The organism is Actinomycetota bacterium (genome assembly GCA_019347675.1).
Classification (GTDB): domain Bacteria; phylum Actinomycetota; class Nitriliruptoria; order Nitriliruptorales; family JAHWKO01; genus JAHWKW01.
Map to the genome: position 1 here is coordinate 1 of JAHWKW010000007.1, position 57671 is coordinate 57671.

The window sequence follows — 57671 nt, forward strand, 5'->3', positions numbered from 1 at the left end:
CTCATCTACCGACCGGCGGACCCTGCCCGTGCAACGACGAACGGGGCAACCCGAAGGCCGCCCCGCCAATCTCACCGACCCTGTCGCTCTATCCGCCCCGCAGCCTCAACCTGAATGTCGTTTCACATGCGGGTCGACCTCGCTACTGATGCTGTTGCGTCCACATTTAGCAGCAGCGGCGGCCGTGGTGCCCGTCCCTACAAACGGGTCGAACACGGTGTCGCCAACGAATGAGAACATGCGAATGAGTCGCTCAGCCAGCGAGAGAGGGAACGGGGCCGGATGGTTCGCTGTGGAGGCCCCTCCCAGGGTCCACACCTGCTGGAACCATTCCGCGTGATCAGACGCTGGAATGACCGACAAGAGTCTGGTTGCTGGGTGCGGCTTGCGGTAGCCGCCCGGCTTGCGCTGGAAGAGTATGTACTCCACGTCGTTCTTGATCACGCCGTTCGGTTCAAACGGCTTGCCGAAGAAGCCGCCAGGCCCCATCTCGTACTGAGCGTTGGCGATCTTGTACCAGATGATCGGCGCAAGGTTGTCGAAGCCGATGTGCCGACACCGCTCCTGGATACTCGCATGGAGTGGGAAGACCAGGTGTCGTCCGAACGCTCGCCGCGAGACGTTCACGTCACCAACCACGACAACGAGTCGACCACCCGGAACCAGTGCCTGACACGCCCGGCGCCAGACCTCATCGAGCTCGTCCAGGAATTCCTCGTAGTCGGCGACGGCGCCGAGTTGACCGCCGTGGTCGTTGTACTTCTTCAGAGTCCAATACGGCGGCGAGGTCACGACGAGGTCGACGGTCTCGTCATCGAGTTGCAAGTCCCGACTGTCGATGTTGTGAAGGACATGCCCTGTAGAGAGACGGCTCACGACCACCTCTAACTCGGCGCACGCTTCGGGATCTTTCGCGATCGCCGGGAAGGCTTTCTGGGGCTCCTCCGTCGCCAACTCCATGAGCGAGGGCGGGGCTAGGGATCGATGGTCGTCCCTGTCCACGGATCGACCGAGCACCACGGTCGATCCCAGGTCGGTACGGGCAACGCTGGTTGAGACCGGACTCACAGCATCCCTCTCTACGAACGTGCGTTCGGTCCGGCATCATAGGACAGCAGATGTTGCGAACCACAGACGCTCCCTGATCTCTCTCTGTGGAGAAGGTAGTGGGGAAGGGCTGTCAGGCCGGGGAGGCTGGACAGCCTCTACCGGCAGCGCAGAACGACTCCCCTTCTCGCTGGTGAGGACCCCAGCCGCCACGCGTCGCGTCATTGGCGGCGCGCTCGATGGCTTCGATGATGTTGAAGCAGATCTCGCCGCCACGTTGGCAACGGACGTCACGCGGACTCGCTCCTGCGAACCCTCCGCCACCCCGCACCGGACGGGGTTGGAACGTTGCGATGGATCCGGACGCGCCACGACAACGTTTCGCCGCAACGACAGATGACGCGGACACTAACCCTGTTGGCTGGCGCCATGAGGCTCTTCTCCTCTACGGGTCGGCGCGACGGTAGGGAGGCTGTGTGACACTGATGTCGTCGGGAAGGGCCGTGCCGACTGCGGTGCGACCCACCGATGCCGCCCCCGTTCGGCGTCAGCCGGTCGGGCAGTTCCGTCGTTTGGCGCCCCGCCCGGCTCTTTCACATCTAGGTCTGCCTGCCTGGTACGCCGTGTCCGACCAGGCTGACCGGGAGACGGCTCCGGTTCCTTCGAGGAGAGCACTGATGGGGACCGTGGGCGTAGCCTCTCAACTTCAGAGGCCAAGACCGCGCTGGTAGTGATTCGCTGGAGGAAGTCTCGCATCGTGTAGGTCGACGTCTGGGGTGACGGGCACGGCAGCAAGGTGAGTGACGACGACATCGTCAGTGCGCTCGCGAGGCCGACGCGGTCGCGATCGATGTGCCGTTCGGCTACCCCGCCTATTGGCGTGCGCTCGTCAGGGACCACCGTCCAGGACGCCGATTCGCGGATCCGGACCAGCCGACATCGGAGCTCACTCTGCGCCAAACCGACCGGTGGATCCGCGAGGCATTCGCAGCGAACCCAAGCGCGTTGTAGCGGACAAGCTGGGTGCCACGACCATCCGAGGTGCGCGCCTCGTGCCGAGGATTCGCCTCGAGGCTGGCCTCGCGGTGGACGTAGGCAAGGGGATCAGGAGCCGGACGGTCCTGGAAACGTGTCCATCGCCGGCCGGGAGCTCCTCGACCCGACACTCGTAGACGGGATCGAGGTTGACGGGTTCGACGTCATCGATAGCGGCCCTCCTCACGTCCAGGATGCCTGGGTATGCGCGCTCGTCGCGGCTTCGCTCTTCGCGGGTCGACCGACGACCTCAGCGAGGCGCGCAAGTTGCGGAACGGATCCCGCTCGACGCGGCCACCGTGGCAAAGGAAGGGTGGATCCGCCTGCCGAAGCCGCTCGCAGGCGGCTGACTGAGACCTGCGCGACGAAGAGGGAGGTCGGCCGGGGATCCGGCTGGCCTCTCCACGGGTCGAGTTCATCTCGGACACAAGATGCGATTGCACAGGGAGAGTTCGCCTCTCGGCGTCGACCCAGCCCGACGAAGTCCGCGAGATCCACCCTCTTCCCGAGTTGAGCTCCTCGGCGTTCATGGCGCGGCGAAGGTGCTGTCCAGTGGATTTGGTAGCAGGAGTGCTCCGTGCGGCGAGGCGCCGACGACGCTCAGGAATCGGGATTGATCTCGATGAGCGGGCGCATCATCCGAACAGGGGATCATTCGGGGTGTCTGACGACAAGTCGAGGGCCCGGCTGCCCTCCCCGCGCTTGGCGTGGAGCACGGCGCTGCCAGCCAGGCCGATGACCTCTCCCTCGATGGCGGCCACGCCGAGGTCTGGATGGTCGTCCGGCTGGATGGTAGACAAGCGCGGCAACGTACGATCCAAGAGAGGGACCAGTAGACCTTCGGCCGCGTCGGGTAGGAGGGTCCATCCCCAGTCGTTTGAGGAGGAGACGCTTGCCAGCAGGTCGCGGAGCGACGAGGACGGTCATGTTCTGCGTCAGTTCCTCCCACCTCTCGCGTGTGGCTGGCGCTGTCCGTTCCCGGTGAGCCTGGATCTCGTTGAGGCTGTACCCCTGCTGGGCCGTGATCGAACCCCTTGTGGCGGGTGGTCAACTCTCCGACGTCGCGGAGGACGGCTCGCTCGAGCTCAGCGCGTCGTCGACGGTGGACTTGCCGGCCCTCCTGAGCATGTCTCGGGCGACCTGCTCGAGGGTGGCGGCGGCTCTGGGCAGGGCCCGCTCGGTTTCGGACCACGTTGCATCTGCCGTGCGTCCCGGCGTGGAGTGGTCGTGCGCGCCACGTTCGCGCAAGACGTTCGCGGCGGCAATGGGTACGGGCGCGTCCTGCCCGGGATGGATCCGACGCGGCCGAGCACCTCGCCGACATCGTCCTCGGCAAGGAGGACGGCGGTGAGGTCCGCCGCCAAGTGCGGAACCAGGCTTGCGGCGCGGTCGACCGACGCTGGGCGGGGCGAGCGGCGCACACCGCTTGATCCGATCGCGAGCCGTCGTCCCGGTGTGGTGCCAGCACAGCGGTGTAGACCCACCCGTCTACGGCAAGGTCGACTTATGGCGTGAGCGATGCGACCACGATCCGCGTCGACCGAGCAACCCGCGACGAGCTCAAGCGTCTTGCGCAGCGACGAGACGGCCGTTGCGCTGGACCTCGGCGTCCCGCGGGGCTCCGAGGCGGGACTTGAACGGCCTGCGATCGTCGTAACGGCGGACCCCGTCCTGCGGGCAGGCCCGAGTGTCGTCCAGGTCGTTCCAGTCACCACGACGTTGCGGGGCGACGGGTCCGAGGTCACCGTAGAGCCCGACGACGTCAACGGGCTGAACGACACGCCAGCCGCACAGTGCCAGCACATCCGGGCAGTCGCGACCTCTCGCCTCGGAGCGACCTCGGCAACGTTGGTTCCGTCGTTCTCGCGCAGGTGCGCGGCAGCCTCGCTGTTCTGCGCGACCTGTCACGCTCTGGAGTCGAGCCGACCACACCCGGCGAAGACCGGCGGATCCGCTCTGGTTCCCGTGACACGAGCGTCCGGTCCTCGGCGTGCAAGACGACGGACGTCGTCGTGACAGACCAGATGGCTGCAAAGCCGAGCGGATCGCCGATCCATCGCGGGGCGCCTCGCCGTGACAGCCATCCGGTACGCCGGTCGGCGTGATCCCATCGCCGTAGGCCGCCGGTTGTTCAAGCGCACACGCTGGTGTTGGCCGACCGGGTCGTCATGCGTCACGTTCGCGAGGTGGCCGGCGATCCCCGGCGTCAGTCCTGCTTCTGCGCGATCCGCTGGGCGAGCTCCTGCTTGTTCATGTTCGAGCGACCATGGATGTCGAGTTCCTGCGCTCGCTCGTACAGCTCTTCTTTGCTGTGGCCCTTGACGTCGACGCCGCCGGCGGTCTCGCCACCCGGCTCGTCGGCGCCCCGCGCGGCCCGCTCGTCGGACGGGCCCTTGCCGTCCTTGGGCTCCCAGTGGTCACCGACCTTCTCGAACTCGTGCTTGAGCGACGAGTAGGCCGTGCGTCGGGCTCTTTCCTCGTCACCGTCGTAGGTGTCCAGAGCACTGTTGTAGGTCTTTATGAACGTCCGCTGCGCCTTGTCCGGCGAGCGTTGGATCGTGCCGGGCAGGTCGCTCTTGTCGTCGATCGGCATGGTTGGCCCTCGTCGTCGCGGTCTTCGTTTCCAGAGTGGACACGTCGCGTGGATCGCGCCAGGGCATGACCACCGACGATCATGCACCGTGCTTTGCCGGGCGCGACTGACGGCCGAGGGAACCCGGGGCGGGTCGAGCGCCACCAGAGGCGGTGCGGGTCAGGGGTGGAGGGGGCGCGGCGAGGTCGGTTCGGCCGTCGACGCCGCACCGCGTTCACCGACCAGCGAGTTCGGCCAAGCGCTGGCTGACCGACCGCAGACCCTGGTAGTCAGCTCCCGTCACCGCCTCGTACCGCGCCTGGTAGGCGTCGACCTGGTCGCGGTCGGGGGCGATCTCATCGAGCTCCACGTCGAGGCTGTCGGCTGCGGTCGCAGCGTCGGGGAACAGGCCGGCGCCGACCGCGCCCAACAGAGCGGCGCCCCGCCCCGTCGCCTCCTCGATCCTGGGGCGCCACACCGGGCGCCCCAGGACGGTGGCCTTGATCCGGAGCAGCAGGTCGTTGCGGGCGCCACCGCCGACGGCCCTGACCTCCGGGTGGCCGTCGTGAGCGGCGTGCTCGACCACGGTCTCGAGCGCGTTGCGGAACGCGAACGCCAGGCCCTCCAGGACGCCCCGGACAAGGGTCGGAGCGCCGACCTCCGGTCGGAGCCCGGTCAACGCGCCATGCGCCACACCGCTGCCGTCCCCGCCGCGAAGGTCGGGCAGGAAGCCCACCCCGAGCGCCCCGGGCGCCACGTCGGCGGCCTCCGCGAGCAGTCGGCCACGTTCCTCGCCGCCACCGAGCAGGTCGAGGACCCAGTCCACGCTCGCTCCGGCGGCGTGCACCCCACCGGAGAGGTAGAAGCGGTCGGCCACGACGTGCGCCCCGCCGCTGTAGCGGTGGCGGAGCGGGTCGCCACCGGTCGGGGCACGCGCGGTGGGCACGAGGATGGACTCTGCGGTCCCCATGGAATCCAACGCCCGCCCCGCGTCGATCACCGCCGCACCGAGCGCCCCGCAGACGTGGTCGTGGCCGCCCGCTGCCACCGCCGCGTCGGCGGGGAGGCCGGTCGCCGCCGCGGCGTCGTCGGTCACCGGCCCCAGACGAGTCCCACCCCACACCAGCGACGCCAAGACAGAGGCCGGCACCTCTGCGGCCGCCAACAGCTCCTCGGACCAGGTCAGGCGGTTCAGGTCCAGGGCGGCGGTCCGCGACGCCAACGAGTAGTCGGTGGCCTGCTCCCCCGACAGCCTGTAGGCGATGAAGTCGGCCACGTGCAACCAGCTACGGGTGCGGGCGAAGGCGTCGGGTTCGTTCTCGACGAGCCAGCGCAGCTTGCACACGCTGTAGATCGGCTGAGGGCGTAGCCCGGTGAGGGCAGCCAGCCGCTCGGCACCGACCGCGTCGGCCAAGCGGCGTCCCTGCTCGGCGGTGCGCGGATCGAACCAGGCGATCACGTCGTACGTCGGCCGTCCGCGGTCGTCCAGCGGCACGCCAGCCTCGGCCATGCTGGCCACCGCCACGCCGCGCACGGCGGCGGGGTCTTCGACCTCTGCCAGCGCAGCGCGGAGCGTCGAGACAGCAGCGTCCCAGAGCTGCTCTGGGTCGTGCTGCGCCCACCCTGGCCGGGGACGGTCGGTCGGCGTTGGGACCGCCGCGTGCGCCACCAGGCGACCGCTCAGGTCGAAGACGATCGCCTTGGTGTTGGTCGTGCCGACGTCGACGCCGGCAAACAACGCGTCGCCCATGACCTCGCCTCGTCGTCGCGTCGGCTAGGACCCAGATCCCGTGTCAGCTGCGGCCCAGACACGTGTCACCGGTGAACTGCCCGCTAGGACCTGCCAGAATCAGCTGCGCACCGATGGAGAAACCGGCTCAGCGCGCCCAGACCCCGACGGGTTCGTACTCCAACGGCACGTCGACCAGGATCAGCTCGCTGGTGTCTCCAGCGTTGACGACGAGTTCGTCCTCGTCGATGACGTAGGCCGCGTCGCCGGTGGTGACCTCTTGCCCGTCGAGCGTGGCCTCACCGGAGATCAGGTAGATGTACCCGCCGCGGCCCTCCTCGAACTTGTGGGCCACCTGTCTGCCCGGCGTGAGCCGAGCGACGTACATGGCGGCGTCCTGGTGGACGTTCACGACGTCGCCGCCCTCGGGTCCCACGACCTTGAGCAGCCGATCCGTGCGGTCGTCGCGGGTGTACTGGCGCTGCTCGTTCTCGGGCGGCAACCCTGCTTCGTTGGGGAGGATCCACAGCTGGATGAACCGCATCGGTTCCTCCTCGGAGGCGTTCTGCTCCGAGTGGAACGCGCCCGATCAAAGCGTCATGCGCTGGACCGCGCCGGGCTGGAGCACGCCGTCGTTGCCGAGGCTGTCCTCGTGGCGGAACAGCCCCTCAACGACGTAGGTGATCCCCTCCACGTCCTTGTGCGGATGCAACGGCCACACCGCGCCCGGCTCCAGCTGGTCGTCGTTGAAGACACGCAGCGGTCCGAGCCCGTTGTTCTCCGGGTCGCGGTAGTCGCTGAACGAGAAGTGCCAGCGGGCGTGGAACCACCCGCCGTCCTCGCTGTGGATCTCCTGGTCACGGCGGATGCGGATCACGTCCCACTCCTCGTTCCGTACCGGGTCAGCTCTCGTTCCAGGTCCAGCGGCGCAACCGGCGCCTGGTGCTCGAGTTCCCCCCACTCCTCACGTGGAACCAGCCACATGATCTCGAACTCGTTGCCGTCAGGGTCGCGCCCGTACACCGACTTGGATGCGCCGTGGTCGCTCTGTCCCGCGAGGGCGCCGAGTCGGGCCAGGTCGTCACGGGCGGCGGCGAGGTCCTCGATGTCGGCGACCTCCCACGCCAGGTGGTACAGGCCGACCGACCCGCGCGGTGGGGACGGGGCATCGTCGCCGACCTCGAACAGCCCCAGGTCGTGATGGTTCGCCGTGCCGCGGGCGCGCAGGAACGCCGCGCGTCCCCCCGCCTCGACGGTGATCGTCTCGAAGCCGAACGCCTCCGCGTAGAACGCCGCCGAACGTTCGACGTCGCGGACGTACAGCACCGCGTGGTTGAGGCGCCGGACGGGGATCATGTTGCTCCCATGAGCCGCGTATCCCGACCGTACCGACGACAGCTGCGTCTACCGCGGGCGGTGCCCCGACCGTGGGTCGGGACAACCACCGCGCTGCAGTCCGCGATCAGACGTGCAGGCTGGCCTCGTCAGCCGTCACGGGTGATCGCTACAGCGCCTCGGGTTCCTCCCATAGGGCTTCGTCGAGCTCACGTTCGCGCTTGCGCTTGAGGAAAAAACCCAACGCCCCCAGCCCCGCGAGGAGCAAGGCGAACAGCTTGCCTTTCCCGACACCCGAGGTCTCGCCGTCTTGCACATCGTCGTCTTTCCGACCGAACATCCCCGATCCTCTCCGTTGTTGGCCGCCGCCACGACCGGTGACGGTACCAGCGTGGCCGTCGACCCAGGCAGGTCGACGGCTGTACCAGGCCATCACCGCCGTGGCCGACGAGTCCATCGATATCGCGGAGGCTCTCCACCGGGGACTCAACCACGTGTGTGGAGCCATGGGTGGGCCCGTGGGTCACGCCATGCTGGTTGCGGGGGATCGTCTCACGCCGACCGAGATCTGGTTCCTGGAGGATCCCGGCGGGTCCTCGGTGGTCCACGAGGTGACCGCAACGGTGACCTTCCCGTTCGGCCAGCGGCACGGCCCCTTACGGGCGACCGCAGCTCGCCACGAACCGACCTGCTCGTCGATGTCACGGCCGAGCCCGACTTCGAGCGCGCACGCCTGGCTGACGACCTGGGTGTGCGCGGCGCCCTGATGATCCCGGTGCTCGTGGGAGACGAGCCGTCGCCGTGCTCGAGTTCTACTCACGCGACCCGGTCGAACCCGACCGCGACGTCCTGGAGGTCGTGCGCTACGTCGGAGTCCTACTCGGACGGGTGTTCGAGCGGCAGCGGGTCAAGGATGCTGAAGGGCGCACGCTCGACGCCGAACGGCGCTTCCTACGCATCGCCGCCCACGAGATGACCGCCCGTCGATCTGTGCCGTGTGCCCAGGTGGGCGAGTCCTACAAGTCGCGGATGGGGCCGCTAGCGCCCCGGGGGTGCCTCTGGCCGGCGGGAATGTTCTCGTGGGGCAACCTGGATTTGAACCAGGGACCTCACCCTTATCAGGGGTGCGCTCTAACCACGCTGAGCTATTGCCCCGGAGTGAACCGGAGCGTACCGGGGCGCCGAGGCAGGTGCGAACCTCCGTCAGCTGCCGTCACCGCGGCCGCCGAAGATCGACTCGTCGCTGCGGCGCGAGTCGCCGGTGTCGTCAGAGTCCGAGGCGCCCGACGTCGGCGCAGCGGTGTCGTCGGAGGTGTCGTCCGAGGTGCCGCCACCGGATCCGCCGCCCCGAGACACACGTTCCCACGGCCACGCGCCGGGTGTCGTGTCACCCAGCGCACCGGTCGGTTGCTGATCACGGCTGCCCGATGGTGCCCCGGTCGTAGGTGCCCGCGTGCGCATCGACGCCGAGTCAGACGACGGGTTGCCGCCACCGCCAGCGGACGTACCGGCCGCGGCGGGCGAAGGCTGACTGTCTCCCGTGGTCGATGAGTGGCCGGCCGCCCCCTGCTGCCACAGCGACGGTTGCTGGCCGCCTTGCTGCCAGCCGGGCGGCGACTCGGGGGCCGAGCGTGACGTCACCGTCGTCCCCATCCCACCCGGGACGGAGACGGACAGCTCGATCCCACCGATCAGGTCGGCGATGAGGTTGTACAGGAACGTGAACAGCACGACCAGGCCGGTTGCGATGATCACACCCAGGATCCCCACCAGCAGCAGCATCCGGAACAGGTTCCCGCCGTTGATGCCGCACTCTTCGAAGCCGACGTCCGTCGCGAGCTGACAGGCCTGCTCGATGATCCCGAGCTGGCGGATGAGGAACCACACGAGCCCGAACCCGAGGAGGGCGATCACCAGGATGCACGCGTTGATGATGGCGCCGAACTTCAGGACCGACCATGGGTCGATCCGCCGCACGGTCATCTTCCGCCGGACCACCGCGTCTCCTCGCCCCGAAGTCGCCCCGAGTCTAGGAGCCAGCGCCGGCGGTTCTCGCCATCCGCGCCCGGACAGGCGGTCGCGCCCTGATCACTCCTCGTCATCGGTGTTGTCCAGGACGCGGGCGACCGACGCCACCTTGGCACCCTCGTCGGGGCGCATCACCCGCACGCCGTGGGTGGCCCGACCGGTGGGCCGCACGTCAGCGACCTGCATCCTGATCACCGTGCCGGTATCGGTGACGATGAAGATCTCTGCGTCGTACGGGGCGATCAGGGCCCCCGCCAACCCGCCGCGCTCCTCGGTGAGCTTGGCGGTGATGACCCCCTTGCCGCCCCGCTTCTGCAGCGGGTAACGCTCGAGCGGGGTGCGCTTGCCGTACCCCTCTTCCGTGATGACCAGCAGCTGGCCGTCCTCCATGGTCTTGGCCAGGGCGAGGACCTCGTCGCCGTCCTCGAGGCGCATCCCGATGACCCCGCCGGCGTTGCGTCCCATCGGACGGGCGTCCTGCTCGTGGAAGCGGATCGCCTGGCCCTGGAGGGAGATCATGAACAGGTCGTCGCCGCCGGTCACCGTGACGCCGATGAGTTCGTCTGCGTCGGCGAGGTTGATCGCGATCAGGACCGACCGTGGCGAATCGTACTCGGACAGCGGCGTGCGTTTGACCTTCCCGTGCCGGGTGGCGAACACCAGGTACTGGTCGTTGCGGAACTCCGACAGGCGGATGACGGCCGCGACCCGCTCCTCGCGCTCGAACGCCAGACCCGGGACGTTCGCGACGTACACGCCCCGTGCGGTCCGGGTCCGCTCGGGCACCTGGTACGCCTTGATGCGGTGCACCCGGCCCTGGTTGGTGAAGAACAGCAGCCAGTCGTGGGTCGAGCACACGATCAGGTCGCGGACGATGTCGTCCTCGCGCAGGTCGGTCCCGCTGACACCACGACCGCCACGCCGTTGGGTGCGGAACGCTGCGACGGGGATCCGCTTGACGTACCCGGCCTTGGTGAGGGTGACGGCGACCTCCTCCTCCTTGATCAGGTCCTCCACCGTCATGGCGGTGTGGTCCTCGACGATGCGGCTACGCCGCTCGTCGGCGAAGCGGCCACGAACCTCGCCGAGCTCGTCGACGATGATCTGCCTGATCCGGGCCGGGTCGGCGAGGATCGCCTGCAGGTCCGCGATCAGCTGCTGCAGGTCGCGGTACTCATCGGTGATCTTCTGCCTTTCCAGGGCAGCCAGCCGCCGCAGCTGCATGTCGAGGACCGCCTGCGCCTGGATGTCGGACAGGTCCAAGCGCTGCATCAGCCCGTTGCGGGCCTCGTCCGCCGACGGGGAGCTGCGGATCAGCGCGATCACCTCGTCGAGGTGATCCAGCGCCACGAGCAGCCCTTCGAGCACGTGGGCGCGGCTCTCGGCCTTGCGCAGCCGGTAGCGGGTCCGTCGTGTGATGACGTCGATCTGGTGGTCGATGTAGTGGCGCAGCATCTGGTCGAGGGTCAACGTCCGCGGGACGCCGTCCACCAGCGCCAACACGTTCGCCCCGAAGGTGTCCTGCAGCTGGGTGTGCTTGTACAGCTGGTTGAGGACGACCTGGCCCTGCGCGTCGCGCTTGAGCTCCACCACGATCCGCATCCCCTCGCGCGACGACTCGTCGCGCAGGTCACGGATCCCGGGGATGGTGCGGTTGGTCACCAGAGCAGCGATCTTCTGCAGCAGGTTGGCCTTGTTGACCATGTACGGCAGCTCGGTGACGACGATGCGCTCGCCTCCGGCCTCGTCGGGCTCGACGGTGGCGACCGCGCGCACCTTGATGGATCCCCGCCCGGTGGTGTACGCCTCCCGCGCCCCGTCGAGGCCCAGGATCAGCCCCCCGGTGGGGAAGTCCGGCGCCGGGACGTACTCCATCAGGTCCGTGGTCGTCAGCGCCGGGTCGTTGATCAGCGCGATGGTGGCATCGATCACCTCGCCGAGGTTGTGCGGGGGGATGTGGGTGGCCATCCCGACCGCGATCCCGGTCGCGCCGTTGGCCAGCAGGTTCGGGAAGCGGGCCGGCAGTACCTGCGGCTCCTGCTCGTAGCCGTCGTAGTTGGGTCCGAATTCGACCGTGTCCTCGCCGATGTCACGGAGCAGCTCCATCGCGAGCTGCGACAGCCTGGCCTCGGTGTAGCGCATCGCTGCCGCAGGATCTCCGTCCACGGATCCGAAGTTCCCGTGCCCGTCGATCAGCATGTAGCGGATCGAGAACTCCTGACCCATCCGCACCAGCGCGTCGTAGATCGCACTGTCACCGTGCGGGTGGTACTTCTTCATCACCTCCCCAACCGCGGACGCGCACTTGCGGTAGGGGCGGTCGGGGCGCAGCCCGGACTCGTTCATCGAGTGCAGGATCCGCCGGTGCACGGGCTTGAGACCGTCGCGGACGTCGGGTAGTGCCCGCCCCACGATCACCGACATGGCGTAGTCGAGGTACGAGGCTTTCATCTCGTCCTCGATCACGACCGGCTCGACGCGGGCGGCGATCGTCACCCCGCCGGCGGTTTCGGCGCCGACGGCGGCCGCGGCGTCAGCGGGGCGCGACGGGCCGTCGCTCGGTGCGCCCTGCGAGACGCCGTCGGGCAACTCGGGGCTGGCGGGGCCCTCCTCGGGACCCTGGGGCCCACCGGGGCCGTTCGTCTCGGACATGCGTGGCTTCCGCTCGCGGACGGCTGTGGGTCAGACGTCGACCGTGGCGTACCGGGCGTTGGTCTCGATGAACGCGCGGCGCGGCTCGACGTCGTCGCCCATCAAGACGGTGAACAACTCGTCGGCGACCGCGGCATCCTCGAGCGTGACCAGTTTCAGGGTGCGCCGCACGGGATCCATGGTGGTCTCCCACAGCTGCTCGGGGTCCATCTCCCCCAGACCCTTGAAGCGCTGCACGTCGGCCTTGCCGTCCTGGGGCAGTTGCCTCAGAAGCTCGGCCTGCTCCCGGTCGGAGTAGGCGTAGAACACCTGGTTGCGGCGGCCGGGGTGCTTGACCTGGTACAGCGGCGGTTGGGCGATGTAGACGTAGCCCGCGTCGACCAGCTCCTTCATGTGGCGAAAGATGAACGTCAGCAGCAGCGTACGGATGTGCGCGCCGTCGACGTCGGCGTCGGCCATCACGATCAGCTTGTGATACCGCGCCTTGGCCAGGTCGAAGTCGTCACCGATCCCCGTCCCCATCGCGGTGATCAGGGCCTGCACCTCGTTGTTGTTCAGGATCCTGGCCAGCCGCGCCTTCTCGACGTTGAGGATCTTCCCGCGGATCGGGAGGATCGCCTGGGTCCGACGGTCGCGGGCCTGCTTGGCGGACCCGCCGGCGGAGTCGCCCTCGACGATGTACAGCTCGGACTCCGACGGGTCACGCGACTGGCAGTCAGCCAGCTTCCCCGGCAGGGCCGTGGACTCCAGCAGGCTCTTGCGTCGGGTGAGGTCGCGGGCCTTTCGGGCGGCGATCCGTCCCTGTGCCGCGGCTTCGGCCTTGGCGACGATCCGCCTGCCCTCGGTGGGATGCTCCTCCAACCAGCGAGCCAACGCCGCGTTGGTGGTGGTCTGCACGAACGAGCGGACCTCGGTGTTGCCGAGCTTGGTCTTGGTCTGGCCTTCGAACTGCGGGTCACCGACCTTCACCGACACGATCGCGACCAGGCCCTCACGCAGGTCGTCGCCGGTGAGCGAGTCGACCTCCTTGGCACGGATCACGTTGTGCTGCTTGGCCCAGCGGTTGATCGTGGAGGTGACCGCGGTGCGGAACCCCTCGTCGTGGGTCCCCCCCTCGTGGGTGTTGATGGTGTTGCAGAAGGACAGGATCGAGTCGTTGTAGTCGTCGATCCACTGCACGGCCGCCTCAACAGACTGCAGGCCGTTGGGGCCCTGCTCCTCCTCCCAGAAGTGGATCACGTCGTGCAGACCGTCCTTCTTCTTGGTCGAACGCAGATGGTCGACGAAGTCCTTCAACCCGCCGGCTGCGTGGAACTGCTCGGTCGTGGGCTCGGGGTGGGTGTCGAAGATGCGCTGATCGGTGAATGCGATCCGCAGGCCGGCGGTGAGGAAAGCGGTGTCACGCAGCCGACGGGCGATGGTGTCGGCCGAGAACTGCGTCGTCTCGAAGACGTCGGGGTCGGGCCAGAAGCTGATGGCCGTGCCGGTGTCCGTGGCCTCGGCGATCGTCTCGACCGGTCCCTGCGGGATGCCGCGGACGTACTCCTGCCGCCATAGCTTGCCGTCGCGACGGACCTCGGCGACCAACCGCTGTGACAGCGCGTTGACCACCGAGATCCCCACCCCGTGCAGGCCGCCTGACACGGCGTAGGCCTGCTTGTCGAACTTCCCGCCGGCATGTAGGACGGTCATGACGACCTCGAGCGCCGAGCGTCCCTCCTTGCGGTGCATCTCGACGGGGATGCCCGAGCCGTCGTCGCGGACGCGCACGCCCCCGTCAGCCAGCAGCGTCACCTCGATCAGCGAGCACCGGCCCGCCAGGGCCTCGTCCACGGCGTTGTCGACGACCTCCCACACCAGGTGGTGCAGGCCGCGCGGTCCGGTCGTGCCCACATACATGCCGGGCCGCTTGCGGACCGCCTCCAACCCCTCCAGCACGGTGATCTGCTCGGCGGTGTAGGCGGTCAGCGATGGCCTGCGGTCGCCCGGCTCGTCCGGCACCGCCGCGCTGCGCTGTGCCAACCCGTGATCCTCCTCGCCCACCGCGTCGCTGGCGCGTCGTACACCGCCGCTCGCAGGCGGCCGAGGCACGACCGCTGCCCGGCTACGGTGGCGGTACTGCGTCGCTTGAGGACATCCTGACGGGCCCGGATCGGCCCTGAGATGCTTGGGGGAATCCTACCAGGAAAGGGCTGATCCGGCCGGATCGCACCGAGCGCTCAGCGGCTGTCGTCGGGGCGGCGAGCCAGACCCTGAAGCGGACCGACGATGACCTTCACGTCACCGACCAGGCCCGGACCCAACACCTCCTCGGCGCGTCTCGCGACCTCACCGGCGAGGTAGCCGACCTGCGTGGCCCACACGGACGTCTCGGCCCGGACCGTGAGCACGCCACCGGCCAGGCGCACCGGCTCGCACCGGCGCGCCAGCTCGGGTCCGACCAGCTCATCCCAGCGGCTGTAGACGGCAGCGCCTTCGAGGCGTCCCAACCATCGACGGCCGCGCGCTGCCTCACGGACGAGGTCGCTCAGGCGACGAGGATGGTTCCGGATCGGGTACGCGTCGTCACCGCTGAAGACCCAGTCCTGCCCCTCGTCGTGGTTCACCGTGTCGCCACCGTGCTGCGGCCGTCGACCACGCGGACGTCGACCACCGCTCCGCGCAGGGGGACGTCGTCCTCCACCGCCGCGGTGACCAGCACCTGGCCCCACCGCTGGCATGCCGCGGCGAGCCGTGCGCGCCGAGCCTGGTCCAGCTCAGCGAACACGTCATCGAGGAGCACGACGGGGTGGTCGCCGACCTCCGCCAGCACGTCGTAGGTGGCCAGCCGCAGAGCCAGCGCCAAGGTCCAGTGCTGACCGTGGCTGGCGTACCCGCGAGCGGGAAGACCGCGCACGCTCAGCTCCAGGTCGTCGCGGTGCGGGCCGACGAGCGTCACACCGCGGGCGAGCTCCTCGTCGGCGACCGCCTCCAGCCCGGCCCGCAGTTGCACGGCGAGGGCGTCGCGGTCGGGGACGCCGCAACCGGGATCCCCCGACACCACCAACCCGCAGCTGCTGCGGTAGGTCAGCGTCACCGGCTCGGGCAGGTCGGCGAGCTCGGCGTAGAACGCGCTGGTGGGGCCAGCCAGGGCGTGCACCGCGGCGACGCGGGCGGCGGTCAGCGTCGCCGCGTGAGCCACCAGCTGGGCGGTCCACACCTGCAGGGTCGCAGCCACATCGCCGCCGCGCCCACCGGCCGTCTTGAGCAACCGGTTGCGCTGGCGCAGCACCCGGTCGTAGTCCGAACGAGCTGCGGCGTACGCCGGGCGTCGCTGGGCCAGGACGTCATCGAGAAAGCGCCGTCGCTCGGATGGATCACCGGCCACGATCGCCAGGTCCTCCGGAGCGAACAGAACGACCCTGAGCACCCCGACCGCGTCGGACGTCTGGCGCACCGCCTGCCCGTCCACCCGCGCACGTGTCCCGGCTCCGGGCCGCAGCTCCAGCTCGATCTTCCGGCGTCGCCCCGCGTCGGTGTCGAGCTCGACCCGCACGTACCCGGCTTCGGCGTCGCGCCGCACCAGCGGCAGGTCCGACGCCACGCGGTGGGAGCTGCCCGTCGCCACCCTGTGGGCAGCCTCCAGCAGGTTGGTCTTGCCGTGCGCGTTGGGGCCGACCAGCAAGGTCACGCCCGGCTCGAAGGTGAGCTCCTGCTGCTCGTACGACCGAACGTCGACCAGTTCCAGTCGTCGGAGGATCACACGGTCCCCGTCCTGCGGCCGGACGACAGATGCTACGGGCAGGCACGACAAGCGGCGTTCGGTGGGCCGCCAGCAGCGGCGTCCGCGGCCGGCGAGCGGCACGTGGGCGACCGCCTGCGCCCGGCGACGCCGTCAGTTGTTGGTGCGGACGGGCATCAACAGGTAGATGAACTCCTCGCCCCCGTCGTTGCTGTGTGGCTTGACGACCGCGGGTTTCAGGCCGTCACGCAGCTCGATCACCACCTGTTCTGTCCCGGCTGCCTCGATTCCCGCCACGAGGAACATCGGGTTGAACGCGATCGACAGGCCCTCGCCGTCCACCTCCGCAGGTAGCGACTCGGTGGCGTCTCCAACCTCCTGAGCCCCGGCCGTCAACTCGACCGTGCCGTCCTCGAACCTCATCATCACCGGGGTGTTGGTTTGGCCCAGCGCCACGACCGCCACACGCTGCAGCGCGTCGTGCAGCAGAGCGCGATCCACGGTGACGCGCGTCTCGTACCCGGTGGGAAGCAGCTGGCGGTACTCGGGGAAGTTGCCCTCGATCAGGCGGGTGGTCAGCCGTCGATCGCCGAAAAGGAACGACGCCTGCCCATCCTCGAAGACGATCGTGACTTCGGCTCCACGTTCCGAGGCGGCGCGCGACGACTCCGACAGCGCTCGCGCCGGCACCAGCGCTTCGGCCGCGACACCGCGATCCCAGGCCACCTCGCGCACGGCCAACCGGTAGCTGTCGGTCGCTGCGGCGGTGAGGCGGTCGTCGCTGCCCTCCAGCTTCACACCGGTCAGCACGGGTCGTGCCTCGTCAGGCGAAGCCGCGCGCGCGACCTGTCCCACCATCCGCACGAACGGTTCGGCCTTGACGATGCCGCGTGGGGCGTCCTCGGCGGGTTGCGGTAGCTGCGGGAAGTCGTCGGCCGGCATCCCGCGCACCCCGAACGTCGCCCGCCCACACCGCAGGGTCACCCGGTCGCCGCCACCGCTGATGTCCACGGGCGCGTCGGGAAGTCTGCTGACCAGCTGCCCCAACAGCCGTCCGGGAAGCAACGCCGTCCCGGGCTCGTCGATGCGGACGGGGACCGACACCTCCGCGGCGAGCTCGAGGTCGGTCGCCCGGCACGTCAGCCGCCCATCGCGCGCGTCGAGCAGGACCCCGGCCAGCGCCGGCAGGGTCGCCCGCGCGGCCACGGTCCGGGTCGTCCAGGCGATGGCGTCGGTGAACTCGGTGCGCTCCGCGCGTAGCTCCACGGTTGCCTCCCTAGCCACGTCCGCGCTGGCGATCCAACACGGTCTTTCCCCACCCGTGATCACTAACCAGGACTGGTTCGTACATGATTCATCGTCGTCGTAGGGGCTGTGGAGTCGGTGGATGACCGACATCTGTGCAGGTCAACAGGGGATGCGGGCGGTGGATCACGTGTGGACCCCTGTTCGTACGGACGGTGTCCGTCCACATCTCACACCGTTGTGAGTCGCGTTGGGTGATGTGGTCCACAGACCATCCACCGTGTGTGCACCGTCCGTCCACGGCCGGGGTGCGAGGGCGTTGCGCTGGCGCGGCGCTGGCGTCGTGGGGCCGTGTCACCGGGTGCGGGCTGACGTCCGGACACGGCTGGTCAACTCCTGGACCTGGTCGTAGATCGCGCGCCGTTCCTGCATCAGGCGGGCGATCTTGTCGACGGCGTGCATCACGGTGGTGTGGTCGCGCCCACCGAAGGCTTTGCCGATGCGTGGAAGCGACAGATCGGTCAGCTCGCGGATGAGGTACATAGCGATCTGGCGGGCGGTGACCAGCTGTCGGCTTCGCGACGGCGAGCACAGGTCCTCCACCGTCAGGTCGAAGAACGCCGCGACCTCGTCCTGGATCAGCGACACGCCGATCTCGCGGGCGCTGTCGTCGGGGAACAGGTCCTTCAACACCATCTCGGCGAGCTCACGCGTCACCTCCGTGCGCTGCAGGCTCGCGAACGCCGTCACCCGGATCAGCGCGCCCTCCAGTTCGCGGATGTTGCTCTGCACCCGATCGGCGATCAGCTCCAGGACGGTCGAGGGCACCGACAGGTTCTCGTACGAGGCCTTCTTCTTCAGGATGGCGATGCGCGTCTCGAGGTCGGGCGGCTGGATGTCGGTCATCAACCCCCACTCGAACCGGCTGCGCAGGCGGTCCTCGAGTCGGGCGATCTGCTTGGGAGGACGGTCGCTGGAGATGACGATCTGCTTCTCGGCGTTGTGCAGCGCGTTGAAGGTGTGGAAGAACTCCTCCTGGGTGCGCTCCTTGGATTCCAGGAACTGGATGTCGTCGACCAGTAGGACGTCGGCCTGGCGGAACGTCCGCTGGAACGGGATGACCTGGTCGTCGCGGATCGCGTTGATGAACGCGTTCGTGAACTGCTCGGTGGTGACGTAGCGGACCTTCAGCCGCGGGTACAGCGACCGGACGTAGTGGCCGATCGCGTGCAGTAGGTGGGTTTTGCCCAGTCCCGCCCCGCCGTAGATGAATAGCGGGTTGTAGGCCCGCGCCGGTGCTTCCGCGACGGCGAACGCCGCGGCGTGGGCGAAGCGGTTGGAGGCGCCGATCACGAAGCGGTCGAAGACGTACTTGGGGTTGAGCTGCGTGGCGTCGTCAGCCGCCTCGGGGGGAGGCGTCGGAAGGTGGATGGTCGGCCCCGGAGGGCGGCCGGGTGCCTGCAGCGGGCGGACGTCGGTGGACGCGAGCGGGGCCGACTCGACGGTCGTGTCGTCGTCGAACGGGTGGCGCGCCGGGGGTAGCGCCACAGGCGGCTGGTCGGTGGCGGCGTCGGCGTCGTGGGACTCGGCGAGGTCGGTCTCGACCGGGGCGGGGTTGGGCTGGACCGTGATCACCACGTTGAGCGGACGCCCCGCAGCCCTGCTGAGCGCGGCGCGGAGATGGTGGCCACAGCGGGCGTCGAGCCACTCCCGCGCGAACGCGTGCGGGGCCGCCAGAACCACCGTGTCGTCGTTGAACCCCACCGGCGTGGTGGCGGCCAACCAGCGTCGCTGCGCCGGTGACGTCACGTTGGCCGTCAGACCGTCGAGGCTCTCGTCCCACAGGGTTGCCAGGTCGAACACGGCCGATCCCGCCACGCCCGTTCCTTCCTCGCCGCTGTCGCAACGCGGGGTTCCCGCGCAGCCCCACCGGTGACCGTCCACAGGGAATTCCACAGCTGTGGAAAGGACACCGCTGCCGTCCATCGTGGTCCCGCGCCGCGGCGGGCGGGGAAGGTCCGGCGCTGCCGGTCCGACCGTCGGCGGTGACACTGACGCCCCGATCCAGGTCCGGGGCGAGGCGGCACTCTAACGCGGCGCCGCGGCCTCCCGCAACCGTTTTCCACAGCGATTCGCGAGGCGGGTGATCCGCTGAGGGACGCGCGCCCCCGTGCGGACAACGCACGCGTCCGCGGCGGTGGCGGGGTAACAGCCGAAGGCCGGGAGCGTCCCCGGGTGCGTGTCCGGGAGCGTGTGACGTCCGGCCGCGTTGGCCGTTTGACCGTCGCTGGTCACCGTCCGTACACTTGGGCGTCCACACGCCGCCCACGCACCGGGCCGCTGCGACCGACCACCCCCGCACGGTCCCGCGTGTTCCCTGGCCTCGGGAGGGCCCAGCCCATGAAGCGCACCTACCAGCCCAAGAAGCGTCGCCGTGCCCGCAACCACGGCTTCCGTACGCGGATGCGCAAGCGCGCCGGCCGCGCCATCGTCAAGGCCCGTCGGAAGAAGGGCCGTTCGCGCCTGACGCACTGACGACCTGGTGGCCCGCTCCGCGGCGGTCGTCCCCGATCGCCTCCGCAACCCCCGTGCGGTGGCCAGCGTGCTGGGTTCCCGTCGGAAGCGTTCGGGGCGCCTGTGCGTGGCGCATGTCGCGGCAGGCCCGGACCACCACCAGGTCCGGATCGCCGTCAGCGCTTCCCGGCGCGTCGGGAAGGCCGTCGAACGCAACCGCGCCAAGCGGCTGTTGCGTGAAGCCGCGCGACACGTGCGCTGGGCGCCGGGGATCGACGTCGTGCTGGTGGCCCGGCCGGCCTGCGCGACAAGCACCTTGTCAGCGGTCCAGCGCGAGCTGCGGGAGCTGGCCAGCGCGTTGGGGACCCTGGCCGAGGACGGGGCGTGAGGGTGGCGCGGACGGTCACCCGCCCTTCGCTCGTCGCGCGGGCGCTCCTCGCCGTGATCGCGGCGTGGCGAGCGACCGCGCCATTCCGCCGGCCGACCTGCCGGTTCTTCCCCTCCTGCTCGCAGTACGCCGCGGAGGCGATCCGCCGCTACGGGGCGATCCGGGGAGGATGGGCTGCGGTACGGCGCTTGGGGCGCTGCCACCCGTGGAACCCCGGCGGCGTTGATCCGGTCCGCTAAGGAGAGCCCGTGAACCCGTGGCAGCTGCTGCTCGATGTGATCCAGGAGGGTTTGACCTTCCTGCACGGGCTGTTCGCACCTCTGTTCGGGGCGCACGCGTGGGGATGGGCGATCATCGGGCTGACCGTCGTCATCCGGGTCCTGCTGCTGCCGCTGGCCATGAAGCAGACGCGGAACATGCGAGCCATGCAGACGCTCGCGCCGAAGGTCAAACGGATACAGGCCAAGCACAAAGCCGACCGCGAGCTGCTCAAGAAGGATCCCCAGGCCTACCGCGACGGCCGTCAGAAGATGAACGAGGAGGTGATGGCTCTCTACCGGGAGCACAACGTCAACCCCATGGCAGGCTGTCTCCCGCTGCTGCTCCAGGCCCCGATCTTCTTCGCGCTGTTCCGGGTGCTCAACAACGCTCAACTGCAACTCAACGGTGACCGCATCGCCGCCGAGCCGTTCTACGTCTTCAGCCCGCTGGGTGCGGCAGCGAACAGCGGCGTGTGGGGGTGGGTGCTGATCGTGGGGATGGCCGCGACCATGTTCGTCACCCAGCGCCAGATGATGGGCCGGACCCAAATGGAGGGCGCGCAGGCTCAGCAGCAGAAGATCATGCTGTACGTGATGCCGGTGTTCCTGGCCGTGATCGCACAGAGCCTGCCGATCGGTGTCCTGCTGTACTGGGTGACGACCAACCTGTGGCAGCTGGGCCAGCAGGCGATCATCATCCGTGAGGTCCAGCACGAACAGGGCGCCGAAGACGTCGAAGTCGCGCGCAAGACGAACCGTCCGGCCGGAGCCGGGCAGAAGAAGCGGTCGAACGACCGGTCGAAGGATCGATCCGAGCGGGCTCGGAAGGGTTCAAGCAAGCAGTCCAAGGACCGTGTGAAGGGCGCGCCCCGCACCGCGCAGGCGCGCCCCTCGGAGCATCTCCCCTCGCGTCGGGGAGGCTCCAAGGACTCCAGGAGACGCAACGCATGAGTAGACGTCTGAACGTGGAGGCCGCGTCGCTCGAACAGGCGGTACGCCGTTTGCTGTCCGAGGTCGCCGGCGTGGACGAGGACGAGGTCACCGTCGACCTCGGAGCGGCCGGCTTCGACCTCGATGCGGTCGGCGGCGTCCGTCTGACGCTCGTGATCCCCGAGCCCGCGACGATCGAGGACGAGCAGGGCGAGGGCGGGGAGGACGAAGAAGACGAAGAAGAGGACGCAGAGGAGGAGGAGGCCGGGATCACCCTCGACGACCTCGACGAGGAGGCGGAAGCTGCCGCCGATTTCCTCGAGGGGGTCCTCGACGCCATGGAACTTCCCGGCGACATCCAGATCCGGGTCCACGAGGACCGTGCTGAGGTCGAGGTGATCAACGTCGGTAGCGGCCGACTGATCGGGCGGCGAGGCCAGACGCTCGACGCCATCCAGGAACTGGCGCGTTCGGCCCTCCAACGCCGTTTCGAGCGGCGGTCGCGGGTCATGATCGACGTCGAGGGCTACCGCGCACGCCGGCTGGAACGCCTCCTCGACAAGGCGCAGGAGGCGATCGACGAAGCGTTGGACAGCGGCGAGCCCCAGCGCCTCGAGCCGATGGACGTCTACGAGCGGAAGGTGGTCCACGGGGTGGTCGCCGAGCGCGACGGCGTCAGCAGCAGCAGCCGCGGCAGGGAGCCAACGCGCCGCGTGATCATCGAGCCCGATCGCTAGCGCGGCGGCCAGCGAGCTGCTGCGGGAAGGATGGCGGCCGGGGCGTTCCACGTGGAACGTGCCGGACCGCGACGGGCGCCGTGGCACGCCGCGGACGTCGGTCAACCGCTCGCAGCCGGCATCCGGGGTTCCACGTGGAACGGCGTTGAACCGCGCCCCGGTCACGTTGCATGTTCCACGTGAAACAGCATCCAGCGGGGTAGCCCCGCTCCGAGCCGCCCATCAGAGAACTGGGGGCAAGTGTCCGCGCGATCCGCCGGCCCTCCACCGGGTCTTGAGGCTCTCCTCGGGCGCTACGCGGACGCCGTCCGCGCCAGCCCCCACAACCTGCTGTCCCCCCGAGGGCTCGCGGAGCTGGAGACGCGCCACATCCCCGAGGCGCTCGCGCTGGCGGAGCTCCTCCCGGGGGGGCCGGCGTTGGTCGACGTCGGCTCCGGTGCGGGGTTGCCTGGCATGGTTATCGCCTTGGCCCGCCCTGACCTCGAGGTGACCTTGGTCGAGGCCACCGCGAAGAAGGCCCGGTTCCTGGAGCGGGCCGTGGAGGACCTCGACGTGGGCGTGGTGGTCGTGAACGCTCGCATCGAAGCGGACCGTTGCCTGGCGGGGCGCTTCGATCTCGCCACGGCCCGTGCGGTGGCGCCCCTCGATCGACTGGTGGAGTGGGTCATTCCCATCCTGCGCCCCGGCGGACGGCTGTACGCGGTCAAGGGAGAACGGTGGCGATCCGAGCTGGATGCCGCCGGGGCGGCCCTGCGTCACGTCGGCGCCGAGGTCGTGGCAACGCCCCCGGACCCCCGCACGTTCACCGCTTCCGTCGACCCCCCGCTGCGGACTGTTATCATCGCGCGGTCCGCGTGAACGAAGGGTCGCCGTGCTCGACTGGTTCCGTCGCGCTGACGGCCGCGACGGCGCCGGTCGCCCGGACCCTCCTGATGCTGCCGACGCGGCGGACGCGGCCGACGCCCCGGTTCCCACGGATGCCCCGGACGCTCCCGAGGCCGCGGACGCGGCCGACGCCCCGGTTCCCACGGATGCCCCGGACGCTCCCGAGGCAGCCGACGCGGCGCCGATCGAAGACGTGGCCGCGGTCCCCGTGCCCCTGCCCCCGGATGCTCCGGGGTCCGAGCCGACCGACGCCCCGGCAGGGGGGCAGTCGTCACACGCCGAGTCGTTCGCGCCGGATGTGACCGCGATGGCGGGGCGCCAAGCGCACATCGTCTGCATCGCCAACCAGAAGGGCGGCGTCGGCAAGACCACCACGGCGGTGTCGGTCGCCGCAGCGTTGGCCGACGGTGGTGCCCAGGTCCTGCTCGTGGACGTCGACCCGCAGGGCAACGCCACGACCGGCCTGGGCCTGCGAGTGGGGGAGGGCGCGCCGTCGACCTACCGCGTCCTGGTGGATGGCCTCGCCGTCGAGGACGCGACCGAGCCGACCGCGGTCCGCGGGCTGCACTGCCTGCCGTCAACGCTCGACCTGGCCGGCGCCGAGATCGAACTGGTCCCCGCCTTCTCCCGCGAGTTGCGCCTGTCGCGCGCGCTCGATGAGGTCCGCGACCTGTACGACCTGATCATCGTCGACTGCCCACCGACGCTCGGGCTGCTGACGGTCAACGCGCTGGTGGCCGCCGATCTGGTGATCCTGCCGATCCAGTGCGAGTACTACGCCCTCGAGGGCGTGGGCCAGCTCACCCGGACGATCGACATGGTCCAGCGCAACCTTAACCCTCGACTAGAGATCGGCGGTGTCGTCCTGACGATGTTCGACGCGCGGACCCGTCTCGCCCAGCAGGTCGTCGATGAGGTGCGGAGCCACTTCGGCGATCATGCGTTCCGAACCGTCATCCCCCGAAGCGTTCGCCTGTCCGAGGCGCCTGGCTACGGCCAGCCGATCACCGTCTACGCGACCGCGAGCCGCGCTGCTCGGGCGTACCGGCGGCTCGCCGATGAGATCGCCGAGAGGCTCGCACTCCCCGTCCGCGCCTTGTCCCCGATCGACCAGCTCATCGGCGCGGCCAACGTGTCCGGCCACAACCCACCCGGAGGACGGTAGTCATGACCGAACGACGCGGACTCGGACGGGGCCTGTCAGCTCTCATCCCCAACGAGCAGGCAACCGACGGACTCCGTGAGCTGCCGGTGAGCGCCATCGCGCCCAACCGGCGCCAGCCCCGCGGCGTCTTCGACGACGACGAGCTGGCCGAGTTGGCGGCATCGATCCGCGAGGTCGGGCTGCTCCAGCCGATCCTGGTCCGCGAGGTCGGGATCGACCGCTACGAGGTGGTCGCAGGCGAGCGGCGGCTGCGGGCAGCCAAGCTGGCCGGGCTGACCCGGATCCCGGCGCTCGTGCGCCCCACCTCCGACGCGGATCTGCTCAAAGAGGCCCTGATCGAGAACATCCACCGGGTGCAGCTGAATCCGTTGGAGGAGGCCGCGGCCTACCAGCAGCTGCTGGAGGACTTCGCCGTCACCCAGGAGCAACTCGCGGCCCGCCTCGGGAAGAGCCGCCCGACGATCAGCAACGCGCTCCGGCTGCTGTCGCTGCCGCCCGCGGTCCAGCGCAAGGTCGCGGCCGGGGTCCTGACCGCGGGGCACGCCAAGGCGCTGCTCGCACTGGAGCGGCGCGAGGACCGCGAGCGCCTCGCCGAGCGCATCGTCGCCGAGGGCCTGTCGGTGCGCGACACCGAGGAGGTGGTGCGGCTGCGCTACCTCGGCGCTGCGCCGGCCCCGTCCCTGCAGCCATCCGCCGACGTGGCCCCGCGGCCGCCCCGCCGGCGCGTCACCGCACCCGGCCTGCGCGAGCTCGAGGAGCGTCTGTCCGACGCGTTGGCTGCCCGGGTGAAGGTGACGGTGGGTGCACGCAAGGGCCGCATCACCGTGGACTTCGCGTCGGTCGACGATCTGGAGCGGATCGTGGGGATCGTCGCCCAGGGGCTGCAGACGACCATCCCAGTGCAGGAGACATCACTCCGGTAGGACGACGACCTCCTCGTCGTCCTCCTGCGGGGCGTGGAGGACCTCGATCTCGCCGTCGTCACGACCGAGGATGGCTGCGTCGGCCAGCCCGACGAACAGGCCGTTCTCCGCGATGCCTGGCACCAGCGCCAACAGCGACTCCATCACCTCGGGGTCCTTGATCCCACCAGGCATGCGGGCGTCGAGGATGAGGTTGCCGTTGTCGGTGCGGTACTCACCGCCGTCGCGGGCGGTGACCTCGAAACCCAAGCCCTCGACCACGTGGGCGACCGAACGACGGGCGAACGGGATCACCTCGAGCGGGAGGGGGAAGCTGTCGCCGAGCCGCTCGACGACCTTGTCGGGGGTTGCGATGACGATCATCCGGGCGCAGTTCCATGCGACGACCTTCTCGCGCAGCAGCGCCCCGCCGCCGCCCTTGGTGAGGCTCAGGTCGTGGTCCAGCTCGTCGGCGCCGTCGACGACCATGTCCAGGTCGAGGAGCTGGTCGGGGTCCAGGAGCGCCAGCCCCAGCTCCCGGCAGCGCTGAGCCGTCTCCTCCGAGGTGGGCACCCCAGCGACGTCCAGCTCACGTTCCGCGAGCGCCTCCAGGAAGCGCGCAACGGTGCTCCCGCTGCCGAACCCCATGCGCATGCCGTCTTCCACCAGCTCCGCCGCAGCGCGACCAGCGGCACGCTTCCCGGTCTCGTTCACGACTGCCCTCCCGGCCCGGTGACCCCGTGTGACCCTACGCGACCAGCGCCCCGGCAGCGAGACCCGCGGCCGAGCGGCGATGACGGGCGGGAGTGAGATGGCTACTTAGAGATAGTTCGGCGTGGGGTGCGTTGATCATCCACCATCGCTGGTCCCCAACGCGAGCTGAAGCAAGCGCTCGGCGAGGTCCGCGAACGACATCCCCGCGGCCAGCGCGGCCAGGGGCAGCAGCGACGTCTCCGTCATACCGGGACAGGTGTCGAGCTCCAGCAGCCACGGTGTCCCGTCGGCGTCGACGATCAGGTCGGCCCGGGACACGTGGCGTGCCCCGACCGCGTCGTAGGCGGCGACGGCGGCCTCGGCGCACCGGTCCAGCACGTCCTGTGCCAAGCGCGCCGGGACGTGGAACTCGGTCGCTCCCGCCGTGTACCGCGCGGCGAAGTCGTACACCCCGTCACGGGGGTCGATCTCGACCGGCGGGAGCGGTTCGCCGTCGACCACCGACACGGCGACCTCGGTTCCGGTGACGCGCCGCTCGATCAGGACGGCGTCGGCGTAGGACAGCGCCCCCACCACCGCCCCGGGCAGCTGCTCGGCTTCCTCGGCGTAGCCCACACCCAGAGCCGACCCGCCGGTGGCCGGCTTGACCACCAGGGGGACGCCCAGCTCATCGGCGATGCGGTCCATGGCGGCCGACACGCCGGCGTCGCGGAACGCCTGCGCGCTCAAGCTGACGTGGTCGGGCGTGGGGATCCCCGCCCGCCGGTACAGCCCCTTGCTGATCGGCTTGTCCCAGGCCAGCGCTGACGCGAGGTGGTCGGGGCCTGTGTAGGGGATCTCGAGGAGCTCCAGGATCGACTGGATCGTGCCGTCCTCGCCCATCGCGCCGTGCAGCGCGATGAACGCCGCATCGAACCCGCCACTGGTGAGGTGGCGGACGAGGTCGCTGTCGACGTCGAGGCGTGTCACGGGGTAGCCGCGGTCACCGAGGGCGTCGGCGACACGCCCTCCGGACCTCAGGCTGACCTCACGTTCCAGTGAGAGCCCGCCCGAGATCACCGCCACGTGTGGCAGGTGGGTGTCCTGGCCGTGTGCCACGGTCGCTCCTGCCTGGGCGTCGGTCAGCCCCGGGTGCCGTAGACGGCACGGACCAGCTCCACCTCGTCGTGGAGCAGCTCACCCAGCCGGGCAACGCCCTCCCGGATCCGGTCCGGCGTCGGGTACGAGAACGACAGCCTCAGCTGGTGGCTGCCCTGGCCGTCGGCGTAGAAGCCGCGCCCGGGAACGTACGCAACGCGGTGGTTGATCGCCTTGGCGAGCAGGTCGGAGGTGTCCACGCCGTCGGGGACGGTCACCCACACGTAGAACCCCCCGGTCGGCCGCGTCCAGCGGGAATCTGGCGGGAAGTGCTCGTCGAGCGCGGCGAGCATCGCCTCGGCCCGTTCGCGGTACACCTCCCGGAAGCGCTTGACCTGTTCGCGCCACGCCTGTCGCGACAACCAGTTCTCCACCACCATCTGGGTCAGGTTCGACTGGCACAGGTCCGCTGCTTCGCGCAGCAGGATGAACTTGTCGCGGACCGGGCCGGGCGCGGCGACCCAACCCACGCGAACGCCGGGAGCGAACGTCTTCGACACCGTCCCGACGTACACGACACGGTCTGGGATCAACGATCGGAGCGCCGGCCAGGTCTCCCCGGCGAAGTCCAGCAGCCCGTAGGGGTTGTCCTCCAACACGATCAGGTCGTGGCGCTGAGCGAGTTCGGCGATGCGCTCGCGGCGCGGCACCGACAGCGACACCCCGGCGGGGTTCTGGTGGTTGGGGATGGTGTACAGGAACGTGATGGTGCGTCCCGCCGCCCGCAGGCGCGAGATCGTCTCTTCCAACGCTTCGGGGATCAGCCCCTGGTCGTCCATCTCGACGTGGGCGACCTCCGCCTGATGGGAGGACAGGGCGCCCAGCGCCCCGACGTAGGTGGGTCCCTCCGCCACGACCACGTCGCCGGGATCGACGAACAGCTTGGTGATCAGCTCCAGCGCCTGCTGGCCCCCCACCGTGACGACCAGGTCGTCGACGTGCGCGGGGACTCCCTCGGCAGCCATCACCTCGATCAGCTGTTCGCGCAGGTCAGCGCGACCTTCTCCTTCGCTGTACTGCAGCGCGGTCGCCCCGTGGTCGCGCAGGACCTGCAGCACCGCGTCCTCCACCGCGGCGAGATCCAACGCTGCCGTGTAGGGCATGCCCCCGGCCAGGCTCACGACCTCCGGCCGGGACGCGACCGCGAACAGCGCCCGGATCTCGGAGGCGGACAGTCCACGGGTGCGCTCCGCGTACCGCCGCAGGTACGGGTCGCTGTCGAGTCGCACGGACCTCCCGTCCACTCGTAGCATCGAGGAGCCTACAGCTAGCCTCTGTTGCCCCGTTGCCGGGAGGTCCAGGTGCCCGTCGAGCCGCGCAGCGAGATGCTCAGCACCGGACCTCCGGCGGTCGAGACCGGTGACGAACCGCCGCTGCGCCGCTACGTCGCTCCAGGCGGCTGGCGTCGGGCCATCACGGGGTTCGTTCTCGGCGCGGCGGTCGGGGCGCTGATCGGCCTGGTGTTGCCCCGCGACGAAGGCCCCCGCCGCACGGTCGAGCCCGACGAGTGGCCGACTCCCGTCGAGATCTGATGGGCCGTCGGGTCGTTGAGCTCACCGCCGAGGAGCTGGACCTGCTCCCCGAGCGCTGCCAGCACTGCCTGTTCTGGGAGCTCGGCACCGCCCGGCCGATCGAACGGCTGGGTTCGACCCACGATCACCACGACGAGCTGGCCGCCGATCCGCTGACCCAGAAGTGCGCGTGGTGGCGGGGGATGGAGTTGGAATGGGGATCTCCGGGCCGGTTCGTCCGCGTCGACGGGGAGGGTGTCGGGTGGTGCCTGCTCGGCGATCCCGGGGCGTTCGCCTCACGCCGCCGCCCCGTCCCGCCGCCCTCGTCCGACGCCCTGTTGCTGGCGACGATCTGGGTCGAGCCGCCGTTCCGTGGTGCCGGCGTGGGACGCTTGCTGCTGCATGCGGCAGTGAAGGAGGCGATCCGGCGCGAGCGCCGGGGCGTCGAGGCGTACGGTGACCGCAAACACCGCGACGCCGCCTGCGTGGCGCCGTGCACATGGTTGCTGCACGAGGGCTTCGTGGTGCATCGCGAGCATCCTCGTTACCCGCTGCTCCGCCTCGATGTCCGGTCGGTGGCGCGCTGGACCGAGACGTTCGAGCACGCGGTGGAACAGGCCCGGTCCCGGCTGGCCCGCCGCGAGCTGGCCCCGGCGCCGCACCGCCCGTCGGTCGGTCGCGGGTAGGCGGGTCGCGGAGCGCTGGTCGGTCACGTGGCCGCGCCAACGCCGGGTCGCGGTCACCCCGCGGCGGCCAACGCCCGTTCGTCGGTCAGGAAGGTCGTGACCGCCTCGGTGAGCGCTTCGGCGATGCCGTCCTGGAAGCGCGATTGCTGCAGGCGCCGTCCTTCCTGCGGATGGGTGAGGAACCCCGGCTCGACGATCACGGCAGGAGCTCGCGACTCGCGCAGCAGCGCTGACGCCGACGGATGGCAGCGGCAGTGCAGGCTCCCGATCTGCTCGACGATCGCGCCGACCGCCAGCTCCGCCAGTTCCCGGCCGGCTTCCGACTCGAACTCGCCGTCGCCGAAGTAGTACGCGGCGGTGCCGTGAGCGGCGTGCGAGTCCGCGCCGTTGAGGTGGATCGACAGGATCAGGTCGACCTGCTCGTCGTTGGCCAGGCGAGCACGCTCGGACTTCGACGGGGTCGTCTGCGGGCCCCGTGACAGGGTCACGTTCACCCCGCGGGCCAGCAGGCGCCCCGCGAGCCGGTTGGCGATCTGCCAGCTGATGTGGTGCTCACGGACCCCACCGGGCCCGTCGAATCCGGGCTCGTCGGGACCGTGCCCGGGGTCGACCAGGATCCGCGCCCCGGCCAGCGACGGGCGGCGGGGCGCCCGCCGCAGCGCCTCGCGCTCCCGGACGGTCGCTGCGGCAGCGGACTGGTGCTGGCGGTGGAGGCGTCGGACCGCTTCGATGACCTCGCGACCGGCGATGCCGTCGACGCGGAGTCCCGCGTTGAGCTCGAAGTCGCGGACCGCCTCGGCGGTCTGCGGACCGAACACCCCGTCCTCGTACCCGGCGTCGAAACCCAACCGGTTCAGCCGCCGCTGCAGCTCCTTGACGTCGTCCCCGCGCAGCATCGGGTCGGTCAGGTACAGACGGCGGTCGCCGAGGCTCCGTCCGGCCTCGACCAGCGCCCGCCAGGTGTCGGGACCAACCAGCCCGTCGGCGGTCAGGCCGCGCTGCTGCTGGAACGCGCGCACCGCCGCCTCGGTGACTGAGCCGAACTCGGCTGGTTCGTCGTCGCTGCACGAGTGGCCGAGGTCCGCCAGGCGCAGCTGGATGTCGCGCACCGCCGGGCCGGCGGCGTGGCGTCCGATCGATTCCATCCTGCGCAGCCTACGGTCACTGCGATCGCGTCAGCGATGCCGACCGTCCAACGTGGCGACGAACGGTGGGGGGCGGGCGCCGCCACGGTCAGGCGATGAACTCCTGCAGCTCTGCGAGGAGCGCCTGCTTGGACTTGGCTCCCACCAGGCGCTTGGCGATCTCGCCGTCCTGGAACACGATCAGCGTCGGGATCGACATCACGCCGTACTGACGGGCGACCTGTGGGTTTTCGTCGACATTGAGCTTGACCACCTTCAGGCTGCCGTTGTGCTCCGTGCCGATCTCGTCCACGATCGGTGCGATGATCCGGCAGGGGCCGCACCACTCGGCCCAGAAGTCGACCAGCACCGGCCGGTCGGCCTCGAGGACCTCCGCCGTCCACTCAGCGGTGGTCACCGCCGTCGTCGCCATGCGTTCGCTCCTTGTCGTCTGCGCCAGTCAACACGACCGGCCACGGGGCCATTCCGACCCCGACGCGGTTCACTCGAGCGCGGCCAGGTACCGCTCGGCGTCGATCGCGGCGCGGCACCCGGTGCCGGCGGCGGTCACCGCCTGTCGGTAGACGGTGTCCACCGCGTCGCCGCAGGCGAACACCCCCGAGACGCTGGTGGCGGTGCTCGGTTCGTCGACGAGGAGGTAACCGCCGGGGTCCATGTCGAGCTGACCCTCGAACAGCGAGGTGTTGGGGATGTGACCGATGGCGAGGAACACGCCTTGGCAGCCGAACTCGTGCTGGTCACCGGTCCTGGTGTCCTCGAGCCGCACTCCGGACACGGCGCCGTCGCCGAGGATCTCCTGCACCGTGGTGCTCCAGAGGAAATCGACGCGGTCGTTCTTGAACGCGCGTTCGGCCATCACCTTGGAGGCGCGCAGCTGGCCACGACGGTGGATCACCGTGACCCTCTCGGCGAACTTCGCCAGGAACGTGGCTTCCTCCATGGCGGAGTCGCCACCTCCCACCACGACCACGTGCTGGTCGCGGAAGAAGAACCCGTCACACGTCGCGCAGGCCGACACACCTGCTCCCCACAGCCGGTCCTCGCCGGGGACGGACAGCCGTTTGGGGCGCGCGCCGGTCGCGATGATCAAGGCGCGGGTGAAGAACTCCCCGTCGTTGACGACGACGCGAAACGGCCGCCGTGACAGGTCGACCTCAGCGGCGTCGTCGGTGAGGTAGCTGGCGCCGAACCGCTCCGCCTGGGCACGCATGTCTTGGACGAGCTTCGGACCGTCGATCCCCTGCGGGAAGCCCGGGTAGTTCTCGACGTCTGTGGTCAACGTCAGCTGCCCGCCGGTGGGGCCTCCCGCCTGCACGCCTTCGATCACCAGCGGCTTGAGGTTGCCGCGGGCGGCGTACAGCGCCGCCGTCAACCCGGCGGGGCCACCTCCGACGATGATGACGTCCCGGACCTGGGACCGGATCTGGGACCGGACCTGGGACCGGGCCTGGGAGACGTCACGAGATCCGTCGGCCGCCATCCGATGCCCTCCTCCCAGACCCCGTTCGCTGCAGCGTAACGGGTCGCTCCGACCCGGCATTCCCCTCACGACCCGGTGCCGGACAGCCCGAGATCGACGACGACGTCCACCGGTACGCTGCGCCGTCTGCTGCCAGCGACATCCCGCGTCCTTGAGCCCGCCGTGCCCACCACCACCTGCACCCGCCATCCGGGCGAGGAGACCCGCCTGGCCTGCTCGGCGTGCGGTGATCCGGTCTGCCACCGCTGCGTCGTCGCCACCCCCGTCGGGCAGAAGTGCCCACGGTGTGCCCGGCAGGCTCACGGCGCCCGCGCACGCGGCAAACCGCGCCAGCTGGTCAAGGCCGGTGCCGCCGGGATCGCAGCCGCGGCCGCCGGAGGGGTGCTCCTGGCGATCTTCATCCGGGGCACGCGCGGTTGGTTCACGCTGATCGCCAGCGGCTTCCTGGGCTACGGGATCGCACGGCTGGTCGACCGGGCCGGGGAGCGCAACCGGGCCACCGCCTTCCGGGTGGGGGCGATCGCGTTCGCGGTGGTGTCGGTCGAGGTGGCGTGGTTGCTGTTGGGCCGGGCGCTGCCCGGCGGGCTCCACGTCCTGACCTACCTGGCTGCGGCGTACGGCGCCTGGGTGGTGTACCGCTAGCTGGCTCAGCCGGCGCGGTCGTACTGGCTGAAGCTCAACACCTGGCAGTCGGAGCGGGCGACGGCCCACGCCTCGACCCGGCGGTACGTCGCGGCGTTGGGATCCTCGGCGGCGAACGCGTAGACGATCGCCGGTTCGCCGCGGTAGCGGGCCACCTCGATGTAGACCGGGACGACCGGGGTGCGGGCCGACTGGAGGATCTCGGGCAGGCAGCGGCGGACGTCGTCGGCTGCGGCGCCCACGCGTTGACGCAGCGGGTCGTCGGCCGGCACCGGGACAGCCTGCTGCGCTCCTGCGTGCGGGACCTGGTCGCCGATCCCCTGGCGTTCCTTTTCCGCGGCGGTGTCCGCGTGGTTCTCGGCAGACATCGACTGGGCGGCCTGCTGGCCTTCGACTCCGGTCAGCTGGGCCTGGAGCCGGTCGGCGTACGCCGCCGCCTCGTCGGCGCCAAGTCCGGGCGGGATCACCGCGCGGATGTCGACGTTGACGGCGAGCCGTTGCAGCTCGAGGTCGGAGTAGTCGTTGCGGGTCTCGATGACCGGGACGTCCAGGGCCGGGTGTCCTTCTCCCACCGGTGCGGCCTGTTCGGGTGCGCGATCGGCACCGCCTCGCAGGAGCCAGCCGGCACCGACCCCGACCACGACGATCAGCGACGCGGCCGCAGCCGCGACGCCCAGCGTCCGCCACGGCGCGTGGCGGCGCCGGGCGGCGGCGAGTTCGTCGCCGTGCGTGCGTTGGCGTGCGACCTCCGCCGCAACGACCTCGCGCAGGTGGTCAGCGAACCCGGGCGGGGGCGTGACCTCACCCATCGAGTTGAGCGCTCGTTCCGCACGGCGGATCCGCTCCACCGTGTCGCGCAAGGCCGGGTCGCGGGCGAGGTCGGCCTCGACGGCCGCACGCTCGTCCGCGTCGAGCTCACCTGCCAGGTAGGCGGAGAGCCGCTCGCCGGTCTCCACGGATCCTCCATCGGTCGTCACTGGTCCGAGGTCGTCACGGGCACGGGGGTTCCCTACCTGTCGAGGTGGTCGGCGAGGAGGTCGGCCAGGCGGGCCCGGGCTCGGTGGACCCGGCTCTTGACCGTGCCGATCGGCAGGCCTGCGACGTCGGCTGCCTCCACGTAGGTCAAGCCCTCGATCGCGACGAGGATGAGCAGCGTGCGGCTCACCTCGTCGAGCTGCAACAGCGCCCGCTGGACGATCGCCCCGGTGTCGGCCGCGATCACGGCGTCGTCGTGCCCGGATGCTGTGTCGTCGACCGCGTCGGGGACGTCCGCCACAGGGGTGCTGGGCCGACGGGTCCGCTTGCGGGCCAGGTCGTTGCAGGCGTTGATCGCCACGCGGTACACCCACGTCGACAGCTTGCTGTTCGCCGAGAACGTCGCCGCCCGGCGCGCGATCGCGACGAACGTGTCCTGCGTGGCGTCCTCGGCGTCGGCGTGGTTGGCGAAGTAGCGGTAGCAGATCGCGTAGACGCGGCGGCTGTAGCGGTCCATCAGCTCGGAGAACGCCTGGTCGCGGTCGCGCCCGGCGACGTACGACGCCAGGACGTCCTCGTCGGTGACGGTGCGGAAAGCCCCTGGCCCGTGGACCGCCTGCGGGCGGGTCTCGGCGGTCACGCGTCCGGCGCGGGGGAGAGCTGTGACGACCGATCGGCCGATGCGTTGAGAGCTTCCGACTCGACGACCGGCACGCCGGCAGGATCGTCGCGGAGCGCCTGTGTGGCCAGCAGGGCGATCAGGGCCAGCACCACACCCCCGAGGAAGGCGGCCAGCCAGCGCCGGCGCGTGTCGGGGCGGGTCGGCCTCGGCACGGCAGCGACGTCGCCGCGTTCCCCCCCGCCGCCGGTGGGCAGCCGACGCCCGTCGACCAGCGTCGCGGTGAGCTCGGCCGGGCGAGTGTGCACCAGCGGCGCGAGCGCGGCGGCGACGGCGTTCCCGTCGACGTAGCGTTGGTCGCGGTCGCGCCGCGTGCAGGTCACCACCACACGATCCAGCGCCCGCGGCACGTCTGCGCGCACCGTCCGCGGCGGGGGCAGCTCCCGCGACAGGCGCGCCGCGGCGGTGGCTGTGGGGGTGTCACCCTGGAAGGCCGGCTCCCCGGTGAGGCACTCGTACAGGACCACCCCCATGGCGTAGACGTCGGCGCGCGCGTCGACCTCATGCCCCGCGAGCTGCTCGGGAGCGAGGTACGCCGCGGTCCCGATCACCGTCCCGGGGCGTGTCAGGGTGTCGTCGCGGCTGCCGAGCGCCTTGGCGATCCCGAAGTCGGTGACCTTCGCCAGTCCGTCCTGGGTGAGCAGGATGTTGCCCGGCTTGACATCACGGTGGACGAACCCGCGCTCGTGCGCCTCCCCTAGCGCCAGCGCCATCTGCTCGCCGAGGGCCGCGACCACCAGCGGGTCCAGCCCCCGGCCCTCCTGGATGACGGCCCGCAGCGCTGGCCCGTCGATGTATTCCATCACCAGGTAGACGAGGTCGTCCTCCTGGCCGGTGTCGTAGATCGCCACGGCGTTGGCGTGGACGACCTGCGCGGCGGCCTGCGCCTCGCGGCGGAAGCGTTCCACAGTGGTGGCGTCGCCGGCGAGGTGTGGATGCAGCAGCTTGACCGCGACCGAGCGGTCGAGGACGGTGTCGTGGGCACGCCACACGATCGCGACCCCGCCGGTGGCGATCGGCTCCTCGAGCTGGTAGCGGCCCGCCACGATCCGGGCAACCCCCGGCCACGTCGGTCCGCTCACGCGCCGCCGGCCGCCCGTTGTGCCGGCTGTGTCCGACGTGGGCGGTACCAGTGGGGCGGCGGGCGCGTCGAAGTCCGTCCCACCGGTGATGGTCGGCTGGTCGTGGAGCGAGGGGCCCGTGGGTTCGTCGGGGGTCATAGCTGCAGTGGCCGTTGCTTGGTGGCGGTCCGGGTGGTCAGGCTGTCGAACCAGCCGATGTCATCCAGGACGACCGTGTCGGCGGTACGCCGCACCACGACCGTCACCATCTGCTCGGCGATGCTGAACTCGACGAGTTCGGCGCCGCGGTCGGCAGCCTCCTGTTGCGCCGCGTCGGCTGCCGCGGAACGGTCCCGCCCCGCTTCGACGTAGGCGCGGGCGCCCGCCCGCGCGATCTCCTGAGCGGCATCCTCGACCGTGACGGCGTTGAGGCCGGTCACGACCGCTTCGTACCCGACGAACGCCAGGACCGCCATGATCACAACGAGCTGTCCGAGCCAGCCGGTGACGATCCCTCCGGTCTCGCGCATCTCAGGACCTCGCTGCTTCGTTGCCTCGTCTGCCGTCCGTCGCCGCGATCGCCGCCCGCGCGTGGCGCACCCGAACGCCACGGGGGTGACCCGCCGGTCAGTGGCCAAGAGTACGTCGGCAGGCGCGCACAGGGAAGGGCCGGTATGGCGCTCTCGGCCCGGCGGGTCGACGCGTCAACCGCTGGGTTCCCGGGTGCCTTCTCGTACCACCGCGAGCTGTGGCCGGTGGGGCCGCAGACGACGGTACAGCCACCAGGCGAAGAGAAACAAGAAGAAGCCGCCGAGCGTGAGGAAGGTGCTCCCGCTGATCGCGGTGGACTGCACCGCGATCGTGGCGTTGGCGAGCTCGAGCCAGGGACTGCCCTCCGGGTCGATCGCACCGGGAGTCTTGACCCGCACCTGGACGGGGATCCGACCGGCGGCCTGGGCGGTGACCGGGATGGAGATCGTCTGGTGACCGCCTTCTGGGAGGGTCACCAGACGGGCGTCGCCACGCGGGAAGGCCAGCTTCGCCGAGGCGTCGAACTCGATCACCACCCGGATCGGTTCGCCGGCCGGGCGGCTGACCGTCACCGGGATGACCTGTTCATCACGGCCGGTGAGAGTGACCGACGTGTTGGCGGGGACCCGGATCTGGCCTGCTCCGGCCTCCAGCGCAGCGTCGACCGCCTCGACCACCGCTCGGGCACGGTCGGGCCGGTCGGGCAGCCACCACGTCGAGGCGGTCCTCAGCAACGTCAGCTCCAGCTCGTCCCAGGTCCGACCCGCGACGCGGTCGCTCTCGATCGCGTCGCGCAGGGCTGTCAGGCGGTGGCGGGTGGTCCCGACCTGGCGTGCGAGGCCCGGCGGGAGGGCTTGGCCAGCCTCGCCCAGGCCGCTGACGGTGCTGCGACCCTCGGCCTCGCTCACCAGATCGTCCAGGTCGACCGGTCGCAGCCACGGCGCAGCGGCGAGCGCGTCGAGGAGCGCGGCCGGGAACCGCGGGTGCGGATCCCAGCCGGGCGGCGGCAGCAGCACCAGTCCCCGGCTGGCCTTCAGGGGGAACTCGAAGAAGACCATGGCGGTCTCGGCCACGATGCGCTGCACCATCGTTGTCGGGCCGTGGCCCTCGGGCAGGTCAGCCAGCAGGTCCGCAAGCCACGGGTCGGCGACGACCGAACGCATCGCGACCCCCCCCACGCGCAGCTCGTACAGCGCGGTCGGGGTCGCGTCGGGCAGCTCATCGCCACCGGGTAGCTGATTCCAGTGCACGACCAGGGTCTCGATACCGGACGGTTCGAGCACCTCCACCACCGTGGCCCGGTCGATGGGGACCGTTGCCCAGAACGCGTCGGGGAGTGGGCCGCGGCCGACGGCCGTGTGCAGGCGCCCCGACGCCTGCGACAGCGTCCGCGCCGCTTCCAGGTCCAGGCCCTGCGCGAGCAGGTCGGCCAAGCGCGCGTCGGCGTACGCGCCGACCACGGGCGGCGGTCCCTCGCCGACCGCTGCGATCAGGCGCTGCAGTGCCGCAGCGGCGTGCAGCGCCGATGGATCCTCCGGTTCGACGGCTTCGCTCTGCCCGGTGACCCGGAAACCGTCAGCGCGGTCCGCGAGATCCTCCGCGACGTGTGCGGCGGTGAACACCTGCACCACCGGGTCGGTGCGGCCGTCGACCGCCGCCAGGAGCCGTTCGAGTCGGCCCCCCGGTACGACCTCCTCGGCGACGGCAGGCGGGTACGTCCCGTCGGGCCCGCGCCACGGGCGGGCGTCGAGCGGCCACCCGATGAGGGTGAGAAGCGGCAGGTCGGGTTCTTGGGTGAGCACCACCGCGGCGGTGGTCGCGCTGTGCAGCTGCTGTGTCCCCTGCTCCACCGACAGCCTGACCGGGTACACCCCTGGACGCGCTGACCAGCCGATGCGTGAGGCTGGCAGGTCCACCGCCACCGCCCCGACCGCGCCGGGTGCCAGTTCCGACCCGTCGGCCAGCTGGAGCCGGTCGGATTCGAGCAGACGGGTCGGGCGCTTCCCCTGGTCGAGCGCGGCGTGCAGCTGCCCCCGGAACCGGACCCGATCGAACACCTCGACCACGACCGTGAGGTTGTCGGCCGGCTCGTCACCGCGGTTCTCGACGAGCGCGCGCATCGTCAGGTCAGCGCCGCCGCTGTCCGCATCGCCCCGGGTGTCGAGGATCCCGTCGAAGGCCGAGACCACGAGGCGAACATCGGGGTCGTCGACGTCCTGCGCGACCGACATGGCCGCGAGCGGCCAGACGGCGACCAGGACGGCCAGCAGGACCAGGAGGGCGGTTGCCCTCACGCGGTCATCGTCGGCCGGTACCGGACTCGCCTCCGGCGGCGGTGGGCAGCGCCGTCCCACGGACCTTCTTGACCAGGTTTCGTTCGTTGCGGTGCGCCAGCCGGACCAGAGCAACCTCCAGGGGGACCCACTCCACCGACTCCGCCTCGTCGTCGGTCTCCCCGGGTGGGGAGCCGTCGGTCTCCATCAGGAAGTAGTGCACGAACTTGTGGTAGCGGACCTCGTCGGGGCGCCACACGAACCAGTAGTCGATCGTTCCGAGCTCGTCCAGGATCCGGGGCGAGTAGCCGGTTTCCTCCCGGACCTCGCGGACGGCCGCCTGCGCGTGGGTCTCGCCTTCCTCCACGCGACCCTTGGGCAGGGTCCACTGTGGCTTGCCGGCCGCGTTGCGGTGGGCGATGAGCAGCACCCAGCGACGTCCATCGTCGCGGTCGTTGACCACGACGCCTCCTGCGGAGACGGCGCGCTTCGTCGGGAACCGAGCCATGTCACGCAGCGTAGCGGCCCGGCGATACGGGCCACGATCGCTGGCCTCGGTGCATCTTCTAGCGTTCGGCGCATGCGGGTCGTCGTGCAACGGGTCACCCACGCGGAGGTCATGGTCGACGACGACGTGGTCGGGGGGATCGGTCCGGGGCTGCTGGCGTTCGTGGGGGTCACCCACGACGACGACGACGACACGGCCGACCGGATGGCCGACAAGCTGTGGCATCTGCGGATCCTCGCTGACGACGACGGCCGGATGAACCGGTCGCTGTCGCAGGTCGGCGGCGCTGTTCTGGTCGTGAGCCAGTTCACCTTGTACGGCGACACCAGCCGGGGGCGGCGGCCGTCGTGGGTCGATGCGGCACCGCCGGAACAGGCCGGGCCGCTGGTCGATCGGGTCGCCGAGCGACTCGCCGCGCTCGGCGCCCGGGTCGCGACTGGACGGTTCGGGGCGCACATGCGGGTCCGGCTGGTCAACGACGGTCCGGTCACGCTCGTGCTCGACGCCTCCAGGCCGCCGGCGCGACCGCGCGGTCGTTCCTAGGTCACTCAAGTAGCGAAGCGGTCGTGACCCGGACTCCTAGGTCACTCAGGTAGCGAAGCGGTCGTGACCCGGACTCCTAGGTCACTCAGGTAGCGAAGCGGTCGTGACCCGGACTCTCCTAGCCAGGCGTAAAGGCGGCGGCCAACGCTGTCGAGAACCGGATTCGAACCGCGCCTGGGACCTGGAGACCGTCTGTGAACGTCCACGACTACCTCATGCAGCTCGTCGAGAAGAACGGCTCGGACCTGCACATGAAGGCCGGCGGGCCCGCGTTCGTCCGGGTGGACGGCGATCTCAAGCCGCTGGCCAACCTCCCGCCGTTGTCCCCGGCCGACACCGAAGGGTTCGCGTACGCGCTGATGGACGACCGGGTCGCCCAGCACTTCGCGGACACGAACGAGGCCGACTTCGCCTACTCCTACGCTGGCGTGGGACGCTTCCGGGTGAACGCCTTCCGCCAGCGCGGCTCGGTCGGGGTCGTGATGCGCCGGGTCCTGCCTGGCGCTCCCGACTTCGAGACCCTCGGCCTCCCTCCCGCCGTGCGCAAGCTCGCCGAGGAGCACCGCGGACTGATCCTGGTCACCGGGCCGACCGGGTCGGGGAAGACGACCACCACCGCGGCGATGATCGGCCACATCAACCGCACCCGACGCTGCCACATCGTCTCGATCGAGGATCCCATCGAGGTGATGCACCGCGACGAGCTGGCGATCGTCGACCAGCGGGAGGTCGGCGTTGACACCGCCACGTTCAGCTCGGCGCTGCGTGGCGTCGCCCGCCAGGATCCCGACGTGATCTTCATCGGAGAGATGCGCGACGTCGAGACGGTGCTGGCCGCACTCCAGTCCGCCGAGACGGGGCACCTGGTGATCTCGACGCTGCACACCACCGATGCGAGCGAGACGGTCAACCGCATCATCGACCTCTTCCCGCCACACCAGCAGCACCAGGCGCGCCTGTCGTTGGCCAACTCGCTGAAGGGTGTGGTGTCCCAGCGGCTCCTGCCACGGGCCACCGGTGAGGGACGGATCGCCGCTGTGGAGGTCCTGGTCATGACGGCCCGGATCTTCGAGTTCATCATCAACTCCGACCAGACCGAGCAGATCATCGACGCGATCGCCGACGGTAAGTACTACGGCATGCAGTCGTTCGACCAGCACCTGCTCGATCTCTACGAGGCCGGTGACATCACCCTGCGTGACGCGCTGGCGGCGGCGACCTCCGCGCACGACCTCCGCGTCGCGGTACGTGCAGCCGGCCTGGCGGTCGGGTAACCGCCCGCCCCGCGTCGGGCCCCACCCGGCACCGCATGGGTTGCATGCGACCCCCGTTCCGGCGGCGGGCGCGCGCGCCCATTTGGCGACGACCGCCTGCGGTGGCTTGAGTAGGGGCCATGGAACGCGTGGTTGTCGTCGGTGCGGGCTTCGCTGGCCTGCGGGCCGCCAAGGATCTGGTCGGCAGACCCGTCCACGCCACGGTGGTCGACCGGCACAACTACCACCTGTTCCAGCCGCTGCTGTACCAGGTCGCCACCGCTGGTCTGGAACCCCAGGCGATCGCCAAGTCCGTCCGCGGGATCTTCCATGAGGCACCCAACCTCACCTTCCGGCTGGCGACCGCCACCGGCGTGGACTGGGACCGCCAGCAGCTGATGGTCGATGCGGGCGATCCGCTGCCGTTCGACTGGCTGATCCTCGCGGCCGGTGCCACCAGCGACACCTTGGGTATCGACGGGGTGCGCGAGCACACCTACCCGTTGAAGACGTTGGACGACGCGGTGAACCTCCGAGACCACATCCTGACGACGTTCGAACGCGTCGACGTCGACCCGTCGCTGATCGAGGAAGGGGCACTGACGTTCGTGGTGGTGGGCGCCGGCCCGACCGGCGTGGAACTGTCCGGGGCGTTCGTGGAGCTCCTCGACCACGTCCTGGAACGGGACTTCCCCGGCGTCGACGTTGGCCGGGCCCGCATCCTCATGGTGGAGGCCCTCCCGAACGTCCTGAGCGGCTTCAACGAGCGCGCCCAGGACTACGCCCGCCGCACGCTTGCCGACCGCGGTGTCGAGGTGCTGCTGGGAACCCCACTGAAGGCCGTCGATGAGTCGGGGGTCGTGCTCGGCGACGGGGCGCGCATCCCCACGCGGACGGTGGTGTGGGCGGCGGGGGTCCGCGCCCACACCCTCGCCGACGCGCTGGGTCTCCCACAGGCCTCCGGACATCGCATCGTGGTCGGCGACGACTTGTCGGTCCCGCACCACCCCAACGTCTTCGCGGTCGGCGACATCGCCGCGGCGACGGGCCCCGACGGCGAGCTGTATCCCCAGATCGCGCCGGTCGCGATGCAGCAGGCCAGGCATGCCGTCCGCCAGATCGCGCGTCGTCGTGCGGGCCTTCCCACGCGAACGTTCCGCTACACCGACAAGGGGATCATGGCGACCGTCGGTCGGAACGCGGCCGTGGCGCAGGTGCCGCGCGGGCCGACCCTGACCGGTCCGGTCGCATGGGTCGTGTGGCTCGGGGCGCACCTGCTGTTCTTGGTCGGGTACCGCAACCGGGCGGTGGTCCTCCTCAACTGGCTGTACAACTACGCCACCTACGATCGTGCCGCCCGGCTGATCATCCGCGGGGAGGCCCCGCCCCGCCGCACCGCCGGGGAGTAGGCCAGCCGCCCTGATCGCCCCAGTAGCCTGGCCTCACCCATGACCGAGCACGCGTTCCGCGACGAGCAGGCCGCCCTGCGCAGCCTCCTCGACGTCCATCCCGAGGCGCGGCAGCTGGGCGAGGTGTTCGCTGACGCGGGGCACGAGCTGTACCTGGTCGGCGGCACGGTGCGCGACACCCTCCTCCCTGACCGTCCCGAGCCCGACCTGGATTTCGCGACCTCGGCACGGCCGGACGAGACCGAGGAGATCCTGCGGGGCTGGGCGGACCACGTGTGGGACATCGGTGCCCGCTTCGGGACCATCTCTGCGCAGAAGGACGGCCAGGTGGTGGAGGTCACCACCTTCCGCTCCGACCGCTACGAACCCGGATCGCGACACCCGCAGGTCACGTTCGGAGACTCGATCGACCAGGACCTGTCGCGGCGCGACTTCACCATCAACGCGATGGCGGTCCGCGTCCCCGACTTCGCCTTCCTCGATCCCTACGGGGGGTTGCGCGATCTCCGCGCTGGGGTCGTTCGCACCCCGATCGAACCCACGAGCTCGTTCGGCGACGACCCGCTGCGGATGTTCCGGCTGGCCCGGTTCGCGGCCGTGCTCGGGGCCCACCCCGAGCCGACGACCGAGGCAGCGGCCCGTCGGATGGCGGCGGAGATCACCACCGTGTCCGCCGAACGGATCCGCGACGAGTTGGACAAGTTGGTGGTCGGCGACCATCCCGGCGTCGGACTGGACCTGCTGGTCCGCACTGGGCTCGCGGAGCACGTTGTGCCCGAGGTCGCGCTGCTGACCACGTGCGTCGACCCACAGCACCGGCACAAGGACGTGTATGCCCACACCCTGGCGGTGGTCGACAACTGCCGCCCTGACCGCACGCTCCGGCTCGCAGCGCTGCTGCACGACATCGGCAAGCCACAGACCCGCCGGATCCACCCCGACGGGACGGTCACCTTCCACCACCACGAGGTCGAGGGGGCCCGCATGGCCCGTGAACGGCTCCGGGCGTTGCGCTACGACAAGCAGACGGTCAACGACGTCAGCGACCTGGTGTTCCTGCACCTGCGCTTCCACACCTACAAGATGGGTTGGACCGACAGCGCGGTGCGCCGCTACGTGCGCGACGCCGGGGAGCTGCTGGGGCTCCTAAACGATCTGACCCGTGCCGACGTCACCACCGCCAACGAACGCAAGCGGGCACGGATCATGCGCCGCATGGACGACCTGGAGCGGCGGATCGCGGAGCTGCGCGAGCAGGAGGAGCTCGAGAAGGTCCGTCCAGCCCTCGATGGGCACCAGATCATGGAGCACCTGGGGATCCGGCCAGGTCCGTTGGTGGGTGAGGCCCGCAGCCACCTGCTGGAGCTCCGCCTCGAGCGCGGACCGATGAGCGAGGACGAGGCCTACACCGCGCTCGGCGAGTGGTGGGCTGAGCGCAGCCGCGACGCGTCCTGACGGTCACGTCCTCAGGAGCGTTTCAGGGGGCCGCATCGGCGTCCGATACCCAACCGATGGATGTGGACACGATGTCGCCGCGTGCGGTGACGCCCGACACTCGACGCCAGGCCACGCCGGTGTGGACCGTCCTCGTGCCAGCTGTGACCGGCGCGGCCGCGCTGCTGCTGCCTGCGGTGCACGCGCTCGTCGTCGCCCTGGCGCTGGCGGTCGGCGCGTTGGTGTCCCGCCGGTATCCGCAACGGCAACTCGCCGCGGCGGCGGCACTCGCCGGCGGGGTCGTGGCTGCGGTCGCTGCCCGCGCGGCCTTGACGGCCCGGGTAGGCCCCCCCGGACCTGCATCCCTGGAAGGCATCCTGCCGTTGGCCGGTGCGGCCGTTGCGCTGGTGCTCGCGTGGCAGCTGGTCGGCGCCATCGCTGACCGGACCCTGCGCGCTCGCGTCGGTGGGGAGGTGTGGCCGACCACGCGGAACGCCCGCTGGGTCCAGGATGCCGCGCTCGCCGCGTCGGCCGTCGTCGTGGCCGTGCTTTGGCACGTCTTCCCGCTGCTGGCGTTGGCCGCCCTCTTCCCGCTGTTCGCAGGTGCGCGTGTCGTCGATCATGGCGGCCGCGGGGCGGTCGCGATCGACCGCGTCACCGGGCTGCCCACGGCCGGGGCGATCCGGGCGGCCCTGGCCGACGAAGCCGCCCGCGCCCGGCGGTTCCACCGCAGCGTGGCCGTGCTCGTCGTGGACCTCGACCAGATCGGGGACCACAAGAGGAAGGTCGGCCAGCCGGTCGGGCAAGGGCTGCTGCGTGCGGTTGCGGCCCACTTGCAGGCACTCAGCCGCGAGTACGACGTGGTGGGCCGGCTGTCCGGTGACGAGTTCGTCGTCCTTTGCCCGGAGGCCGACGTGGTCGGGGCACGCGCTGTCGCCGAGCGGATCCGCGCCGGTCTGGCAGCGGAGCCGTTCCGGATGGGCACGGCGGAGGCGCCCGTCGCCGTGACGGCATCCGTCGGGCTGGCCATGTTCCCCGACGACAGCGACGACCTTGACCAGCTGCTCGTCGAGGCCGAGCTCGCCGCCTCCTACGCCCGTTCTCAGGGCGGTGACCGGGTCTGTCTGGCGGCACTCCTGCCCGAGGAGTTCCGTGGCGTCGCCGCTTACGACGCGGCCGCGTACCGGTTCGTCGGAGCCGTTCCGGTCGCTCCCGCCGCCGAGCCGCTGCCGGCACCGGGCCGCGACGGCGACCGGGAGGTGGCGCCCGATCGGTTGGTGAAGGTGGCCAGCGAGCCGCTGGCGCACGCCAAGCCCAGCACCGACCGGCTGCTGGGTGCGGTGGGCGTGGCGGCGTCCGTGGCCGTGGCCGTTGGCGCCGTCGCGGGTCCGGCACCCAGACACTGGGGTGCCGTGCTGGTGTTCGCGGCGCTGGCGGTCGGCGCCGAGTGGTTCGCGGCTTCTGTGTACGGACGGTCCAGCTCGTCGTGGTCTGCTGTCCCGCTGGTCGCGTTCGCGGCGGTGGCCATGTCCCCGGTCGAGGTCGCACTGGCATGCGTTTTGGCTGGCGTCGGTGGCGGGGCGCTCCGCGGGACGCGCGTGCGGCAAGCGGCGTTCAACGTTGCCGTCTTGGTGCTGTCGGGGCTGTCGTCGTTCCTGACCGTGCAGATGTTGACCGCGGTCGATGTCGATGCCACCGGGTCACTGCTCGAGGCGCTCATCGTCGGGCTCGTCGCCGGTCCCGCATTCTTCGTCGTCAACGTCTGGCTGGTCGCGACCGCGGTGGCCGCCTCGGGGCGTGCGCCTGTGTGGGACGTGTGGCGAGAGGACCTGTTGTGGCTCGTTCCCCACCAGCTGGGCATGGGCGCGCTGGCGGGGGCGTCGGCGCTGGTGTACCACCTGATCGGCGCCGAGGGAGCGCTGTTGCTGTCGCTGCCCGCGGTGGGGCTGCACCTGGCCCAGCGCCAGTTCCTGAACCGGACCCGTCAGAACGTGGTCCGCCTCCGAGAACTCAACGACGACCTGTCGGACGCCAACACGCGGGTCGTGCGCGTGAACGAGCGGCTCACGGATGCCCTCGGACAGGTCAATGCCGGTTACCTGGCAACGGTGGAGTCCTTGGCTGCCGCGGTCGACGCCAAGGACACCTACACGGGCAGCCACATCGACAGGGTGGAGGCGTACGGGCGGCTCCTGCTCCAGCTGATCGATCCCGAACTCCGCGACGACGAGCAGATGCTGTGGGGATTCCGCCTGCACGACGTCGGGAAGATCGGCGTCCCCGATTCGATCCTTCTGAAGCCTGGCCCGCTCGACGATCAGGAGTGGGTGGTGATGCGCCGTCACCCCGAGATCGGCGCGCAGATCATCCAAGCCGCACCGTTCCTGCAGGGTGCGCGCGACATCGTCCTGCATCACCACGAGCGGTGGGACGGCGGCGGTTACCCCCGGGGGCTGTGCGGACAGGCGATCCCGTTCGGGGCGCGGCTGTTCTCGCTGGTGGATGCCTTCGATGCGATGACCTCCGATCGCCCCTACCGCACAGCCATGTCGATCGACCAGGCTCTGGAGGAGCTGCGCCGCAACAGCGGTACCCAGTTCGACCCGGAGATGATCGAGGGGATGTTGCAGCTGCCCAGGACCAGCTTGGAAGAGGTTCCCGTCCAGGTGGCCTCACGCCGCCACGCGACACGACGGCGCGCTGCCGCCGGTGGCCTGCTGCTGCCGATCACCGCTGATGTCTACGACGCGCTCGACGAGCCCGCGAGGGTCCACATCGTCGCCCGCTGAGACCAGGGCTCGAGTTGCGTCCACACACGTTGCGTGCAGTCGTCACCCGGGTGGCTGCGGCCGACCGTCGGTGGATCGGCCGGGGGTTATCCGCCCCGGAGGCAGCAGCCGCAACAGCACGCGCCGTTCGACCAGCGCGGTCGGGACGGCCCCGTAGTGTCGCGAGTCGGTGGAGCGGCCACGGTGGTCGCCCGCCACGGCGACGTGACCTGGTGGCACGGGCGCCGGGCCTCGCGGCAGGTCCGCCACGTCACCCGCCAGCGCCACGATCCGCTTGACGGTCAGGCGCTCACGTGCCCGGGGGTCGCGGACGACAACGACGTCGCCGACCCGGAGCCGGTCGGAGGCCGGGACGGTCAACACCAGCTGATCCGCGCTCAGCGTGGGTTCCATGCTTGCCCCGTTGACGCGCCGGGCCGCCCCGCTCACCCACCGCAGCGCCGCCCACAAGACGGCGAGCGCGACGACCACGCGTCGTACGGTCGTCCACCCGTCATCCGGCTGGTCCATCGCGGGCTCCGTTAGGGTCGGGGCTACGGCCCACTATCCCGACGGCCTGCTCCTGTTGCGAAAGGACCACCACATGTGGACGTTCCTGGGGAATCTCTACCCGCTCCGCGCGGTGCGCACCGTCCACGCGCACTGCGACATCCCCTGTGGGATCTACGATCCCGAGCAGGCCAGGATCGAGGCCGAGTCATGCCTGAACATCATCCAGAAGTACCACGATTCGGACGACGAGCTGTTCCGCGACCGCTGCAACTTCATCAAGGAGGAACGCGCCGAGCTGGCCAAGAACCACATCAGCGTGCTGTGGACCGACTGGTACAAGCCCGAGAAGATGGGCGCGGAGATGCATCAGGTGTTCAAGCAGGCCGTCGTGTGCTGCTCCAGCGTCAAGCGCAGCAACGACGAAGGCAACGCCCGTGAACTCCTCGACCTGGTCAACCAGATCGACGAGTTCTGGAAGAAGAACAACGGCCCCGCGGAGACCCGTCTCGCCGGTCGTCCCGGCTGAGGGAAGACACGCTCGGAAACCTGCGATCACGGGCGCTGGGGGCCCTGCCCCGGTCGCTCCTCGTCCAAGGCCCGCTCTGCCTCCTCCCAGGTCTCCACGTCGACCGGGGGTGGCATCCGAGTCAGCCACCGCCGAGCCACCGCCGCCAGGACGACCGACGCCAGCCCCGTCCCCAGGAGCACCGGCTCGGCGCGGGACGCATCGGGCAACGACACGGCCGTGACGATGGCTCCACCGAGGAAGCCCAGGTTGTAGAGCACGTCGTAGGCGGCGAACACCCGTCCTCGGAAACGGTCGGGGAGGGCGCTCTGCACCAGCGTGTCGCCGGGGATCTTGGCCATCGAGAAGGCGACGCCCAGGGCCAGGTTCACCGTGTACAGCGCCCACTCGCGTAGGCCCGGGGTGAACACCAGCAGCGCCACGCCTCCCAGCACCAGCGACAGGTTCAGCGACGTCTCGGGCGCCAGACCACGTCGGTCGGCGCTTGCCACCAGGGCCGCACCCGCGCCGGCGCCGACCCCGAACAGCGCGAGGACAACGGCGATCTGTGCCGGCCCTGCGCCGAGCAGGTTGCGGAAGACCAGGAGCGCCGCGATGGTGGCGATCGCGGTGAGGAACCGCAAGGCCGCGAGTGTCACGATCGGTGCCCACGCCCGGCGTGTCCCGGCGATCCGGTGGATGCCGTCGACCAGCTCTTCCCACGCACGTCGGATCTCGTGGTGCAGCGGCGGCAGCCGTCGATCGAGGTCGGGACCGAGGAGGCGAACCGGGAGAGTGGCGGCTGCCAGCACGCTCGCCAGGAACAGCCCGCCAGCCATGATCACCGCGGCCTCCGGGCCGCCGCTGTCCTCGCCGACGACCGCCGCGATCACCCCGCCGCCGGCGGCGCCGGCCAGCGCGACGATCGCCCCGCCGATCGCTGCCACGGCGTTCGCGGCGGTCAGCGCCTCGCCCGGCACCACCTTGGGCAGGGCCGCCCCCAGCGTCGCGAGGAAGAACCGGTTGATCGATAGGACCACAACGACCGTGGCCAGAAACAGCGACTGTCCCGCCGCTGGGAGGTGCACCAGCGGCAGCGCCACCACGACGACCGCCACCCGAACGACGTTGGCCCAGATCAGGATCCGCTGACGCCGCCAGCGGTCGATCACCACACCGGCGAACGGCCCGACCACCGAGAACGGCAGCGTGGTCACGGCCAGGATCAGCGCCACCTGCGCGCCGCTGGTGGCCTCGGTTGGGCTGAGGGTGAAAAGCAGGAGCGACGCTGCGCCCAACTGGAACATCCCGTCGCCGGCCTGCGATGGCCAGCGCACCGCCAGGAGCCGGACGAAACCGCCGAGCCGGAACAGATCCCGCACGCGGTGCTCGGCGGGCGGCGAGGCCGGAGCAGTCACCGTCACGAGCCTAGGAGCGCCACCTCGCGCCGCGGAGGCACGAGCCCGGACCGCCCTTCGCGCCGCTGAGGCGACGGGTGTCGGGCCGGCTTCAGGTCGCGGTGATCTCGGGGAGGGCCTCCTGCAGCTCTGTGGCCAACGCTTCCTCGTCAACCGGCGCGACGACGAACTCCTCGACCATGCGTCGGGCGACCTCGTCGCGGTACTGCACCGGCGGGCTTTTCATAAAGTACGCGCTGGCGGACAGCAACGGCCCGCCGACGCCCCGGTCGAGCGCGACCTTGGCGCACCGCACCGCGTCGATCACGACCCCGGCGGAGTTGGGGGAGTCCCAGACCTCGAGCTTCAGCTCCGCTGTCAGAGGCACATCGCCGAACGCTCGGCCCTCCATCCGGATGTAGGCCCACTTGCGGTCCTCCAGCCACGGCACGTGGTCGGACGGGCCGATGTGGATGCTGTCGCGCGGCAGCTCGGAGTCCAGCTGCGACGTCACCGACTGCGTCTTGGAGATCTTCTTGGACTCCAGCCGCTCGCGTTCGAGCATGTTCTTGAAGTCCATGTTGCCGCCGAAGTTCAGCTGGTACGTCCGGTCCACCGTGACGCCGCGATCCTCGAACAGTTTGGCCAGCATGCGGTGGGTGATCGTCGCCCCGACCTGGCTCTTGATGTCGTCGCCCACGATCGGCAGCCCCGCGTCGGCGAAGCGTCGCGCCCACTCCCGATCGGACGCGATGAACACCGGCAGACAGTTGACGAACGCAGCACCCGCCGCCAGCGCCTGTTCGGCGTACCACCGCGCCGCCTGCTCGGAGCCCACCGGCAGGTAACAGACGACCACGTCGGCGGCCGCCGCACGCAGCGTTGCGGCCACGTCGACGGGAGCGCCGGGCGCCTCCTCGATCTCCTGGTGGTAGTACCGGCCGAGGCCGTCGAGCGTCGGCCCGCGCAGCACCTCCACGTCCAGCGGTGGGACGTCGGAGAAGCGCATCGTGTTGTTCGGCGGCGCGACGATCGCCTCGGCGAGGTCACGGCCGACCTTCTTGGCGTCGACGTCGAACGCCGCCACGAACTGCACGTCGCTGACGTGGTACCCCCCGAACATCACGTGCATCAGGCCGGGGACGGTCTCCTCCGGCGGTGCGTCGCGGTAGTGGTGGACCCCTTGCACAAGCGAGCTCGCGCAGTTGCCGACACCGATGATCGCGACCCGGATCTGGCGCTCGCTGCGCCGGCCCGGCGTGGAGTTCTCGGTCATCGTTCCCTCGCTTGTGCGGGTGCTGGTGGCGACGCCAGCGGCTGATCGGACGTGGTCACGGGCGGCTCCGGGCCCGAACCCGGTCATCGGCGGGGCGCTCCGCCGGCGGCTCGCCGCCTTCGGCGGACGGTGGTCGGGTGGCGTGATCGCCCTCGTCGCCGCTGACCGGCTGGCGTTTGTCGGCGTCGGCGGCCAACTGTCGCTTCTCGGCGACGATGAGCTCGTCGAGCCACGCGATGTCCGAGGCGGTGGCTTCCATCCCGTGTCGCAGCAACGACAGCGTGTAGCCGTCGATGTGGTCCTGCTCGTCACGCATCGAGCGGCGCAGGTCGGCCAGCTTGTCCTGCAGGTCGGCCTTGCGGCGCTCCAACAGCCGCAGCCGGATCTCCGGCTTGACGTAGCGGAAGAAGGCGAAGCGCAACGGGAACTTCTCCTCCTCCCACGTGGTCGAGGCCTTGTCCTCGATCAGCTCCAGGAACTCCCGGCGGCCGGCTTCGGTGATCCGGTACACGTTCTTGCTGCGGCGGGTGTCGTCCTCGCTGAACACCGGCTCGATCGACCCGCGCTGCTCGAGTCGCTTCAGTGCGGGGTACAGAGAGCCGTACGACACCGGCCAGAAGTGGCCGAGCTTCTGCGTGAGTTGCTTCTTGAGCTCGTAGCCGTGCATGGCCTTCTCCTGGAGCAGCCCCAGGATGGCCAGCTCGAGCATCGGATGTCCGTAACGTCGATCGCGGCGGGTGCCAGGTGGCGGGCGCTTCGGGCTACCCTCCGCCCGACGCAGCCCCGAATGTATCGTGCCGATGTATCGCAACGATACACTCCACTCGGTGGCGGCGACAAGCCCTGCGCTTGCGTGCGCATGCCGTCCCGGCGAGGCGTACTCTTCCGGACGTGCGCCGGGGACGGATCGACTACCGCATGGCTCGACGGGCGCTCCTACGCGACGTCGAGGTCGGTCTGCGCTCTGCCCGTGACGTCTGCGACGCCCACCCCGATCTCGTGCGCGCCGGGCGGAACGTCGGTGAGCCGACCGAGGACGACTGCCCGATCTGCGACGCCGCCGACCTGCGCTTGGTCACGTACGTGTTCGGCCGGCAGATCGGCCGCCACAGCGGTCGCGTCGTCTCTCGCAACACGCTCGGCGTGCTGACCAAGCGGTACGGCGACCTCAACGTCTACACGGTCGAAGTGTGCACCGACTGCGGATGGCACCACCTGCGCGAGTCGTTCTGGATGAGGCGTGAGGCTGGGTGAACGCGGCTCGCGCCGTCCCGTCTAGAGCTCGTCTAGAGCGACTCCATGAGGTCCTTCAGGTTCTCCAGCGTGTGCTTGGCTTCACGTTGGTTACGCCGCTCGACGTAGAGGCGGTCGAGCGCCTCACCCAGGAAGCCTCCGGGCAGGTCGTAGTCCACGTCGACCTCGACGCGGCATCCTGCGCCGGCCTCGGTCACCCGCTGTGCCATGTGTAACCGCCCACCGCCTGCTGCCTGCGCCTCGTACATCACCTGCCGGGGAGGATCGACCTCCAACACCGTCCATTCCGTCTCGAGGTTGAGGCCGGCGACACGCAGGGTCTGACGGAAGGAGTCGCCACTCTGCAGCGGCCCGTCGGGAAGATCATGGTTCTCCACCACCATCGTGGCCCACAAGACGAGCCGATCGAGATCGGTGAGGACCTCGAACACCTCCTGCGGAGTCCGCTCGATCTCGACGCTTTCCTGGATCTGTGCCATCGCTGCTCCTTTCGGGTCCGAACATAGGCCGCTGCCGCCATCACGGTCCCTCGTCGCCCACCACCCGAAGAAGAGCCCCGAAGAGGGTCAGCCCCGGCCCGAATGCCAGTGCCACGACGTGATCGCCGGGCGCGAAGGAGTGGGTCCGGAGCAGTTCCTGCAGGATGAGGACGACGGTGGCGGAAGAGCAGTTGCCGCAGTCGCGCAGGACCCGCCGCGATGCCGTCAGCTGCGAGTCGGCCAAGCCGAGGCGGTCGGCGACCGCGTCGAGGATCCGGGGGCCGCCGGGGTGCACGGCCCATGCCGCCACCTCATCGATCCTCACGTCGCGACGGGACAGCAGCGCGGTGACGAACTCGCCGACGTGATCGCGCAGGATCGTCGGGACCTGACGTGACAAGCCCAGCCGGAAGCCGCGATCGGTCACGTCCCAGGTCATACAGCTGGCTTGCGAGCTGTCCGTGTGGGCGGTCACGTCCACCACCTCGAGCCCGGCGCCTCCAGGAACCAGCGCAACGGCTGCGGCGGCGTCCGCGAACAGCGCGTGGGCCACGGCCTGTTCGAGGTCGTCGGATGGCGGCTGGATGTGCAGGCTGCTGAGCTCGACGCACAGCACGACGGCGGTGAGGTGGCGCGCCCTGACGGCATCCGCCGCGGTGGCCAGGCCCGGAAGAGCCGCATAGCAACCCATGTGCCCGACGTGCAGGCGCTGGAGGTGGGGCGGCATTCCGACGTCGCGGGCAAGGAGGACGTCCAGCCCCGGCGTGACGTAGCCGGTGCACGACACGACGACGAACAGGTCGACTTGTGCCGGATCGAGACGCGCGTCGGCAAGGCAGGCCGCCAGCGCTTCCTTGCCCAGGGGCAGCGCCTCCTCCCGGAAGCGGCGCATCCGGGCTTCCGTACCCCAGCCGCTGACGTCCCCGACGGTCGGGTCTGCCACCACGTGGCGGGAGCGGATGCCCGTCCCTTCCCAGATCCTGCGGGCGGCCCTGCGGTCGTGGTAGTGGTCGCGGAAGAACTGCCATCCGCGTTCCTGTGGGACGGCGGGCGGCAACGCCGATCCGACGCCGACGATCGTGGCGCTCACCACGGCCGGTTGTCCCGCCGCGATCCCCCGGGAGCGGGACGCTCCTGTCGGCGGGACACCAGCGTGGTGGGGACGACCGGCAGATCCTGCACCACCTTCACGCGGACCAGGTCGCCGAGCTGGGCCGTCAGCGTCTCCTCGACCACGGTCCGCAGCGCCGGTCTCGAGCGCTGGCCTGCCCCAGAGAGGCGCACCGTGACCACACCTTCTTCGGCCTCGAGCAGTTCCAGGTTTCCCCCGTCGCGCTCCACGTCGGAGCGGAGGGCATCGACCACGGAGCCCGCCCGAGCCCGCTCCCCGTCCTCGCCCAGCTGGTACAGCTCGAACAGCAGGCGGACCTCAGGGGCGACCACGGCCGGCTCGGTCAGGCCTGCCTCCTTCAGCATGGCGGCGATGCGTCGCAGTCCCCAACGGTGGACGGTGTCCACGCAACGCAGCATGTCGAACACGTCGTCGCGCACGGCTGGCTCCGCGTCTTGCGCGAAGCCCTGCACGAGCTCGTCGAGACGGTCGAGGGCACCTGACACCTCCGGAGCCAGCTCCGCCTGTGGTCGCGCTTCCGGGCGGACCCCATCGCAGCTGTGGCAGCCCGGCGTGGTCACGGCGACTCCCCCGCGCCGTGGGAGGTCCACATCCAGCCGATCGTGTCCACCGGCGAGATGCCCCGTCCCATGGCGGCGACCACGGCCAAGCTCAGGCCGTAGGCCAGCTGCTCCACGAGGAGTGCGATCGGGCCCAGGAGACCGGCCCCCAGCCCGAACAGGCCGGGATCCTCCAACTCGCCGCTTGGAAGTCGGCCGAGAACGCCGTAGAGCGCCAGCACGGCCCCGGACAGCACCCACAGGACCATGCCCGCGAGCAGGCCTTTGAGGAGGGCGCCGCGGAAGGTGATGTCGTCGCCGGGAAGGGCAGGCCACAGCCCAGACAGCAGCAGCGGGAAGACGAGCACGCCAGCGGAGACGAACACGGCGTACCCGATCTGGAACGCGGTGTCGGGGTCTTCCGCGAAGAGCGCCCCGACGAGGAGCGGCAGGTCGATGAAGGGCAGGCCGAGGACGGGTGCCAGATGGATCAGCGCGGCGAGCAGGACGGTGGCCACCAGCCCGCCCAGGATGGTCAAGGGGAACAGCGAGGGGTGAGGCTTGTGGATGACGGGGGCACTGGAAACCATTCCCTCCTCCTCAGCCGGTCTGGCGCGGGAGTGGAGCTGCCGCCTCGGCTCCCACGAGCGCCACGACGTCGGGGACGAGGCGGGCCGCAGGCGGGCTCAGCTCGCAGCCGCCGGTCCCCTTGTCCTGGCGACGACCGCCTTCGGCTACTTCAGTTGCGTCGACCACCGGCTCCAACTCGATCACGACCACGTCCTGAGGCAGGGCCCCGAGGTGGCCGGCGACGACCAGGAGGTGGTCGAGGTCGATAACGCCCGCGCCGGCTTCGCGCAGGCGAGCGAGGACCTCCTCGTCGGCGGGGAGGGTGCCGTCCCACCGCCACCGGTAGACGCGCCCCGACTCGCGGCCTCGTGACACGGCGGCGACCAGGATGACCCGGTCGTAGGGCGGCTGGGCGTCGGCCAGGTCCTGAGCGACGTAGAGGGCGCCGTAGCCGAGATCGGCCACCTCGACGCCGGGAGCCAGGCCAACGGAGGCCAGTTCGTCGCTGACGGCCAGACCGAAGGAGGCGTCGCCCAGCCAGCGGTAGCCCACCCCGCCCACGAGGACACGGGTGGGCGGGGGCGCCGCCGGCGCCCCCGCCACGGTCGGGTCGTTCAGGTGCTCGCGCACAGGCACGTGTGGACCTCGCGGACGATCTTCCCCGCGCCGGAAGACAAGTGCACCGTGCAGGGCATGCAGGGATCGAACGAGCGGATCGCACGGAAGATGTCGATCCCCGTGAAGTCGGCGTCGGAGTCGAACTCCTCGATGATGGGGGTGTTCATCACCGCTTCCTCCACGGGGCCGCCCCGGCCCCACGGGTCCCGAGGAGAGACGTTGAACGTGGACGGGGTGACGACCTGGTAGTTGACCAGCGCGCCCTTGTCCATGACCAGGTGGTGGGTGAGATACCCACGTCCGGCGCCCCAGAAGCCCACGCCGCGCCGCTCGTCGCCGGGTATGCGGGGGGAGGTCGACCAGGCCGCCCTGGTCTCGCCCTTGGCGTGCAGGTCGGTCGCGATGAGCACGTTCTCGTAGGCCACCAGGAGCGAGTAGACGATGTGGTAGGCGCGGGCGAGGTTGCGTTCGAACGCGTTCCAGACGTCGGGGATCTTCCACTCCAGTTCCATGGCCGGGAGCCGGGTCTGGGGGACGTGCATCTTCACGCTCGTGCCCGTGGACTCCAGGAAGCGGGTGTGGGGCAGCTTGCGGGCGGCGGCGGTGGCCCATAACCGCGCGTACGGGCCGGCCTCCACCACCTGCCGGTCCCAGCGGGCCGCGGTGCTCCAGGTGTAGGCATCTCTCCAGCTGCGCTGGCCCGCGACGGGCTTGGTCTCCTTGTTCCACGGGTGGTTGGGCGAGATCGGGTTGCCGGCCGGGTCGGTGCGGTACCGAACCCCCTCGTTCTCCCATCCCTCGTAGTAGGCGTGCTCGACGAACTCCTCGAGGCCCATGTTGATGTGCTGCAGGTTGGTGGTGACGAGCTGGCCGTCGATCACCACGCCGGGGGTCGCCCAGCGGCGCTCGCCCCACTCCGCGCAGTTGGCGTAGCTGCCGTCGTAGGCGTCGAGGTCGTCCCACATCCCGGTATCGATCAGGTTCTTCTGTCTGGCGCCCACCTGCTTGTGCCGCGGGTCGGCCTCGTAGAAGAAGCGGGTGAGGTCCTCCCAGATGAACACCCCGCGTTTGGCGTAGTCCATGGTGCGCACGATGCGGATCTGCGTCTCGCTGAGGACCTGCGAGGACACGGTCGTGGACAGCCCGCCGGGCACGACGGTCTGGGGGTGGGGGTACTTGCCGTAGAGGATCGAGTAGGCCTCCTTGGGCGGCCGCGTCATGTGCAGCCCCTCGAGGTAGAGCTTGCCGACCAACGGGTTGAAGGCCCGCATGATGTCGGCGATGGTGCGGAAGTCGTGGACGTCGGCGTGGGCGGCCTCGGTCTTCTCGGCTCGTGCCCACAGCGAGGGGTTGGTGCGCTCGACCACGACCTGGGAGAAGTCGGGCCCGGCCATGAGGTACAGGTGCACGGGGTTGTCGAGCATGAAGTCCAGGCCCAGCTGGACGTTGCGCAGAGCGAGCCCGAGCGGGGGGACACCGATCCCGAAGGCCATCTCGATGGCCAGCGAGGAAGCCACGGAGTGCACCCCGCCGCAGACTCCGCACACCCGGCTGGAGATGAACATGGCGTCGCGGGGGTCACGCCCTTTCAGGATCACCTCGTAGCCGCGGAACAGGGTGCCGATGGCGTGGGCCTCGTGAACGTTACCCGCCTCGAGGTCGACGACGGCGTGGAACGCCAGCGCGCCCGCCACCCGGCTCACCGGGTCGAGGTTGACGTCCTTGACGCGCCCGCCGTGCGCCAGCAGTTCCTCCACCCGGGAACGGTCGATCTCTCGGGCCTGGTAGGCGTAGGGCTCGGCGTCATCGGTGAGCCGGGCCCGCCCGTGTTCGTCGAACTCCACCGGCAGGTTCTGGAAGCACACGGCTAGCTCTCCTCGTCGAGAGGCGTGTCGAAGCCCTCGACCTGTGGCGTCAGGCCCCGGCGCCGGGAGGTGCCGCGCTGTCGAGCCAGCTCTTCCCGCCGCTCCGGGAGCTCCTGGGCGTAGTCGTCCCCGTAGGCGGCCTCCGGCGGCGTCACGTAGCCGCTGGCGTACTTCTCCACGTCCTTCTGGCGGCCCGGAACGTCGGAGCGGAAGTACTGGATGCGCAGGTAGAAGGACTCGAACACCCGGTGGAACAGCGTGACGCGGTCGTACTCCGGGGCCCAGCCGCTCGGTACCCGGTCGCGCCAGCGCGGCTCGCGGTTGCGCTCAAGCTGGGTCACCCGCCGCAGAGGCGTCACGAACGTGCCGTGCAGGCGCGACAGCGTGCTGGCCGGCGTGGTGAACGGTGGGCGCTTGTAGAAGGGGGTGAACTTGTCGGGGAACCCCGGCATGGTGCAGCCGATGCACGCCCCACCGGCGACCATGCACCCGCCCTTGTGATCCACGTAGCCGCGCTCGGTGATGTTGCAGTTGACCACCGGCCCCCAGCAGCCGATCTCGGCCAGGCACTCCTTGCCGCCGTACTCGCGAGCGAACTTGCCCTCCTCGTACCAGGCCCCGCGGGGACACCGCACGTGCACCGTGTCGCCGAACTGCCACGTCGGGCGCCCCAGCTCGTCGAAATCCGGGAGCGGGCCTTGCCCGTTGATGAAGCGCAGGAGGAGCGCGACGGTCTCGGTGAAGTTGTCGCCGATGGGGGGGCAGCCGGGGACGTTGATCACGGGGAGGCCGAGCTTGCTGCGGTAGTCCTGGCCCAGGAAGTCCATGAGGCTCATCGCCCCGGTCGGGTTGCCCAGGGACGCCGGTATCCCGCCCCAGGTCGCGCATGTGCCGATGGCGATGGTGACCGCCGCCCCCGGAGCCAGGCGCCGCACCCACTCGGGTGTGGAGATGCGCCTGCGCTCCTCCGCCGGCGCCCACGTGGGCAGCGCCCCTTCGGCCGCCCACGGCTCGGCGCCCATGGTGAGGTTCTCGTCGGTGATCGAGCCCTCGTAGACCACGACGTAGGGCGCTTCGAGCTCGCCCGTTTCGGCCCTCTCCATGGTGATGGTGAAGTGGTCGCCGGACTCCATCGCCTGCTGGTAGTGGTGCAGCACGACGACGGGGACCCCTGGGAGCGCCCCGGTGAGCAGCTCCTCCGGCCCCGGGTCGGTCGCGCCGAGCGTGGCGACCGTGCACCCGTCGCAGCTCATGCCCGGCAGCCAGAAGACGTAGACTTTGTTGATGGGCCCTTCGGTGGCCGTGCGCCCGCCGGTGCGGATCATGCGCTCGGCCAGCTCCCCGGTGTTGGCGCCGGCCACGTTGCCGAGCTGGTCGGGCAGCGAGCGGCTGGTCTCCCCCTCGACCGGTCGGTCCACCCGGGCTTTGGTCGGGATGGTGACCATCTGTTCCGGCATGCGTGTTCCCTCCTGGAGGACCCGGCCTAGACGACCCGGTCGGATCCGGCTGCCACCCGTAACGCAGTGTCGGTTTCGGCCAGGCGGCGCGCGGCGGCGTCGAGGGCGGCGGCCGTGTCGGTCGTGGAGGCCGACAGCGCGCGCGCGTAGGCGTCGAGGGGGGCAAGCTGCT

At 70.3% G+C, this 57671-nt stretch carries 56 protein-coding genes, 1 tRNA gene and 2 pseudogenes (1 of these 59 running past the window's edge); 19 read left to right on the forward strand and 40 right to left on the reverse strand.

All coding sequences use genetic code 11. From position 1 onward, the window contains the following. Positions 1-105 precede the first annotated feature (105 nt). Positions 106-960, reverse strand: coding sequence for a site-specific DNA-methyltransferase (locus KY462_05710; GenBank protein MBW3577226.1), 855 nt, complete (start codon positions 958-960; stop codon positions 106-108). A 1757-nt stretch (positions 961-2717) separates the two neighbouring features. Next, positions 2718-2882, reverse strand: a complete 165-nt coding sequence (locus tag KY462_05715; protein MBW3577227.1) for a hypothetical protein — start codon at positions 2880-2882, stop codon at positions 2718-2720. 718 nt (positions 2883-3600) lie between these two features. Here KY462_05715 and KY462_05720 point away from each other — a divergent pair. Continuing rightward, positions 3601-4187, forward strand: a pseudogene (locus KY462_05720) (type II toxin-antitoxin system PemK/MazF family toxin). Between the two features lie 101 nt (positions 4188-4288). On the opposite strand, the gene KY462_05725 reads toward KY462_05720, so the two are convergent. From KY462_05725 to dnaA, 14 genes are all read right to left on the reverse strand, one after another. After that, positions 4289-4675, reverse strand: a complete 387-nt coding sequence (locus tag KY462_05725) for a ChaB family protein (protein ID MBW3577228.1) — start codon at positions 4673-4675, stop codon at positions 4289-4291. A 214-nt stretch (positions 4676-4889) separates the two neighbouring features. After that, on the reverse strand, positions 4890-6404 hold the full coding sequence (locus KY462_05730; protein MBW3577229.1) for a carbohydrate kinase: 1515 nt from the start codon (positions 6402-6404) through the stop codon (positions 4890-4892). Positions 6405-6531: 127 nt separating this feature from the next. After that, the gene (locus tag KY462_05735) at positions 6532-6927 is read right to left on the reverse strand and encodes a hypothetical protein (GenBank protein ID MBW3577230.1); all 396 of its coding nucleotides are present in this window, start codon (positions 6925-6927) and stop codon (positions 6532-6534) included. Between the two features lie 45 nt (positions 6928-6972). Then, positions 6973-7260 carry a pirin family protein gene (locus KY462_05740; protein ID MBW3577231.1) on the reverse strand — a complete coding sequence of 96 codons (288 nt, stop codon included), beginning with the start codon at positions 7258-7260 and terminating at the stop codon, positions 6973-6975. Beyond that, the gene (locus KY462_05745; protein MBW3577232.1) at positions 7257-7739 is read right to left on the reverse strand and encodes a VOC family protein; all 483 of its coding nucleotides are present in this window, start codon (positions 7737-7739) and stop codon (positions 7257-7259) included. Before KY462_05745 ends, KY462_05740 begins: the two co-directional genes overlap by 4 nt. Before the next feature lie 148 nt (positions 7740-7887). Further along, the gene (locus KY462_05750; protein MBW3577233.1) at positions 7888-8058 is read right to left on the reverse strand and encodes a hypothetical protein; all 171 of its coding nucleotides are present in this window, start codon (positions 8056-8058) and stop codon (positions 7888-7890) included. Positions 8059-8798: 740 nt separating this feature from the next. After that, positions 8799-8873 (reverse strand) — tRNA-Ile (locus tag KY462_05755). A gap of 48 nt (positions 8874-8921) precedes the next feature. Then, the gene (locus KY462_05760) at positions 8922-9716 is read right to left on the reverse strand and encodes a DUF3566 domain-containing protein (protein MBW3577234.1); all 795 of its coding nucleotides are present in this window, start codon (positions 9714-9716) and stop codon (positions 8922-8924) included. A gap of 90 nt (positions 9717-9806) precedes the next feature. Beyond that, positions 9807-12398, reverse strand: coding sequence for a DNA gyrase subunit A (gene gyrA, locus KY462_05765; GenBank protein MBW3577235.1), 2592 nt, complete (start codon positions 12396-12398; stop codon positions 9807-9809). A gap of 30 nt (positions 12399-12428) precedes the next feature. Then, the gene (gene gyrB / locus KY462_05770; protein MBW3577236.1) at positions 12429-14366 is read right to left on the reverse strand and encodes a DNA topoisomerase (ATP-hydrolyzing) subunit B; all 1938 of its coding nucleotides are present in this window, start codon (positions 14364-14366) and stop codon (positions 12429-12431) included. A gap of 251 nt (positions 14367-14617) precedes the next feature. Continuing rightward, complete coding sequence (locus tag KY462_05775; GenBank protein ID MBW3577237.1) at positions 14618-15004, reverse strand: DUF721 domain-containing protein; 387 nt, start codon at positions 15002-15004, stop codon at positions 14618-14620. Further along, the gene (recF, locus tag KY462_05780; protein MBW3577238.1) at positions 15001-16140 is read right to left on the reverse strand and encodes a DNA replication/repair protein RecF; all 1140 of its coding nucleotides are present in this window, start codon (positions 16138-16140) and stop codon (positions 15001-15003) included. The genes KY462_05775 and recF overlap by 4 nt, the downstream gene beginning before the upstream one ends. 132 nt (positions 16141-16272) lie before the next feature. Beyond that, on the reverse strand, positions 16273-17385 hold the full coding sequence (gene dnaN, locus KY462_05785) for a DNA polymerase III subunit beta (GenBank protein ID MBW3577239.1): 1113 nt from the start codon (positions 17383-17385) through the stop codon (positions 16273-16275). Between the two features lie 333 nt (positions 17386-17718). Next, a complete protein-coding gene (gene dnaA, locus KY462_05790; GenBank protein MBW3577240.1) occupies positions 17719-19350 on the reverse strand; it encodes a chromosomal replication initiator protein DnaA in 1632 nt (543 codons plus the stop codon). 414 nt (positions 19351-19764) lie between these two features. On the opposite strand from dnaA, the gene rpmH reads away from it, so the two are divergent. From rpmH to KY462_05830, 8 genes are all read left to right on the forward strand, one after another. After that, positions 19765-19899 carry a 50S ribosomal protein L34 gene (gene rpmH / locus KY462_05795; protein ID MBW3577241.1) on the forward strand — a complete coding sequence of 45 codons (135 nt, stop codon included), beginning with the start codon at positions 19765-19767 and terminating at the stop codon, positions 19897-19899. A gap of 4 nt (positions 19900-19903) precedes the next feature. Beyond that, positions 19904-20266 carry a ribonuclease P protein component gene (rnpA, locus tag KY462_05800; GenBank protein ID MBW3577242.1) on the forward strand — a complete coding sequence of 121 codons (363 nt, stop codon included), beginning with the start codon at positions 19904-19906 and terminating at the stop codon, positions 20264-20266. After that, entirely contained in the window at positions 20263-20505 is a 243-nt protein-coding gene (yidD, locus tag KY462_05805; GenBank protein ID MBW3577243.1) for a membrane protein insertion efficiency factor YidD, read from the forward strand. The genes rnpA and yidD overlap by 4 nt, the downstream gene beginning before the upstream one ends. A 9-nt stretch (positions 20506-20514) precedes the next feature. Then, on the forward strand, positions 20515-21477 hold the full coding sequence (gene yidC / locus KY462_05810) for a membrane protein insertase YidC (GenBank protein MBW3577244.1): 963 nt from the start codon (positions 20515-20517) through the stop codon (positions 21475-21477). Further along, a complete protein-coding gene (locus KY462_05815; GenBank protein ID MBW3577245.1) occupies positions 21474-22193 on the forward strand; it encodes a KH domain-containing protein in 720 nt (239 codons plus the stop codon). The genes yidC and KY462_05815 overlap by 4 nt, the downstream gene beginning before the upstream one ends. Positions 22194-22433: 240 nt before the next feature. Beyond that, positions 22434-23051 carry a 16S rRNA (guanine(527)-N(7))-methyltransferase RsmG gene (rsmG, locus tag KY462_05820; protein ID MBW3577246.1) on the forward strand — a complete coding sequence of 206 codons (618 nt, stop codon included), beginning with the start codon at positions 22434-22436 and terminating at the stop codon, positions 23049-23051. A gap of 334 nt (positions 23052-23385) precedes the next feature. Next, a complete protein-coding gene (locus tag KY462_05825) occupies positions 23386-24243 on the forward strand; it encodes an AAA family ATPase (GenBank protein MBW3577247.1) in 858 nt (285 codons plus the stop codon). 2 nt (positions 24244-24245) lie between these two features. After that, positions 24246-25166 carry a ParB/RepB/Spo0J family partition protein gene (locus tag KY462_05830; protein MBW3577248.1) on the forward strand — a complete coding sequence of 307 codons (921 nt, stop codon included), beginning with the start codon at positions 24246-24248 and terminating at the stop codon, positions 25164-25166. Here the strand turns inward: KY462_05830 and rpiA are convergent. The 3 genes from rpiA to KY462_05845 all read right to left on the reverse strand — a co-directional run bounded on the left by rpiA (position 25155) and on the right by KY462_05845 (position 28225). Beyond that, positions 25155-25859 carry a ribose-5-phosphate isomerase RpiA gene (gene rpiA / locus KY462_05835; protein ID MBW3577249.1) on the reverse strand — a complete coding sequence of 235 codons (705 nt, stop codon included), beginning with the start codon at positions 25857-25859 and terminating at the stop codon, positions 25155-25157. The genes KY462_05830 and rpiA overlap by 12 nt on opposite strands. Positions 25860-25994: 135 nt before the next feature. Further along, the gene (locus KY462_05840) at positions 25995-26957 is read right to left on the reverse strand and encodes a D-alanine--D-alanine ligase (protein MBW3577250.1); all 963 of its coding nucleotides are present in this window, start codon (positions 26955-26957) and stop codon (positions 25995-25997) included. A gap of 23 nt (positions 26958-26980) precedes the next feature. After that, entirely contained in the window at positions 26981-28225 is a 1245-nt protein-coding gene (locus tag KY462_05845) for a PLP-dependent aminotransferase family protein (GenBank protein ID MBW3577251.1), read from the reverse strand. A 72-nt stretch (positions 28226-28297) separates the two neighbouring features. Here KY462_05845 and KY462_05850 point away from each other — a divergent pair, with 72 nt between their 5' ends. Both KY462_05850 and KY462_05855 read left to right on the forward strand, forming a co-directional pair. Next, positions 28298-28528, forward strand: coding sequence for a hypothetical protein (locus tag KY462_05850; GenBank protein MBW3577252.1), 231 nt, complete (start codon positions 28298-28300; stop codon positions 28526-28528). Next, complete coding sequence (locus tag KY462_05855) at positions 28528-29193, forward strand: GNAT family N-acetyltransferase (protein MBW3577253.1); 666 nt, start codon at positions 28528-28530, stop codon at positions 29191-29193. Before KY462_05850 ends, KY462_05855 begins: the two co-directional genes overlap by 1 nt. A gap of 53 nt (positions 29194-29246) precedes the next feature. Here the strand turns inward: KY462_05855 and KY462_05860 are convergent, their stop codons facing one another. The 3 genes from KY462_05860 to trxB all read right to left on the reverse strand — a co-directional run bounded on the left by KY462_05860 (position 29247) and on the right by trxB (position 31878). Then, positions 29247-30338, reverse strand: a complete 1092-nt coding sequence (locus tag KY462_05860; protein ID MBW3577254.1) for a peptidoglycan-binding protein — start codon at positions 30336-30338, stop codon at positions 29247-29249. Positions 30339-30426: 88 nt separating this feature from the next. After that, on the reverse strand, positions 30427-30750 hold the full coding sequence (trxA, locus tag KY462_05865) for a thioredoxin (GenBank protein MBW3577255.1): 324 nt from the start codon (positions 30748-30750) through the stop codon (positions 30427-30429). A gap of 69 nt (positions 30751-30819) precedes the next feature. Further along, positions 30820-31878, reverse strand: coding sequence for a thioredoxin-disulfide reductase (trxB, locus tag KY462_05870; GenBank protein MBW3577256.1), 1059 nt, complete (start codon positions 31876-31878; stop codon positions 30820-30822). 102 nt (positions 31879-31980) lie between these two features. Here trxB and KY462_05875 point away from each other — a divergent pair. Then, positions 31981-32115: pseudogene (locus KY462_05875) on the forward strand (rhomboid family intramembrane serine protease). Positions 32116-32465: 350 nt separating this feature from the next. Here KY462_05875 and KY462_05880 read toward each other — a convergent pair. The 6 genes from KY462_05880 to KY462_05905 all read right to left on the reverse strand — a co-directional run bounded on the left by KY462_05880 (position 32466) and on the right by KY462_05905 (position 38487). Continuing rightward, on the reverse strand, positions 32466-33416 hold the full coding sequence (locus KY462_05880) for a zf-HC2 domain-containing protein (GenBank protein MBW3577257.1): 951 nt from the start codon (positions 33414-33416) through the stop codon (positions 32466-32468). A 53-nt stretch (positions 33417-33469) separates the two neighbouring features. Next, complete coding sequence (locus KY462_05885) at positions 33470-34075, reverse strand: sigma-70 family RNA polymerase sigma factor (protein MBW3577258.1); 606 nt, start codon at positions 34073-34075, stop codon at positions 33470-33472. Beyond that, on the reverse strand, positions 34072-35196 hold the full coding sequence (locus KY462_05890; protein ID MBW3577259.1) for a protein kinase: 1125 nt from the start codon (positions 35194-35196) through the stop codon (positions 34072-34074). Before KY462_05890 ends, KY462_05885 begins: the two co-directional genes overlap by 4 nt. Before the next feature lie 134 nt (positions 35197-35330). Continuing rightward, complete coding sequence (locus KY462_05895; GenBank protein MBW3577260.1) at positions 35331-35705, reverse strand: hypothetical protein; 375 nt, start codon at positions 35703-35705, stop codon at positions 35331-35333. A gap of 174 nt (positions 35706-35879) precedes the next feature. Next, positions 35880-38000 (reverse strand): hypothetical protein, encoded by a 2121-nt coding sequence (locus KY462_05900; protein MBW3577261.1) that lies wholly within the window; start codon positions 37998-38000, stop codon positions 35880-35882. 4 nt (positions 38001-38004) lie between these two features. Beyond that, the gene (locus tag KY462_05905) at positions 38005-38487 is read right to left on the reverse strand and encodes an NUDIX hydrolase (protein ID MBW3577262.1); all 483 of its coding nucleotides are present in this window, start codon (positions 38485-38487) and stop codon (positions 38005-38007) included. Between the two features lie 72 nt (positions 38488-38559). Between KY462_05905 and dtd the strand changes: the two genes are divergently transcribed. The 5 genes from dtd to KY462_05930 all read left to right on the forward strand — a co-directional run bounded on the left by dtd (position 38560) and on the right by KY462_05930 (position 45915). Then, the gene (dtd, locus tag KY462_05910; GenBank protein ID MBW3577263.1) at positions 38560-39030 is read left to right on the forward strand and encodes a D-tyrosyl-tRNA(Tyr) deacylase; all 471 of its coding nucleotides are present in this window, start codon (positions 38560-38562) and stop codon (positions 39028-39030) included. A gap of 215 nt (positions 39031-39245) precedes the next feature. Then, on the forward strand, positions 39246-40304 hold the full coding sequence (locus tag KY462_05915; GenBank protein ID MBW3577264.1) for a PilT/PilU family type 4a pilus ATPase: 1059 nt from the start codon (positions 39246-39248) through the stop codon (positions 40302-40304). Positions 40305-40423: 119 nt separating this feature from the next. Next, positions 40424-41692, forward strand: a complete 1269-nt coding sequence (locus tag KY462_05920) for an NAD(P)/FAD-dependent oxidoreductase (protein ID MBW3577265.1) — start codon at positions 40424-40426, stop codon at positions 41690-41692. Between the two features lie 39 nt (positions 41693-41731). Further along, on the forward strand, positions 41732-43147 hold the full coding sequence (locus tag KY462_05925; GenBank protein MBW3577266.1) for a CCA tRNA nucleotidyltransferase: 1416 nt from the start codon (positions 41732-41734) through the stop codon (positions 43145-43147). Positions 43148-43281: 134 nt separating this feature from the next. Beyond that, on the forward strand, positions 43282-45915 hold the full coding sequence (locus KY462_05930) for a diguanylate cyclase (GenBank protein ID MBW3577267.1): 2634 nt from the start codon (positions 43282-43284) through the stop codon (positions 45913-45915). 42 nt (positions 45916-45957) lie between these two features. Here KY462_05930 and KY462_05935 read toward each other — a convergent pair whose 3' ends face one another. Beyond that, on the reverse strand, positions 45958-46425 hold the full coding sequence (locus KY462_05935; GenBank protein ID MBW3577268.1) for a hypothetical protein: 468 nt from the start codon (positions 46423-46425) through the stop codon (positions 45958-45960). Positions 46426-46498: 73 nt separating this feature from the next. Here KY462_05935 and sodN point away from each other — a divergent pair, with 73 nt between their 5' ends. Further along, positions 46499-46933 carry a superoxide dismutase, Ni gene (gene sodN, locus KY462_05940; protein ID MBW3577269.1) on the forward strand — a complete coding sequence of 145 codons (435 nt, stop codon included), beginning with the start codon at positions 46499-46501 and terminating at the stop codon, positions 46931-46933. Between the two features lie 26 nt (positions 46934-46959). On the opposite strand, the gene KY462_05945 is transcribed toward sodN, so the two are convergent. The 3 genes from KY462_05945 to KY462_05955 form a co-directional block, all read right to left on the reverse strand. Then, complete coding sequence (locus KY462_05945; GenBank protein ID MBW3577270.1) at positions 46960-48294, reverse strand: MFS transporter; 1335 nt, start codon at positions 48292-48294, stop codon at positions 46960-46962. A 127-nt stretch (positions 48295-48421) separates the two neighbouring features. Further along, on the reverse strand, positions 48422-49585 hold the full coding sequence (locus tag KY462_05950; GenBank protein ID MBW3577271.1) for an inositol-3-phosphate synthase: 1164 nt from the start codon (positions 49583-49585) through the stop codon (positions 48422-48424). Between the two features lie 55 nt (positions 49586-49640). Further along, the gene (locus KY462_05955) at positions 49641-50294 is read right to left on the reverse strand and encodes a PadR family transcriptional regulator (GenBank protein ID MBW3577272.1); all 654 of its coding nucleotides are present in this window, start codon (positions 50292-50294) and stop codon (positions 49641-49643) included. A gap of 182 nt (positions 50295-50476) precedes the next feature. On the opposite strand from KY462_05955, the gene KY462_05960 reads away from it, so the two are divergent. Next, entirely contained in the window at positions 50477-50839 is a 363-nt protein-coding gene (locus tag KY462_05960; protein MBW3577273.1) for a DUF5318 domain-containing protein, read from the forward strand. A gap of 32 nt (positions 50840-50871) precedes the next feature. On the opposite strand, the gene KY462_05965 is transcribed toward KY462_05960, so the two are convergent. The 8 genes from KY462_05965 to KY462_06000 all read right to left on the reverse strand — a co-directional run. Further along, positions 50872-51318 (reverse strand): SRPBCC family protein, encoded by a 447-nt coding sequence (locus tag KY462_05965; protein MBW3577274.1) that lies wholly within the window; start codon positions 51316-51318, stop codon positions 50872-50874. A 40-nt stretch (positions 51319-51358) separates the two neighbouring features. Beyond that, positions 51359-52411 carry a type III polyketide synthase gene (locus KY462_05970; protein ID MBW3577275.1) on the reverse strand — a complete coding sequence of 351 codons (1053 nt, stop codon included), beginning with the start codon at positions 52409-52411 and terminating at the stop codon, positions 51359-51361. Further along, on the reverse strand, positions 52405-53010 hold the full coding sequence (locus tag KY462_05975; protein ID MBW3577276.1) for a NifU family protein: 606 nt from the start codon (positions 53008-53010) through the stop codon (positions 52405-52407). The genes KY462_05970 and KY462_05975 overlap by 7 nt, the downstream gene beginning before the upstream one ends. After that, a complete protein-coding gene (locus KY462_05980; GenBank protein MBW3577277.1) occupies positions 53007-53579 on the reverse strand; it encodes a hypothetical protein in 573 nt (190 codons plus the stop codon). The genes KY462_05975 and KY462_05980 overlap by 4 nt, the downstream gene beginning before the upstream one ends. A 10-nt stretch (positions 53580-53589) precedes the next feature. Continuing rightward, positions 53590-54195 (reverse strand): hypothetical protein, encoded by a 606-nt coding sequence (locus tag KY462_05985; GenBank protein ID MBW3577278.1) that lies wholly within the window; start codon positions 54193-54195, stop codon positions 53590-53592. After that, positions 54174-56042, reverse strand: coding sequence for a nickel-dependent hydrogenase large subunit (locus KY462_05990; GenBank protein ID MBW3577279.1), 1869 nt, complete (start codon positions 56040-56042; stop codon positions 54174-54176). Before KY462_05990 ends, KY462_05985 begins: the two co-directional genes overlap by 22 nt. Positions 56043-56044: 2 nt before the next feature. Beyond that, the gene (locus KY462_05995; protein ID MBW3577280.1) at positions 56045-57367 is read right to left on the reverse strand and encodes a hydrogenase expression protein HypE; all 1323 of its coding nucleotides are present in this window, start codon (positions 57365-57367) and stop codon (positions 56045-56047) included. A 158-nt stretch (positions 57368-57525) separates the two neighbouring features. Further along, positions 57526-57671: the 3' end of a hypothetical protein gene (locus KY462_06000; protein ID MBW3577281.1), read on the reverse strand. 148 nt of this gene lie beyond the right edge of the window; only the last 146 of its 294 coding nucleotides appear in the window; its start codon lies off the right edge, out of view — the gene reads right to left on this strand; the stop codon is at positions 57526-57528.

Bases quoted from the DNA above. Each gene is read 5' to 3' on its own strand.
- KY462_05710 (MBW3577226.1), bottom strand. From the start codon at position 960: ATGGAGTTGGCGACGGAGGAGCCCCAGAAAGCCTTCCCGGCGATCGCG.
- KY462_05725 (MBW3577228.1), bottom strand. From the start codon at position 4,675: ATGCCGATCGACGACAAGAGCGACCTGCCCGGCACGATCCAACGCTCG.
- KY462_05730 (MBW3577229.1), bottom strand. From the start codon at position 6,404: ATGGGCGACGCGTTGTTTGCCGGCGTCGACGTCGGCACGACCAACACC.
- KY462_05735 (MBW3577230.1), bottom strand. From the start codon at position 6,927: ATGCGGTTCATCCAGCTGTGGATCCTCCCCAACGAAGCAGGGTTGCCG.
- KY462_05745 (MBW3577232.1), bottom strand. From the start codon at position 7,739: ATGATCCCCGTCCGGCGCCTCAACCACGCGGTGCTGTACGTCCGCGAC.
- KY462_05750 (MBW3577233.1), bottom strand. From the start codon at position 8,058: ATGTTCGGTCGGAAAGACGACGATGTGCAAGACGGCGAGACCTCGGGT.
- gyrA (MBW3577235.1), bottom strand. From the start codon at position 12,398: ATGTCCGAGACGAACGGCCCCGGTGGGCCCCAGGGTCCCGAGGAGGGC.
- dnaA (MBW3577240.1), bottom strand. From the start codon at position 19,350: ATGGACGGCAGCGGTGTCCTTTCCACAGCTGTGGAATTCCCTGTGGAC.
- rpmH (MBW3577241.1), top strand. From the start codon at position 19,765: ATGAAGCGCACCTACCAGCCCAAGAAGCGTCGCCGTGCCCGCAACCAC.
- KY462_05815 (MBW3577245.1), top strand. From the start codon at position 21,474: ATGAGTAGACGTCTGAACGTGGAGGCCGCGTCGCTCGAACAGGCGGTA.
- KY462_05825 (MBW3577247.1), top strand. From the start codon at position 23,386: ATGGCGGGGCGCCAAGCGCACATCGTCTGCATCGCCAACCAGAAGGGC.
- KY462_05830 (MBW3577248.1), top strand. From the start codon at position 24,246: ATGACCGAACGACGCGGACTCGGACGGGGCCTGTCAGCTCTCATCCCC.
- KY462_05855 (MBW3577253.1), top strand. From the start codon at position 28,528: ATGGGCCGTCGGGTCGTTGAGCTCACCGCCGAGGAGCTGGACCTGCTC.
- KY462_05860 (MBW3577254.1), bottom strand. From the start codon at position 30,338: ATGGAATCGATCGGACGCCACGCCGCCGGCCCGGCGGTGCGCGACATC.
- trxA (MBW3577255.1), bottom strand. From the start codon at position 30,750: ATGGCGACGACGGCGGTGACCACCGCTGAGTGGACGGCGGAGGTCCTC.
- trxB (MBW3577256.1), bottom strand. From the start codon at position 31,878: ATGCCGGGTCGGAGCGACCCGTTACGCTGCAGCGAACGGGGTCTGGGA.
- KY462_05895 (MBW3577260.1), bottom strand. From the start codon at position 35,705: ATGCGCGAGACCGGAGGGATCGTCACCGGCTGGCTCGGACAGCTCGTT.
- KY462_05905 (MBW3577262.1), bottom strand. From the start codon at position 38,487: ATGGCTCGGTTCCCGACGAAGCGCGCCGTCTCCGCAGGAGGCGTCGTG.
- dtd (MBW3577263.1), top strand. From the start codon at position 38,560: ATGCGGGTCGTCGTGCAACGGGTCACCCACGCGGAGGTCATGGTCGAC.
- KY462_05915 (MBW3577264.1), top strand. From the start codon at position 39,246: ATGCAGCTCGTCGAGAAGAACGGCTCGGACCTGCACATGAAGGCCGGC.
- KY462_05920 (MBW3577265.1), top strand. From the start codon at position 40,424: ATGGAACGCGTGGTTGTCGTCGGTGCGGGCTTCGCTGGCCTGCGGGCC.
- KY462_05925 (MBW3577266.1), top strand. From the start codon at position 41,732: ATGACCGAGCACGCGTTCCGCGACGAGCAGGCCGCCCTGCGCAGCCTC.
- KY462_05935 (MBW3577268.1), bottom strand. From the start codon at position 46,425: ATGGACCAGCCGGATGACGGGTGGACGACCGTACGACGCGTGGTCGTC.
- sodN (MBW3577269.1), top strand. From the start codon at position 46,499: ATGTGGACGTTCCTGGGGAATCTCTACCCGCTCCGCGCGGTGCGCACC.
- KY462_05950 (MBW3577271.1), bottom strand. From the start codon at position 49,585: ATGACCGAGAACTCCACGCCGGGCCGGCGCAGCGAGCGCCAGATCCGG.
- KY462_05955 (MBW3577272.1), bottom strand. From the start codon at position 50,294: ATGCTCGAGCTGGCCATCCTGGGGCTGCTCCAGGAGAAGGCCATGCAC.
- KY462_05965 (MBW3577274.1), bottom strand. From the start codon at position 51,318: ATGGCACAGATCCAGGAAAGCGTCGAGATCGAGCGGACTCCGCAGGAG.
- KY462_05980 (MBW3577277.1), bottom strand. From the start codon at position 53,579: ATGGTTTCCAGTGCCCCCGTCATCCACAAGCCTCACCCCTCGCTGTTC.
- KY462_05995 (MBW3577280.1), bottom strand. From the start codon at position 57,367: ATGATCCGCACCGGCGGGCGCACGGCCACCGAAGGGCCCATCAACAAA.